Origin of the sequence: Kosakonia sp. WA-90 (assembly GCF_039871955.1) — a bacterium.
Lineage (GTDB): Bacteria > Pseudomonadota > Gammaproteobacteria > Enterobacterales > Enterobacteriaceae > Kosakonia > Kosakonia oryzendophytica.
In genome coordinates this window covers 460,153-507,299 of the sequence record NZ_JBDPLJ010000003.1, presented here as the reverse complement: position 1 = coordinate 507,299, position 47,147 = coordinate 460,153, and the positions used below count along the sequence as shown (strand labels likewise).

Here is a 47,147-nt window from a genome sequence, read left to right as displayed (position 1 = left end):
CACGACCGGTAACAACGGTACCACGACCGGAGATGGAGAATACGTCTTCGATCGGCAGCAGGAACGGCTTGTCAATCGCACGTTCTGGTTCCGGGATGTAAGAATCCAGGTAACCAGCCAGTTCGATGATTTTCGCTTCCCACTCTGCTTCGCCTTCCAGCGCTTTCAGTGCAGAACCACGAACGATCGGAGTGTCGTCGCCCGGGAAATCGTACTGAGACAGCAGTTCACGAACTTCCATCTCAACCAGTTCCAGCAGCTCTTCGTCATCAACCATGTCACATTTGTTCAGGAACACGATGATGTACGGAACGCCTACCTGACGACCCAGCAGGATGTGCTCACGAGTCTGCGGCATCGGGCCGTCAGTCGCAGCTACTACCAGGATCGCGCCGTCCATCTGAGCAGCACCGGTGATCATGTTTTTAACATAGTCGGCGTGGCCCGGGCAGTCTACGTGCGCGTAGTGGCGAGTCGGGGTGTCATATTCAACGTGAGAGGTGTTGATGGTGATACCACGAGCTTTTTCTTCCGGCGCGTTATCGATCTGATCGAATGCGCGAGCGTTACCACCGTAGGTTTTTGCCAGAACGGTAGTGATGGCAGCAGTCAGGGTAGTTTTACCATGGTCAACGTGGCCGATAGTGCCGACGTTGACGTGCGGTTTTGTACGTTCAAATTTTTCTTTAGACACGGCTTTATTCCTTACTATAGTGCTCTCCCCTTCTGGAGAGAGCACGGGACTTTGGTTTTAACCCTGAGGCTTATTTACCACGGGCTTCGATTACGGCCTGAGCAACGTTGTTCGGTGCATCATCATACTTCAGGAATTCCATAGTGTACGATGCACGACCTTTGGTCAGAGAACGCAGTTGAGTTGCGTATCCGAACATTTCAGACAGCGGCACTTCAGCGTGAATCTTAACGCCAGTGACTTCAGATTCCTGACCGCGCAGCATACCGCGACGACGGCTAAGGTCACCGATAACATCACCGGTGTTCTCTTCCGGAGTCTCTACTTCAACCTTCATGATCGGCTCAAGCAGAACTGGTTTCGCTTTCTTAAAGCCATCTTTAAAGGCAATAGACGCAGCCAGTTTAAACGCCAGTTCAGAGGAGTCAACGTCGTGGTAAGAACCGAAGTGCAGACGCACACCGAGGTCAACAACCGGGTAACCCGCCAGCGGGCCAGCTTTCAGCTGTTCCTGGATGCCTTTATCAACAGCCGGGATGTATTCACCAGGAATTACACCACCTTTAATGTCGTTGATGAACTCGTAACCTTTCGGGTTAGAGCCCGGCTCCAGCGGGTACATGTCGATAACAACATGACCATACTGACCGCGACCACCAGACTGTTTGGCGTGTTTACCTTCGATATCGGTAACTTTAGCGCGAATCGCTTCACGGTAAGCAACCTGAGGTTTACCGACGTTCGCTTCAACGTTGAATTCACGTTTCATACGGTCAACGATGATGTCGAGGTGCAGCTCACCCATACCGGCGATAATAGTCTGGTTAGATTCTTCGTCAGTCCATACACGGAATGACGGGTCTTCTTTCGCCAGACGGCCCAGAGCCAGACCCATTTTTTCCTGGTCAGCTTTGGTTTTCGGTTCTACCGCGATGGAGATTACCGGTTCCGGGAATTCCATACGTTCCAGAATGATCGGATGATCCGGATCACACAGGGTATCACCAGTAATAACGTCTTTCAGACCGATCGCAGCAGCGATGTCGCCCGCGCGAACTTCTTTGATCTCTTCACGTTTGTTGGCGTGCATCTGTACGATACGACCAAAACGCTCACGTGCAGCTTTCACAGAGTTCAGTACGGTATCACCGGAGTTAACTACGCCGGAATACACGCGGAAGAACGTCAGGTTACCAACGAACGGGTCGGTAGCGATTTTGAATGCCAGAGCAGAGAACGGCTCTTCATCGCTAGCGTGACGCTCAGCCGGGGTATCTTTACCGTCGTCCAGAACGCCGTTGATCGCAGGTACGTCAGTCGGGGATGGCAGGTAATCAATTACCGCATCCAGCATCGCCTGAACACCTTTGTTTTTGAACGCAGAACCACAGGTCACCAGGATGATTTCGTTGTTCAGAACGCGCTGACGCAGGGCAGATTTGATCTCTGCTTCAGTCAGTTCTTCACCACCCAGGTATTTTTCCATCAGCTCTTCGGAAGCTTCCGCAGCGGATTCGATCAGGTTCTGGTGCCATTCGTTAGCCAGATCCTGCATCTCAGCCGGGATATCTTCGTATTCGAAGGTTACGCCCTGGTCTGCTTCGTTCCAGTTGATGGCTTTCATTTTCACCAGGTCAACAACACCGGTGAAACCTTCTTCAGCACCAATAGCCAACTGCAGCGGAACCGGGTTCGCGCCCAGACGGGTTTTGATCTGACCAACAACTTTCAGGAAGTTAGCGCCCATACGGTCCATTTTGTTAACGAACGCGATGCGCGGAACTTTATATTTGTTAGCCTGACGCCATACGGTTTCAGACTGCGGCTGAACACCACCAACTGCGCAGTAAACCATTACCGCACCGTCAAGAACACGCATGGAACGTTCTACTTCGATGGTGAAGTCAACGTGCCCCGGGGTGTCGATGATGTTTACGCGATGCGGTTCATACTGCTTCGCCATACCAGACCAGAATGCAGTAGTTGCTGCGGAGGTAATGGTAATACCACGCTCCTGCTCCTGCTCCATCCAGTCCATGGTTGCGGCGCCGTCATGAACTTCACCGATTTTGTGGTTTACACCGGTGTAGAACAGAATACGTTCGGTAGTCGTGGTTTTACCGGCGTCGATGTGCGCACTGATACCAATGTTACGGTAGCGTGCGATGGGTGTTGTACGAGCCATTTGATTCCTCGTTTGTCTCTTTAGGCGCTCAGATTTAAGTTGCCAAACGGCGGGCGACTTACTGGAAGCGCCCGCCTGGTGACTAAAACTCCGAAGGGATTACCAACGGTAGTGTGCGAACGCCTTGTTGGCTTCGGCCATACGGTGAACGTCTTCACGTTTCTTAACTGCAGTACCTTTGTTGTCTGCAGCATCAGAAAGTTCGTTCGCCAGGCGCAGAGCCATGGATTTATCACCGCGTTTACGAGCAGCTTCAACGATCCAACGCATTGCCAGAGCATTGCGGCGAACCGGACGTACTTCAACCGGAACCTGATAAGTAGAACCACCAACGCGGCGAGACTTAACTTCGACAGTCGGGCGCACGTTTTCGAGAGCTACTTCGAAAGCTTCCAGTTCGTTTTTACCAGAACGCTGAGCCAGGGTCTCCAGCGCGCTGTATACGATTGATTCTGCAGTAGATTTTTTACCGTCTACCATCAGGATATTGACAAATTTAGCCAGCAGTTCTGATCCGAACTTCGGATCCGGCAGAATTTTACGCTGACCAATAACACGACGACGTGGCATGGAAATACTCCGTTGTTAATTCAGGATTGTCCAAAACTCTAAGAGTTTAGTTTGACATTAAGTTAAAACAGTTTGGCCTTACTTAACGGAGAACCATTAAGCCTTAGGACGTTTCACGCCGTATTTGGAGCGAGATTGCTTACGGTCTTTAACACCGGAGCAGTCGAGCGCGCCACGTACAGTGTGGTAACGAACACCCGGGAGGTCTTTTACACGACCGCCACGGATCAGGATCACGGAGTGCTCCTGCAGGTTGTGACCTTCACCACCGATGTAGGAAGTCACTTCGAAACCGTTAGTCAGACGAACACGGCATACTTTACGCAGCGCGGAGTTCGGTTTTTTCGGGGTGGTAGTATATACGCGAGTACATACGCCACGTTTTTGCGGGCATGCTTCCAGCGCCGGAACGTTGCTTTTTGCAACTTTACGTGCGCGTGGTTTGCGTACCAGCTGGTTAACTGTTGCCATTAAATAGCTCCTGGTTTTAGCTTTTGCTTCGTAAACACGTAATAAAACGACCTCATATAATATGAGGACGCAGAATTTTATGGCTGTGCTGAAAAGGTGTCAAGAAATATACAGCGATCACACATTACCAATGCATCTGAGTATCGTGTTTCACCGCCAGACTCACGAAATCAGTATAGCCAACCCTGACGACACTGCTCGAAATTTGACCAGAAAGACCACGCGCATCAACGTCTTCACTCAGCACGTGTAGCGATATGGGGGCATCGAGCAATATGTCAATGAAACGTCCGCCTTCCAGCGCTGCCGTTACGCCGTCAGACAACAGCAGTAAATCATCGCCCGGGCGCACTAACCGCAGCATAGCCGCCATATCGCACTGCCATGGGGATTGAGACAAAGTATGCAGCATAGGCGCCTCAAAAAGTCATAACAACGGAGTATTCATCAAGCCGCTCACGCAGCGCATCAGGTTCCAGACACCGGGCAGGCAAGACAAACTCTGCATCCTCGCGTAAACCACGCTCACGCAGTGAGGCAGCACATAGCCAGCACTGATCGATATCGTAGAGAGGAAGGACTTTAAATGTGGCGATGTAATCCCGCGCCAGGATGGCATCAGGTCGCTGATTCGCCAGAAGTTGAAAAACGCCGTCTCCCACGAAAAACACACCAATGTCATCGGTAAACGCGGAAGTCGCCAGCAACGCATCCAGACCTTCACGCCCGGAAGCGGAGCCGTGCGGTGCCGAGGTAAATACAAAGGCAATACGCGTCATCAGAACTGCACCACCCGATCGCAAGAGAGCGCGGCTTCCGCCAGCGCACCCAGCCCGGTCAGCGAAAAACCGGCCTGCAGGTTGGCAGCAGGAAGCCCCAACCGCTGCGCTTCCGCAGAATCAACCACACCGCGACGTAGCGCCGCAGCGACACAAATGTGCAATTCGACCTGCTGTTCATCGTGCAATTTTTGCCATGCACGCACCAGGTCAAACTCATCGCTGGCGGGCGCAGTCAACGCGTTCGCGTTGCTCACCCCTTCCTTGTAAAAAAAAACGCTGCCAAGCGTATGCCCTGCCGCCAACAGCGCAACGGCAAACTGATAGGCACTGCTGGCCTGTTGTGTGCCGTACGCCGGGCCGGTCACCATCAGGGCAAAACGCATTACCGTTCCTGCCCGGAAAAGTCGCCGCTTTTGAACTGGCGAATGTACAGATACACGGTGTGCTTGGAGATGTTCAGGCGGTCAGCCACCTGGTTAATGGCGTCTTTAATATCAAAGATGCCTTTCTCATAAAGATTCAGGACGATCTGCCGGTTCTTGGCGTTGTTGGAAACGTTACGATCGGCATTCACCTCTTCGATTGTGAACTCCAGCGTTTGTGTGACGAGGTCTTCCACCGAAGAGGCAAAGTTGACCGACGATCCCGCATCCGGAGTTTCTGGCGGAATAAAGGTGCTCATTATTTGCGAGAACGGCACATCAAGGTTCATATTAATACACAGCAGACCAATCACCCTCTGCTCGCGGTTACGGATGGCGATGGTTTCCGACTTCATCAGTACACCACTTTTCGCCCGTGTGAAGTAGCACTTGGACACGCTGCTGTCCGCGCCCGTCATATCATGCAGCATACGCAATGCAAGATCGGTAATGGGTGAGCCGATTTTACGCCCGGTGTGTTCGCCGTTGGCAATGCGAATAGCGGAACATTTCAGATCCTGCAGGGAGTGCAAAACAATTTCGCAATGGGAACCAATGAGCATCGCTAACCCGTCCACCACCGCTTCATAAGATTTGAGGATATCGAAGTCGGTTTGATCGAAAGGACGTTGATCCAGTAAATCAAGCTCACTGGTTTCGTTGGTTAATAGCGACCTGGACATGAAAAAAAACACTCCTTTTCAGGAGCCTGTCGTTATGTTTTCAGGGCAGGCTCAGTATTTATATGGGGATCTAAATTAATACATCGTAGGTTAAGCTTTCCAGAATTATATACACTTTATCCGTCAAGCTACCTGTTTGTTGGCTGCATCCTGAATGGGGGTCAAAAAAAACGCCGCCCGAAGGCGGCGCTTTGTTCGCGGTGTTACTTCTTACTTGCGTCTGCAGCTTTCGGGTCAGCGGCTTTATCGCCTGCGGCCGGTGCTGCTTCTGGTGCTGCGGCATCAGCTTTCGGTGCCGCTTTAATGTCCAGCAGTTCTACATCAAAGACCAGCGTAGAGTTAGCCGGGATCCCCGGAACGCCAGTTTTGCCATAGGCCAGAGCCGGCGGGATAACCAGTTTGATCTTGCCGCCTTTCTTGATGTTTTTCAGGCCTTCGGTCCAGCCCGGGATAACGCCATCCAGACGGAAGGAGAGCGGCTCACCACGGGTGTAGGAGTTATCGAACTCTTTACCGTCGATCAGCGTCCCTTTGTAGTTCACCACCACGGTATCGCTGTCTTTCGGCGCATCGCCAGTCCCGTCTTTCTCCACTTTGTACAGCAGACCGGTGTCAGACGTTTTCACACCTTTCTCTTTCGCAAAAGTGTCACGGAAGGCTTTGCCTTTGGCTTCGTTATCAGCCGCGTCTTTTTCCATGCGTTCCTGAGCGGCGCTCTTCACGCGAGTTTCAAACGCTTGCAGAGTCTGTTCGATTTCCTGGTCGCTCAGTTTGCTCTTGTCGGCAAACGCATCCTGAACGCCCGCGATCAGCTGAGCTTTATCCAGTTTGATACCGAGTTTTTCCTGCTCTTTCAGGGAGTTTTCCATGTAGCGGCCCAGTGACGCGCCGAGCGCATAGGCGGATTTCTGGTCGTCATTTTTAAATGCCGCTTTGCTGTCAGCTGCTGCTGCAGTCTCTTTCTTTGCGGCATCCGCAGCGAAAGAAATCGGTGCATGAAGGGCTACGGCCATGGTGGTCGCCAGCAGCGTGACTTTAAACAGTGATTTCATCCATTTCTCCAGGGGCCGGGGCATCTCGCCCCAGGGTTAAACATAAGAAAGTAAGGAACGTACTATAAAGCGTTGCGCGGGAAATCAACATAAGGACACCCACCGAATTCACCTGTTTTCTGACTATTTTTGTTTAAATAAGTTTCTGCTTTTCTGCGCTGATGCTGTATCGCACGGCAAAGTTAAGTAAAATCCGCCCGTTTAATGAAAACCAGGTCAGACGCAACCCAGAGGTGAAGAATGCAAGAGTTAACGATAGAAGCCCGGCTGGCGGAACTGGAAAGCCGGTTGGCCTTTCAGGAGATGACCATTGAAGAGCTGAACCAGACGGTCATCGCGCATGAACTGGAAATGGCGAAGCTGCGCGAGCACCTCCGTTTGATGGCTGAAAAGCTCAAAGCCAGCCAGCCTTCCCATATGGCCTCACCGTCAGAAGAGACGCCACCGCCCCATTACTGAGGCGTAAAAAAAGCGGGTTTCCCCCGCTTTTTTATTACGCAATCAACGCACCGACAGTGCGAACGACGGCGCGTATTAGTGGCAACCGCAACCGCCGTGACCGCCGCAACCACCTTTACCGTGGTCATGATCGTGATCGTGGCCATGACCACCGCAGCAACCATCGTGACCGTGGTCGTGGTCATGATCGTGACCGTGCGCACCGTGAACGTGGCCATGAGCCAGTTCTTCTTCAGTGGCTTCGCGGATAGCAACAACTTCCACATTGAACTTCAGGTTCTGGCCCGCCAGCATGTGGTTGCCGTCAACCACAACGTGGTCGTCTTCCACTTCGGTAATTTCTACCGGCACCGGGCCCTGGTCGGTTTCAGCCAGGAAACGCATACCTACCTGCAGCTCGTCAACGCCCATAAAGACGTCTTTCGGCACACGCTGCACCAGGTTTTCGTCGTACTGACCGTAAGCGTCGTTCGCGCCAACAGCCACATCGAATTTGTCGCCGACTGCGTGACCGTCCAGCGCGTTTTCCAGACCAGAGATCAGGGAACCGTGACCGTGCAGGTAGTCCAGCGGCGCACTCACCGGAGACTCATCAACCAATACACCGTCTTCTGTACGTACCTGATAGGCCAGGCTGACCACCAGGTCTTTTGCTACTTTCATGATATCTCCTGAGCGTTGGAAAATTACTGGCGCAGATTGTAGCGGAATTCTGCACCCGTGTACCCTTTAGCTTAAAAAAACCTGCCTGATATCGCTAGTCCGGATGAAAAATCCCGATCACTTGCTCATCTTTGCGTACATGCTCCTTAACGTCCTTGTCGGCTTCACGCATCTGGTGCCCGCACTTAACGCATTCAACAATATCGACATTATTTTCACGCCACATCGCCATCGAATCCTTCGCCTGGCACGCCGGGCAGACAGCGCCGGCAATAAAACGTTTACGAACAGCCATTCGAATTCCCCTTATTCAAACTCGTCCCAGCCATCCAACTGGCGACGCTCTTGCTGCATTTCACGCTGAAAAATCTCTTCCAGCTCGCGCCGCGCTTCGCGTACGCGGGAAATCTGTACCGTATCGGTATGTACCGGCATCAATTCACGCAGCATGCGCATATCCAGCCGCTTAAAATGGAGCTGTGCGCGTTGGGCCTGATGCGGATGCATCCCCAGCGAGATAAGCGACTTACGCCCCAACTCCAGCGCACTGGAAAAGGTCTCGCGGGAAAACTGCGTCACCCCGGCCTGTAACAACTCATGGGCTTCCACACGCCCTCTCGCTCGCGCCAGAATGGTCAGGTGCGGGAAATGCTGCTGGCATATTTCCACCAGCTTCATGGTATCCAACGGGTCGTTACAGGTAATCACGATGGATTTCGCCGCCTCCGCCCCCGCTGAGCGCAACAATTCCACTTGCGTCGCATCGCCGTAATAGACCTTATAACCGTATTTTCGCATCAAGTTAACGGCACTGATATCCCGCTCCAGCACGGTAATACGCATTTTATTGGCCATTAACAGGCGACCAATCACCTGACCAAAACGCCCGAAGCCCACCACGATGACCTGCGGTTTATCGTCTTCCACCCACGGTGCTTCGTCTTCATCTTCCGGGGTGTTAAAACGCCGGGAGAGGACGTTATCAATGCCGCGCATCAATAAGGGTGTGGTCATCATCGACAGGGTGACGGTCACCAGCAATAGCGCCATCTGGTCATGCTGAAACAGATGCTGGGAAGAAGCGGACGAGAAAAGCACAAACGCAAATTCTCCCCCCTGGCTGAGCACACCCGCAAACTGCATCCGCTCTGAGCTACGCAGGCCATACAGGCGCGCCAGCCCGTACAACACCAGTGTTTTCACCGCCACCAGCACCGCCACGCTCAACACAACCCACAACAGGTGGGTATAGAGCACGCCCAGATTCAGCGCCATGCCAACAGAAATAAAGAACAGCCCCAGCAACAGACCTTTAAACGGCTCAATGGCAATTTCCAGCTCGTGCCGGTATTCACTTTCAGCCAGTAAAACCCCGGCGATAAACGTACCGAGCGCCATCGACAACCCCAGCGCATCCATAAACAGCGCTGAGCCAAGCACCAGCAGCAGTGTCGCAGCGGTAAAAACTTCCCGTACGCCAGAACCGGCAATAAAACGGAACACTGGTCGCAACAGATAACGGCCGCCAATCAACATGCCCGCGAAAGCCAGCACCTTCAGGCCAACCTTCATCCAGTCGAGATGCTCATCCCCATTCCCCGCCAGCAGTGGCACCAGAGCCAACGCGGGGATCACGGCCAGATCCTGAAACAGCAGCACCGAAAAACCCAGTTGCCCGGACTCGCTGCGGTTCATCCCCTTATCGCGCATCAGTTGCAGCGCCATCGCGGTAGATGACATTGCCAGCCCAATACCGCCAATTACCGCGGCCTGCCAGGAAAAGTGCGTCAACATGAGCAGACCAGCAAGCAGCGCGGCGCTAAGCATTACCTGCGCCGCCCCCACGCCAAAGATTGACCGCCGCAGTTCCCACAGCTTTGCCGGGTTCAGCTCCAGCCCAATAATGAACATCAGGAACACCACGCCCAGCTCGGAAAAATGCAGGATTTCATCCACATCGCTGATGAACCCCAATCCCCATGGGCCAATAGCGATTCCCGCCAGCAAATACCCAAGCACCGCCCCAATACCCAGACGGGAGGCTAACGGTACGGCGACCACTGCCGCAAACAGAAACAACACCCCTGCCAGTAACAGATCGGAGCCTTCCATTAACGGCCTCCATCCGGCAAGGGCGAAGCCAGCCATTCAGCGTAAGCTTTAGCGTGATTCGCCAATTCCTGCGGGGCCTGCCTGCGCGCCCAGTAGATAATGATCGGGCTAAGCCAGTGCATGCGACACATGGCGGCGGTGAGTTCGAAGGGGCGCAAAATATCGCTCATCGGATAACGGTTAAGACCATCGTGACGATAGGCCGTCTCCGGTTCACCGGTGGTGATTACGCTACGCCAGTACTTTCCCGCCAGTTGATTTCCGCCGGTACCGCTGGCAAACCCACGGCTCAAAACGCGGTCCAGCCACTCTTTGAGCAGCGCCGGGCAACTGTAGGTATAAAGCGGGTGTTGGAATACGATAACGTCATGCTCACGCAGTAACGCCTGTTCATAAGGGATATCAATAAAAAAATCGGGATAACGGGCATACAAATCATGCACCGTCACGTTTTGCATCTGCATTGCCGGTTTAAGCAAAACCCGGTTCGCCACCGAGTCCTGAGATTCCGGATGGGCATACAGCAGCAACACTTTCGCTGTCTGTGACATCTATTCCCCTCCCGGGTGTCGTACCTGTTACGCTTCCGGCTGGCTGCCCGCGGGCGCTGCCAGAATGATTTTGTCTATCATCTTCATTTTGGGCTACCATTGCGGCCCCGGTACGGCATTTGGCCGTAACCTTACATTATCATAATGACAAATTAACATAGTCTGAACATACGGCGCCTTATGATTGTTTTCTCCTCGTTACAAATTCGTCGCGGTGTGCGCGTCCTGCTGGACAACGCCACGGCCACCATCAATCCAGGCCAGAAAGTCGGTCTGGTGGGTAAAAATGGCTGCGGTAAATCCACGCTGCTGTCGCTGTTGAAAAACGAGATTGGTGCCGACGGCGGCAACGTGACCTTTCCGGGAAACTGGCAACTGGCGTGGGTAAACCAGGAAACACCCGCACTCAACGAAGCGGCTATCGATTATGTGATAGACGGCGATCGGGAATACCGCCAGCTTGAAGCGCAGCTCAACGCCGCCAATGAGCGCAACGACGGTCATGCCATCGCCCTTGTGCACGGCAAACTGGATGCGATTGATGCATGGACCATCCGTGCCCGCGCCTCCAGTCTGTTACATGGTCTGGGTTTCTCCAACGAACAGCTTGAACGCCCGGTCAGCGACTTCTCTGGTGGCTGGCGCATGCGCTTGAACCTCGCACAGGCGCTGATTTGCCGTTCCGATCTTTTGCTACTCGACGAACCGACCAACCACCTGGATCTCGACGCGGTGATCTGGCTGGAAAAGTGGCTGAAAAGCTACCAGGGAACGCTGATCCTGATTTCCCACGACCGTGACTTCCTCGACCCGGTCGTGGACAAGATTCTGCATATCGAGCAGCAAAGCCTGTTCGAATATACCGGCAACTACAGCTCATTCGAACGCCAGCGCGCTACGCGTCTGGCTCAGCAGCAGGCCACTTACGAGAGCCAGCAGCAACGTGTTGCCCATCTGCAAAGCTTTATTGACCGTTTTAAAGCCAAAGCCAGCAAAGCGAAACAGGCGCAAAGTCGCATCAAAATGCTAGAACGCATGGAGTTGATTGCACCGGCGCACGTGGACAATCCGTTCCATTTCAGCTTCCGCGCGCCGGAAAGCCTGCCCAATCCCTTACTGAAGATGGAAAAAGTCAGCGCAGGGTATGGCGATCGCACCATCCTTAATGCCATCAAAATCAACCTGGTGCCGGGCTCCCGTATTGGTCTGCTGGGCCGTAACGGTGCCGGTAAATCCACTTTCATTAAACTGCTGGCCGGGGAACTGGCGGCGCAGAGTGGTGAAATCGGCCTCGCGAAGGGCATTAAGCTGGGTTATTTCGCTCAGCACCAACTGGAATTCTTACGCGCCGACGAATCCCCCTTACAGCATCTTGCCCGCCTCGCCCCACAGGAGCTGGAGCAAAAACTGCGCGATTATCTTGGCGGTTTCGGTTTCCAGGGCGACAAAGTCACGGAAATAACTGAACGTTTCTCCGGCGGCGAAAAAGCGCGTCTGGTGCTAGCGCTGATCGTCTGGCAGCGTCCGAACCTGTTGTTGCTCGACGAACCGACTAACCACCTTGACCTGGACATGCGCCAGGCGCTGACCGAAGCGCTGATTGAATTTGAAGGCGCGCTGGTTGTCGTGTCGCACGATCGCCACCTTATCCGTTCCACCACGGATGATCTCTATCTGGTGCACGACGGCAAAGTCGAGCCATTCGAAGGGGATCTGGAAGATTATCAGCAGTGGCTGAGTGATGTCCAAAAGCAGGAGAGTCAGCCTGTAGATGCCGTGGCTAAAGAGAGTGGCAACAGCGCGCAGGCGCGTAAAGATCAAAAACGCCGTGAAGCAGAGCTGCGCACGCAAACGCAGCCGCTACGTAAAGAGATCGCCCGTCTGGAAAAAGAGATGGAAAAGCTGAACGCACAACTGGCGCAGGCAGAGGAGAAGCTGGGTGACAGCGGGTTGTACGATCAGAGCCGCAAAGCGGAGCTGACCGACTGCCTGCAACAGCAGGCCGCAGCGAAATCCGGACTGGAAGAGTGTGAAATGGCATGGCTGGATGCACACGAGCAGTTGGAAGCGATGCTGCAAGGGGACTAACGCGCCCGTCAGGCGGCGAGAGGGTTTATGAATCTGGACATCACCAACGATATTACGTTTCGCAAGCTGGGTATTTTCATGGCCTTTATGGACAAAGGAAATATCGCCCGCGCCGCCGAAGCCCTGAATCTTAGTGGTGTCAGCGTGCACCGTGCGCTGCATACGCTGGAAGAGAGTGTCCGCTGCCCGCTGTTTGTCCATAAAGGGCGTAACCTGATCCCCCTTCCTGCCGCCTGGACCCTGCTGGAGTATTGCCAGGAAGTGACGCAACTGATGGAGCGCGGTCTGGACGAAGCGCGCAAAACCGCCGGCGTCGGCCAGGGCAGATTACGCGTTGGCACCCTCTACTCGCTGACGCTGGAAACTGTACCGCGACTGATTATGGGCATGAAGTTGCGCCGCCCCGAGCTGGAAATGGATTTAACCATGGGCTCGAACGACACCCTTCTGCACATGCTCGCAGAGGGGACGCTGGATGCGATTCTGATCTCCATTTCCGAAAGCGAGATCGACCGCAGCACGCTTGAAGTGCTCCCGCTGTTTCATGACGATATCTTCCTTGCCGCTCCGGCCAGCGCCACGCTGAAAACCGATACCCTCGCTGATCTGCGGGATTACCGGACACAGAAATTTGTCTCGCTGGCAGAAGGTTTCGCCACCTATGCCGGATTTCAGGAAGCGTTTCATATCGCCGGGTTTGAACCGGAAATTGTTACCCGTGTTAATGACATTTTCTCGATGCTCAGCCTGGTGCAGGCGGGCGTGGGCTTTTCGCTGATGCCGGGAAGAATGAAAAAGGTCTATGAAAGTTCGGTACAGCTACTGCGTCTGGCGGAGCCCTATCAAATGCAGCAGTTAATCGCCATTGTCTTCGCTCGCAACCGCGAGCACGATCCCAACCTGCTGGCGCTCGCCGCCGAAGGCCGGATGTACGCCCGCAGTTTACAGGATAACGCCTGATTTTTTGCCCACAAAGACGCCTCGCGTCACCATTCAACAGAAGGCAAAACCCTTACTCTCTGAGTCGCTTCGCCAGATGCAACACCACATCCACACCGCTTCGCTCCAGCGAAAGGCTTTCGCCATTCCACGCCGCCTGTCGGGTCAGACAGGTCAAAATACCGCCCGGCGGCATTTCGATAGCCAGTCTGGCGTCCCGTTCGTTCGCGGCGATCACCGCTTCCTGCCAGCGCACGGTGCGCGCCATATTCCACGCCAGATCGTCGGCAATCTTCTCCGGCTGCCATAGCACGCGCCCGGTACTGCCGCTTAAATAGGCGCATTGTGGCCGGGACAACGTGACGTCAGCAAAAGCCTGCGCCAGTTTTTTTGCTGGCGCATCCAGCAATGCACAATGAGAGGGTACGCTAACCGCCAGCCGTTGCGCTTTGCTGGCCCCTTTAGCCAGCGCACGCTGTGCCACCTGCGCCATCGCCTCATCGCTCCCGGCAATGACAATTTGTGTTTCGGCATTGAGATTCGCGATATACGCCCCGCTGCCTTCCACCAGTGTTTCCACCTGAGGAAGCGTCAGTCCCATAATGGCCGTCAACCCGTATCCATGCGGATAGGCCTGCTCCATCAAATCACCGCGCAGCGCCACCAGTTGCAACGCATCGCGAAAATCGAGTGCGCCAGCAATCACCGCCGCCGGGTAAGCACCAATCGACAACCCGCTGGTGATATCCGCCTGCACGCCGCGACGCTGTAACTCCCGCGCCCAGGCGACTCCGGCAATCAGCAGCGCCAGTTGTACTGCACGCGTATGTTTTAATGCTTCCGGCGTATCCAGGGTATCAACTTCTGCCCCGAGCACCGCGCGCGCTTCGTTGATTTCGTTTCCCGGAAGCGCCTGTAACATACCGGGACGCTGTGTCCCCTGCCCCGGGAACGTGAACAGAATTTTCATTACTCCTCCCTGCGCCAGGGGTCGCTCATCAGACACGGCCCGTGGTTCGTTTTCAGCATCACCCGACCATCGCGCAGCCACTCCGCCAGCGCAAAACCGCCATAGGGTGTCTCCACTTGCGTATCTGCCCGACACAGCCCACCGCTGATTTGCTGCTGCCAGCGTTGCAGCTCAGCCTGAGCAAGCGGCTGCGGCGCGCGGATCAACAGGTCGAGATCGCTGGTCGCGTGAATCACCGGAATCCCGGTCGCCAGCGCATAGGCGGTACTGCCAGTAACACCCCATGGCCAGGGCCAGTTTTGCTGCGCCAGTTGCAGCGCCAACTGTACTGGCGGCTGAGAGATAAACGGCGAACGCAGCAGTGCCTGCGGCGCGATAAGCTGTTCGGGTGAGACCACACGGTTAACCTGTTCCGGCCTCACCCATCCCGCCGCGCGCTGATCGCGGCGCAGACCGCGCACACCTACGGGAATTCGTCCACTCACATCAACATCACGCCGCACAACAACCGGTAACCCGATGTGCCAGATCTCAGCGACCCAGGGTTCGCTTACCTCTTCCAGCGCGTCACGCACAGAAAGCCAAAGCAGGTCGTGTGGGCGTAATGAGGTGGTCATGATTACATTCCTGACGTCAGAGAAATAAACAGCGGCAGCGACAGGATACACAGAACGGAGCTCAGCAGCAGTACGGCTTCGGCATCAGGCGACTGCACGCCAAAGCGGTTACCGAATACCACGCCGAAGAAACCAGCCGCCAAGGCAATCATCAGGATAGCGGTGATCGCCACCGAGCCATGCAGACCGAGCATCAGCACAATCCCCCAGGCAATGGCGGGTTGGATCAACAGTTTTGTGAGGGTTGCAGAGATAACCATGGTGTTAATTGCCAGTTTGCGCGCAGACAGGATAACCCCGGTCAGGAACAGCGCCGCAGCCGTCGCGGACAGGCCCAGCGGTTTAATGGAAGCCAGCACCAGCTCCGGCATTTTGATACCAATAGCGGAAAGCACCACACCCAACAACGGCCCCCAGACAATCGGTTTTTTCACCGAGCGCCACATCAGCACCGGCAACATCGCCAGCGTGGAACCGCTATTACCGCCCGCTGCGCGCGCCTTTTCACGTTCGAGAATGAGCAGGCAGAACGGGGTCATCAGTACCGAACCACAGGCAATGGAAACGGCAACAGAAAGCGAGGTGGACGGGCCTTCACCTAACACACTACCAAGGATCGGCAAGCCGAGCGCCGCATAGTTCGGCAGTGCGACGGTCAACGTCAGCACGGCAGCATCCTGCGGTGATTTTTTGAAAACAGACGTCGCCAGGAAATAGATGGCCGCGTAGGTAATCCACATGGAGAGCACCAGCACCACAATCAGGGGTGACTGGGCGATAATCCCGGTCCACGGTGTCTGTGCGGTGGCGCTAAACAGCGCTGCCGGCAGGGCGAAGTCCATTACAAAGATATTGAGCAGGGAAACGTTTTTGTTATCGACCATTTTGGCCTTTCCCGCCCAGAAACCCAGCAGCATGATGACAAAGATCGGTGCGAGGGCATGAACAATCACATAAGTCATAAAAAATCACCTGTAAGCCTTGAAGAGAAAAAAGAAATAGCGCGATGGTTATTATTTTCAGCAGCAAAATTCTGTATGGGCGCGGCAACCACGCCCATGGTTTTGCTCTCTGGCAGGTTTCTTTTTACTTACCAGCTCGCTTTCATGCGTTCGCGCACAAGAGCGGAGCTACGGCGGTTGTCAGCACCCAGACGGTTTTTCAGCGAGGTGTCCTGACGAGCGTCTTTAATGGCCTGTTGCAGCGTGGCGGTCACCTGCACCAGATCGCTTGCTGAAGGGGCATCCGGATTGCTGATATTCAGCAGATCCGCCAGCAGCCCCAGTGTTGCGTAGTTGCTGATGTCATACGCCATCGGCGGAATGGTGGCGGCCAGTTTTTCCAGCGCCTCGACGGTACGCAGCGTTATGCGCGCCGCTGACGCTTTGCCCATGGCGTGAATCAGCACGCCAGCGTCGTTGAATGCAATCAGGCGGTTAGCCTGGTAACCGTGCGCCAGAAAGGCACCGGACATCGCTTTACCGACGATCAAACCGATAACCGGGTGACCCGCCAGACGTGCATTGGCGTAAGCTGCGGCCGCACCGGCCAACGCCTGGTGAATGCCAAACGCTTCTTCGCGACGACCATAAGCCTGGCTCGGTACATCAATCACCGCGATGATCGGGCGCTTCACGCGGCTGTTAGCATCAGCGGCGACGGTTTCGCTGACAACTTTTGCCAGCGTCCAGCCTTCCAGCAGGCCGACTTCCCCTTTTACCGCACGCGGGTAATGGTTGTTGGCATCCGGCACCACGGCAATAAAACGCACCGCTTCGCCGTTAACGTCACCGTCAACCGCTTGTACCGACGGGCACAGCCCGCTCAGGCGTTGGGCATTGGGCGCCAGTTTTTCCAGCCATAATGCGCCGCGGCTCATTGTCGTACTCATGCTTTACCCTCCCCGGCAAACAACGCGCTGATCTGTTCTGCATCCGCTTGTTTACGGGTGTCGAACTGGCTCAGACGTTGCAAATAGTCATCGTATTTATCGGTGCGATGTTGCGAAGGCACGCCTTTGGCGATCGCCGCCTTCATTGCCGCTTTCACCGCATTAACACCATCGCCGACCAGCGCATCCACCAGCCCGCTGCGATAACGCACTTCGCCACCGGTCATGCTCCAGATAAACGGACGGTCGCGGGAGTCATACTCTTCGATCCCGGCTTCCTGCTCGATAACCTGCGGGCCGTTCAGACCAAGGCGGGCTTCACGGGTAACAATGAGATAGCTGCACAACGCCGCCGCGATGGACATCCCACCAAAACAGCCAACCGTCCCGGCAACAATGCCGACCACCGGGGTGTACCGGCGCAGATCGACAATCGCGGCATGGATATCGGCAATCGCCGCCAGACCGAGGTTGGCTTCCTGCAAACGCACGCCGCCGGTTTCCAGGCACAACACCGCCTGTGTCGGGATGCCGTTGCGGTTATCTTCCGCTGCCAGCTCCAGCGCCGCCGCCATTTTTGCGCCGGAGACTTCCCCCATACTGCCGCCCTGGAAAGCGCCTTCGATGGCCACCACCACCGCAGGCTGACCATTGATGCTACCTTTAGCGACGACCATGCCATCATCCGCCTGCGGCACGATGCCCTGCGGCCCTAACCACGGGGAGATAATGCCTTCGAACGGATCGAGTAATTCGCGGTAGCTGCCTTCATCCAGCAGCGCATGGGCACGCTGACGCGCTTTGAGTTCGATAAAACTGCGATCGTCACGCATAGCTCACCTCTTCGAATACCTGTTCGATGCGGATACGCGCCACACCGGGCGTCGCGCCGAAATCGTGAATCACCAATGTGCCGGCAGGCAGGGTGCTGACCAGACCGAGGCGGTTGAACAGGGCTTCCCAGCGTCCACGGCTGTTATCCACCGAGGTGGTGATATCAATTGTCAGTGTTTGCCCCTGGCCGGCGGTGAATAACACCTCCATATCCCCGGAGCCCACAACGCCTGCCAGCGCTTTACCGCGTAAGGCGCGGCCCGCAGGCACGGTTATCGTAATGTGTTCCATAACTTCCTCTTAATTCGCTAAATAAGGCGTGGTAATGCGATCGAGAAACAGCGTGGCGGCGAGTAAATCTGCTGCACCGCCCGGTGACGCGTTTAGCGCCAGCATTTGCCTGTCCAGTTCGGCCAGCCGCTGCTGCCCGTCAGGATGCGCAACCCCACCCGCACGCAGTACCGCACGCGCACCGTGGCGCATCGTCTCCAGCCCTTCGAGACCCGCGCGCGATAACACACAGGTGTCACTGAGCGAGGTCATGATGGCCATCAGCGCATCGAGCCTTGCGTGGGTTTCGCTGCTGCCGCGCTGGCGGCTGAGGTGGAGCTGCGGCAGCGCCAACCTCATGATGTGCGGAAACGCCTGCTGTGCTTCTTCACGCGCGCCGGGAACCCGGTAGCGGTGCGTGGCGCGAAGCCCTTTACTAAAGACCTTCGGCGCAGCATCATCCGGCAGTGTCGCCAGTTGGGCAGCAATGTTGGCAATCGCCTGCGCCGACCCTTCGCCGCCGCACATCGCCACCGCGCTGACCAACAAGCCCAGTGCCCAAATCGCACCGCGATGGGTATTCACGCCGTCGGTGGCGGCCATCATCTGCTGTTCACCTTCCCGACCGAGTCGCCCTATGGTTTGTCTGAGCGCAACGTTTGCTGGTTGCAACCAGCTCTGTTGCGCCAGCGCCTGAAACGTAGGGGTCAGGCTGTGCGCGGAACGCTCCATCAGTTCGAGCGTTAAATCGTGGTGCGCGCCATTCCCCCGACTGTCCACCAGACCGGGTTTCGGGCTTAAACGTGCTTCGTCAATCAGGCATTCTGTGGCGGTGTGCGCCAGACGAAAGGCACCGCCCTCAGCCGCAATCTGTGGCAGAAGTTTCATCACCAGCTCCGGAATTTCGCAGGTGGGTTGTAAAGACCGCCAGACCATTCCACCAGGTCAGCCACGCTGCTGGCAGCCAGCAACGAGCGGGTCGCATCAGTGCGGCGAATGCCCATATCTTCCGGGTAAACCACTTTGCCGCTTTGGCGCAATGCCGCGACGCGTTTTGCGTCCACACCCAGACCGATGTCAGTAATACCGGCAACGGCGGCGACCATCGCACGACGCTCTTCAATACTTTCCGCACGGTAGAGGTAAGCAATCCCCTCTTCGGTCAGCACGTGGGTAACGTCATCGCCGTAAATCATCACGGGTGCCAGCGGCATACCGGAGGCTTTCGCCACGTCCACCGCGTCGAGTTTTTCAACGAAGGTCGGTTTCGCGCCGGCCTGGAAGGTTTCCACCATCTGCACCACCAGTTTTTTACCGCGCTGCATCGGGTCCGCTTCGGTGATCATGTTCAGCCATGCCGGTGTGGCGTGACGGCGACCGTGCGGGTCATGCCCCATGTTCGGCGCACCGCCAAAACCGGAGAGACGACCACGGGTAACGGTGGAGGAGTTCGCCAGCCCGTCGACCTGCAAGGTGGAGCCGATAAACATGTCCACCGCATACTGGCCTGCTAACTGGCAGAACGCGCGGTTAGAACGCATGGAGCCGTCAGCACCGGTGAAGAACACGTCCGGACGCGCACGGATGTACTCTTCCATGCCGAGTTCACCGCCGAAGCAGTGCACGCTTTCGACCCAACCGCTTTCAATCGCCGGGATCAGCGTGGGATGCGGGTTCAGCGTCCAGTGTTTACAGATTTTGCCTTTCAGACCGAGCTGTTCGCCGTAAGTCGGCAGCAGCAGTTCGATGGCGGCGGTGTTAAAGCCGATACCGTGGTTCAGCGACTGCACCTGATGCTCTGCATAGATGCCTTTAATGGCCATCATCGCCATCAGAATGTGTTCTTGTTTGATCAGACGCGGGTCGCGGGTGAACAGCGGTTCGATAAAGAACGGTTTATCGGCGACAACCACGTAGTCAATCCACGAGCCAGGAATATCCACGCGCGGCAGATCGCATTCGTCGTCCACCAGTTCGTTCACTTGCGCGATGACAATACCGTCACGAAAGGCCGCTGCTTCAACCAGCGCCGGGGTATCTTCCGTACTTGGACCGGTGTAGAGATTACCTTTGCGGTCCGCTTTGTAACCGGCAATCAGCGCCACGTTTGGGCACAGGTCAACGTACAGACGGGAATAAAGTTCGATGTAAGTGTGGATCGCGCCGATTTCGAGCAAACCGTCTTCCAGCAGTTGCGAAATGCGCAAGCTTTGGGTGCCTGAGAAGGAAAAATCGAGTTTGCGTGCGATGCCTTTCTCGAAGATATCAAGATGTTCGCTACGGCCGACGCTGGGCATAATCATATGCAGGTCGTGCACTTTCTGCGGGTTCACTTCCGCCAGAGAGCGGGAGAGGAAATCCGCCTGCTTCTGGTTGTTCCCTTCCAGCACGACACGGTCGCCCGGTGCGATCAGTTTTTCCAGCATGGCGACAAGATCGCCAGTCGGCAGTACCTTCCCCTGCACGGGGATGGACGCCAGGCGGCGCTGTTTCTCGCTGCGCCGCGTGTTCCATACCTGTGCTGGCGTTTGCCCAGATAACATTATTAACCTCCTGATTCAGCTCATCATTTTGATTTGCTTAACACTGAACTCAGTGTGCGCCCTGGTGAGAAAGGCATCAATTAAGGAGGTCGTTAAATCATTAGCCTGAGAGTAATAATCAAAGAAACAATCTGTGATGTGGATCAGTTTCAGCGGCGGGAAAAAGAACTATAGCGGCACAGAATGTGCCGCTATAGAGATTAGCGCTGGCTGGCCAGACGCTGACGAATGTGCTCGAAGTGTTCAGTCTGGTAGAGCTTGCCATCAAGGAAGCGGGTTTTCAGTTCACCGCCTTGCTCCTGCTCCCAACTCTGTTCGTCATGCAGTTGCAATTCGCCCTGCGCGTCACGCTCTACCCGCAATAACCCTCGTGCGGAACGTTTCAGGCCGTTATCGGTTTTCGGCTCTTTAAAAATCATCCGCCCTTCGCCGTTTACCGCCCCCCAGGTGGCTTTCATGGCAAAACCGAAGGTATCGCGGGTGTTGTACTGATAAGTAAACGAGCCTACGCCGAACACCACATTCGAACTGGCAAACCCTTTAGCCTCCAGACGGCGCAGGATCTCATTGGCGCGTGCCAGTGTAATGGAGTCGCCGTAAATCAGGCCAACGTGCGGATCCAATACTTTGTAGCCTTTGTCGTTGATCGTGCCGCCAAAAATTTCCCACAGCACTTCTACCGAGCCTTTCTCTTCCGGGCTGCGTTCTGGACGCGTATCGTCATCCGCGCCAGTACCGCAGAGGATTTCCACCGGGTCGCCGCTGTCCGGACGGAACACTACGCGACCTTCGCGACCAAGAATGATCTGTTTCAGCTCGCGGGTATATTCCGTCAGAACGCGCCAGTAGTCCCAGGTATCAGAGACAATCGACACAAATCCCTGCGGATAAATATCGGCAATCAGGCGACGGAACGTTTCGATTTCATGGTCGTGTTCACCCATACACATCACGCTGTGTTCAGTGGCCGGAATGCTGGCTCCGATGAAGTACTCTTCGCCGCCGGTGTAGTGATCGCGGGCATACAGCAGCGACGGGATGCTGTCTGTCCCTTTAAAACTCAGCAGATGCCCTGCTCCGGCTTGCGCGGTGTCGTGCAGGCCCGCCATACCACGGAATGAGAAGTCATGACACTGGAAATCCAGGTGTGATAAATCCGTACAGGTTTTTTCTGCCCACTGTTCACAGATCTTACGGTAGTGGTGCGCAATGGTGGCATTGGTGGAGGCTTTCCACAATTCAGCGGAGAGCACCGTTTCCAGGTAGTTCACCAGCCAGAAAAACTCATCGCGGGTATTAGTGATGGTGAGAACCGGCACTTTCATCGGGACTTTACTGCCTTCATCCAGCGACTTGATGTGCAATGGCAGGTAACCCAAACGGTGCAGCGCACGAATGTGATCCACCGCCACGGCATCCCTGCCGAGATAGCTGTCCATCACCTGTTTGTATTCGTTCACCACGTCATCTTCCGGGCGAGCAAAAAAACCATCGTTAAACAGATCGACCATAAACCATTGCAGGAAACCTTGCAGGCCAAAGAACACCAGTTTGCCGTCTGCTACCGGCGACTGGAAAAAACGATCGCTGCGCGGAGTGAAGTTGGAATAAACCTGCGTTGTCCCCTGCGGATACTGAACGCGGTGCGACACTTTATAACCGTCGATAGCCAGGATTGGATTGATATTCATGGTGTTATCTCCCTTAAGCGCGAAAAATGGTATCAATGTCGATCAGTTCAACCCGCGGCTCATCAAGCTCCGGGGAAGCGTAGGACGTGGTGGTGTAAATGGCGTCGATACCGTTGTTGAGCAGGTTCTCCACGCCTTTAGAGAAGACGCCGTGCGTAACATACAGGCTGACGCTGCGAGCGCCTGCATCGCGCAGTACCTGAGCTGAGCCAATAAACGTGCCGCCTGCATCGCAGAGGTCATCAACAATTAGCAGATCTTTTCCTGCCACATCGCCTGAGACCAGCGCAAACCTTGTCAGATTACCAGTCGCCACATCGCGCGCCTTCGTCAGAATGGCGTAGGTCTGCGCACCGCTGGCTTTCGCCACGTTGTGGATTTTCTTCAGTGCGCCCGCATCCGGTGCCACCAGCATCAGTTCGCCCTGACGAATGGCGCGGCGCAGCGTTTCGCTCTGTAACAGGCAGGTTTCCTGCGCAATGGCGACACAGTGATGAATGGCTGCTGCGGCGGCATCGCTGTGCGGATCGAGGATAAACACTTTATCGAAATTCAGGGTGTTCAGTTGGTTAGCGAACACTTTCAGCGCAAAGCTGTCGCCTGTCACCATATGCCGATCCTGACGCGCCCATGGCAGCCAGGCCAGCTCCAGATGGCTGATGTTGATATCTGTAACGTGGCGTACCGCCTCGACCAGTTGCGCCAGCAGCATAAAATCGTTCATATCACGCATGGCGGCCACACGGATACGCATAACGCGGGCGAAGGATGGCAGCGTACCCGTGACTTTCAGCCATACGGCACCATCCGGAAAAACGCCGTGCGTCACATCAACCTGCTGATTATCCATAAACAACTCAATTCTGCTCGCCATCATTCACCTCACATTTACTTAATTATGTCTCTTGGACACTTTTAATATTGTCCATGAGACATAATTAATGCAAGCGTTTTTTGTATGTACCACACAGAAAGAAGCTAACAAGCTGAAAAATAATGGATTAAAAGTTAGCTTGCCGCACTTTGGCAGGCTGATAAACTTGGGACGTGTGAAATTAAGCGAGTAAGCGATGATCAGCGAAGCAGAGTATCTTGACTCTTATGATGCCAGCCGTTTTCCTTCACCTTTGGTGACGGTCGACAGTGTGTTGTTTACCCTGCATCAGCAGGTACTTTGCGTATTGTTGGTTGAGCGTGCCAGCCAGCCGCAACAAGGGCGTTGGGGGTTACCCGGTGGTTTTATTGATATGGCGAAGGACGATTCCACCCGTGCCACGGCGCTGCGTAAGCTGATCGAGAAAACCGGCGTCTCTCCCTCCTGGCTTGAACAACTGGATACCTTTTCCGGTCCACAACGCGACCCGCGCGGCTGGAGCCTGACCGTTGCCTGGTTCGCCCTGATCTCGTGGGTTTCTTGCGCACCGCACATTGCCAGCGTCAGCAATGCCAAATGGGTGCCGGTCAGTGAACTGGATCAGTATGAGCTGGCCTTCGATCATCGTGATATTATTCAGGCGGCGCAGCACCGGTTACGACAGAAAACCATGTACTCGCTCCTGCCGGTTTACTGTCTGCCGGAAACGTTCACACAGACGCAACTCCAGGAAGCGACCGAGATTATTCTTGGCCAGCCTATTCAGCGTAAAAGTCTGATCCGCCGTTTTGAAGCGTCCGGCATGTTTGAAGAAACCGGGGAAAGCGTGGCGACCGGGGCACGAAAAGCGCGGCTGTGGCGGCGTAAACCGGATGTTGATATCCACCTGTTTTCGCGCAATTTATTAACCGATTAAACCAACCGCTGCGCATAACGTGTCTTAAGCCATTATTGCGAAGGGAAAAAGATTGATGGCCGGGAAGTAAAACGCCCGCACGGCGGCGGGCGTTCGGTCAGGTGTTATAACCGTCAGTTTTGAGGATTTTTTCCAGCACTTTGATCTCGATGCTGAGATCGTCCGAGTCATTTTCCAGCAGCTTCTGGTGATGCTGACGAAACGCCTGTCTAAGGGATGCCAGCGCATCAAGCTGTTCCGTTATCGACTGCTGCCGCTTTTCAGGATCGTCCAGTTGTCTGGCAAGGGTTTGTCCTTTAGTAACGATGTTCTCCACGATAGGCAGATAGCGTTGTAAAAACTGCCGCCCTGGCTCGCTATCCCTTTTATCGGTTTCCATACAGTGACGAATCAGCCGCGCGGCGGCGGTGATATCCGTCAGCTCTTGTTGTACCAGCTCAGGCAGTTTCGCCATTTTTTCCAGCCGTGCAATCTGCTGATCCAGCGTTTGCTCGGTGAAAGCGACCTCCTCTTTCGCCAGTTCAGCCTCTTCGCGCATCGCCTCTATAGCCGCCTTTCTGCGGGCGTTAACCTTTTGTGCGTATTCATATACGAAGTAAGCGAGCAGCAAAACGACAAAAAGCACCAGATAGAAAGGATGCGCCATCAGGGAGTATTGATCGGTATACGCCGCGATTGTCGGGACAGTGGCGATAAACAGGTACCAGATAAGAAGGGGTGAGAAATCCCGTCGGCTGCGGTAAAGATGGACCAGCAGCGCCATACTTCCGGCCCAAAATGGCATCACCACAGCATCGCCGAATAAGAGCCATGTAAAACCGGCAATCAGGCCCGCATAGAACGCGATACGGTCATAAACCAGCGTACGGTAAAGAATGACAAACCCTACCCAGCAGAGGATAGACATGGTGGCGCCCAGCGTGTTATCCGGCGCGTAAGCTAACTGGCTCTCCTTCGCCCAACGGACAAAAATAGCGGCGTAGATACCGGCGAGATAAAACACAAAAACCTGCAGCGAGAAGCGCCGCAGGCGCGTAGAGCGCATCTTATTGAGTGCGGCGGCTAACTTTTCAATCATGCTATCTTCCCTGACTTAAGGCTGGCGGGCCGGGTCGCGGCTTATGCTTGCCAGGCGATCGCGCAGATCGTTTTCCATTGTGAGTAGCTCTTTTTCTACTTCAGATCGGCGTTGACGCGCGTCAGTAGCAATTTTCACCGACTCTTCAATGGTACTCAGCAACCGCGACTGCACATCGCGCAGGGTGTCGATATCCACCACTGACCGCTCCACCTCACGCGCCGTTTCCAGCGTGCCGGTTTGCAGCATTTCCGCATTGCGGCGCAGTAAATCATTGGTGGTATCCGCCACCTCTTTTTGCAGTTTCGCCGCCTGACGCTGGGTTTGCAGTGACATGGCCAGCGCTATCTGGCTTTTCCATACCGGAATGGTGGAAAGAATGCTGCTTTGGATCTTTTCTGCCAGTGACTGGCTGTTGCTCTGCATCAGGCGAATTTGCGGGGCGGACTGCATCGCAATCGTGCGCGATACCATCAAATCATTCAGGCGACGCTCAAAGCGCTGAATACCTTCCAGCAGATCGCGCACGCGCTGCGCGTTCATCGGGTCCGATGCTGCCTGTGCCTGCAAAGCGGGCAGTTCATTCTGTTTTATCTGCTCCAGCTTTTGCTTACCGGCAATAATGTGCAGCGTAATTTGCTGAAAAACCTCGCGGTTACGCTCAAAGAGCGTCTCGAGCACGGAAATATTGCGTAATAAATCAACCATCGCGTCATTCAGCTTTGCGGTGATGCTTTCCACCTGTTGAGACAGCGTCTGGTACTCCAGCAACGTGCGCTCAATGCGGTTAAACAGCGATCCCAGCAGCGGCAGTGAGGCGAGAAAGCCCGGTTTTTGCTCAAAGGCGTTGATGTCCACCCCTTTGATTTTTTGCAGCAACTCGGTCAGTTGCGTACCGATAATGCCCGCATCTTTTGCCCGCACTTCCTGCATCAGAGAGTCGGAGAACTGCGAGATGCTGTTCATGGTTTTTGCGCCAAAACCCAACGAAAAGGCCGGGTCGGTAATATTGATCGCTTCGACAATATGCTGGATTTGCGCGCGATCCGCCGGGGTTAAATGCTCACTGCCCGGCAGGTCATTCATCGACTGGTTTACTTGCTGCGGCGTTGCGAGGTCAAGCGAGGTATTTTCCGTCATCCAATACGTCCTCAATGGGTAAATGGCAGACAGCGGTAATGTAATCGCTGCTTTTCTGAAGTCTTTATGAAGCTGCCTGCAAAGGCTAATACGTTACAACAGCAGCAAAGTATTAAACAGCCTAATTGTTAGCAAGTATAATAACCGTCTATTAACTTAAATTTCTTATTAAGATGGCAGATATTACACCGGCAAATTTCCTTGAAAATCAGGGAGACGCGCACAACTTTCATCCGATGCCGGGTGCGCGTAATCCGCATCTACAAACGATGCTGCCACGTCTTTTACGTCGTCGCCTGCAGTTTGAGCCGTGGTGGCAGCGCCTTGAGCTGCCGGATGGCGATTTTGTTGATCTCGCCTGGAGTGAAGAACCGTATCAGGCGCGGCATAAACCGCGTTTGGTGGTCTTTCACGGTCTTGAGGGCAGCCTGCACAGCCCTTATGCCCACGGTCTGGTTTATGCGGCCAAACAGCGCGGCTGGCTGGGTGTGGTGATGCATTTCCGCGGCTGTAGCGGCATCCCTAATCGACTCAACCGCATCTATCACTCTGGTGAAACCGAAGATGGCACCTGGTTTTTGCACTGGCTGCGCGAAACGTTTGGCGCAGCGCCGACGGCGGCAGTCGGTTACTCGCTTGGCGGCAACATGCTCGGCTGTCTGCTGGCGAAAGCAGATGACAACCTGCCAGTCGATGCGGCGGTGATTGTGTCAGCACCACTGGTGCTGGAAGCGTGCAGCTACCACATGGATAAAGGTTTCTCCCGCGTCTATCAGCGCTACTTGCTGAACTTGCTGAAAGCCAATGCGGCGCGGAAGTTACGTGCTTACCCGGGGTCACTGCCGTTAACGCTGTCGGCGCTGCGCAAAGTGCGGCGCATCCGCGAGTTTGACGATTTGATCACCGCGAAAATTCACGGCTTTGCCGACGCGCTGGACTACTATCGCCGCTGTAGCGCAATGCCGGTACTGCCGGATATTCGCAAACCGACGCTGATCATTCACGCCAAAGATGATCCATTTATGGATCATAACGTGATCCCGGATATCGGGCATTTGCCGGCGAATATTGAGTACCAATTGACTGAACACGGGGGTCATGTCGGTTTTGTCGGCGGAACATTACGCCACCCGGAAATGTGGCTCGAAACGCGTATTCCGGACTGGCTATCCACTTATCTGGAGTCCAAATGATCATTCCCTGGCAAGATATCGCAACCGAAACGCTGGACAATCTTATTGAGAGCTTTGTCTTGCGCGAAGGCACCGATTATGGTGAACATGAACGTTCGCTTGAACAAAAGGTCGCCGACGTTAAACGGCAACTGCAACGCGGTGAAGCCGTGCTGGTGTGGTCTGAACTGCACGAGACGGTAAATATTATGCCGCGCGGGCAGTTCCGGGACTAACAGGGTGCCGGGCGGCTGGCTATACTGAAAACAATCGTTGATTCAGGGAGTTGCTATGTCCGCCAAACACCCGGTTATTGCCGTCACCGGTTCCAGCGGTGCGGGAACCACCACCACCAGCCTTGCCTTCCGTAAAATCTTCGCCCAGCTTGGTATGCAGGCCGCCGAGGTGGAAGGCGACAGTTTTCATCGCTTTACCCGCCCGGAAATGGATATGGCGATCCGCAAAGCCCGCGATCTTGGGCGGCATATCAGCTACTTTGGCCCGGAAGCAAATGATTTTGGGCTGCTGGAGCAAACCTTTAGCGAGTATGGTCAGACCGGAAAAGGCCAGGCGCGGAAATATCTCCATACCTACGATGAAGCCGTGCCGTGGAATCAGGTGCCGGGTACGTTTACCCCCTGGCAACCCTTGCCGGAACCCACAGATGTGCTGTTTTACGAAGGGCTGCATGGCGGCGTTGTGACGCCGCAGCATGACGTGTCGCGTTATGTGGACTTGTTGGTTGGCGTGGTGCCGATTGTTAACCTGGAGTGGATCCAAAAGCTGGTGCGCGATACCAGCGAGCGCGGGCATTCTCGCGAAGCGGTGATGGACTCCGTCGTGCGTTCAATGGAAGACTATATCAACTTCATCACCCCGCAATTTTCCCGCACCCATATTAACTTCCAGCGCGTCCCGACCGTCGATACCTCAAACCCGTTTGCGGCAAAAGGCATTCCCTCGCTGGATGAGAGTTTTGTGGTGATCCATTTCCGCAATCTGGAAGGGATAGATTACCCGTGGTTATTAGCGATGCTGCAAGGTTCGTTTATTTCCCATATGGACACGCTGGTGGTGCCGGGCGGCAAGATGGGGCTGGCGATGGAGCTGATTATGACACCACTGGTGCAACGGCTGATGGAAGGGAAAAAGATCAAATAGCAGTGGTCGAATTATGCCCGGTAAGCCTGACGCTACCGGGCATCGTCCGTCAGGCTTCGATGACTTCGTAGGAATGGGTGATGTTCACCGCTTTTTCCAGCATCAACGCCACAGAGCAATACTTCTCCGCCGACAGATCCACCGCCCGGGAAACCGCCGCATCTTTCAGATCGTGGCCGGTGACAATAAAGTGCAGATTGATATGCGTAAACAGACGCGGCGCTTCTTCGCGACGTTCCGACGTCAGTTTCACTTCGCAGTCCGTCACGTTATGACGCCCTTTTTGCAGGATAGAAACCACGTCGATCGCGCTGCATCCGCCTGCGGCCATCAGCACCATTTCCATCGGGCTTGGCGCTTTGTCACCTGAGTTGCCGTCCATCAGGATTTGGTGACCCGATGCGGACTCACCGAGGAACGTTAACCCTTCCACCCATTTCACACGAGCCTGCATTTTGATTTACTCCGGAGTTGCAATTTTCTTTACAGATTACGCGCACATAACAAAAGTCGCAACGGAAGGCGACCTGCGTCATGCTGAAGCGAGACACCAGGAGACATGCGGTAAAAGCTATGCTAAAACAATCTGGATGCTACAGAGATACATTGACATTACGCATGTACGCAAAGGACATCATTGATTAGAGGCCGCAGATAACGCTGACGGTCCACTTCCGAGGATTTTGGAAGCGAAGACACGAAGTCGAATGATAGCGTGTTTAGATTGCAACCCCAGACGCAGGGTGCACATCCTGTGTCTGGAGACAGCTTATAACAGAGGATAATCGCGCATGGTGCTTGGCAAACCGCAAACAGACCCGACTCTCGAATGGTTCTTGTCTCATTGCCACATTCATAAGTACCCGTCGAAGAGCACGCTGATTCACCAGGGTGAAAAAGCGGAAACGTTGTATTACATCGTCAAAGGCTCAGTGGCAGTGCTGATCAAGGATGAGGAAGGGAAAGAGATGATTCTCTCCTACCTGAATCAGGGAGACTTTATCGGTGAACTGGGACTGTTCGAAGAAGGTCAGGAGCGCAGTGCATGGGTACGCGCTAAGACCGCATGTGAAGTGGCCGAAATCTCCTACAAAAAATTCCGTCAGTTGATCCAGGTTAACCCGGACATTCTGATGCGTCTCTCCTCGCAAATGGCGCGCCGCCTGCAGGTCACGTCTGAGAAAGTGGGTAACCTCGCCTTCCTGGACGTAACAGGTCGTATCGCACAAACACTGTTGAACCTGGCGAAACAGCCGGATGCCATGACCCACCCGGACGGCATGCAAATTAAAATTACCCGTCAGGAAATTGGTCAGATCGTCGGTTGCTCCCGTGAAACGGTGGGCCGTATTCTGAAAATGCTGGAAGATCAGAACCTGATCTCCGCCCACGGTAAAACCATCGTGGTTTACGGAACCCGTTAATCCGCAAAACGGCGCGTTGATCATCCGGCGCGCCGTTTTTGTTTCCTCATGTGGCGCAGGCTGATTTATCACCCCGAAATCAACTATGCACTGCGACAAACGCTGGTGTTATGTTTGCCCGTGGCGATTGGGTTAATCGTCGGCCATCTCCAACAGGGCCTGCTGTTTTCTCTGGTTCCTGCCTGCTGCAATATTGCCGGTCTTGATACCCCGCATAAACGCTTCTTTAAACGTCTGATTATTGGCGGTTCGCTGTTTGCCGGATGCAGTCTTGCCGTACAGCTTCTGCTGGCCGAAGCCCTGCCTCTGCCGATGATTTTTACCGTTCTCACTTTACTGCTCGGTGTGACCGCCGAGATCAGCGCATTGCACGGGCGGCTGCTGCCTGCGTCGCTGATAGCCGCCATCTTCACGCTGAGTCTTGCGGGCAGTATGCCCGTGTGGGAGCCCCTGCTAATTTATGCACTGGGTACACTCTGGTATGGAGCGTTTAACTGGTTCTGGTTCTGGATGTGGCGCGAACAGCCGCTGCGCGAATCACTTAGCCTGCTCTACCGGCAACTGGCTGATTATTGCGAAGCCAAATACAGCTTGTTGACGCAACATGCCGATCCGGAAAAAGCCTTGCCGCCGCTACTCGCACGCCAACAAAAAGCGGTGGATATGATAAGTACGTGCTATCAGCAACTGCATATGCTGGCGGCCAATCAACACAATGATTACAAACGTCTGCTGCGCGTCTTCCAGATGGCGTTGGATTTACAGGAGCATATTTCTGTCAGCCTGCACCAGCCGGAAGAGGTGCAAAAACTGGTGGAACAGACCCATGCTGAACAGGTGATCCGCTGGAATGCACAAACCGTCTCCGCCCGCCTGCGCGTCCTGGCGGATGACATTCTCTATCATCGCTATCCGACACGTTTCACCATGGACAAGCAGGTTGGCGCGCTGGAAAAAATCGCCCGCCAGCATCCGGAAAACCCGGTCGGGCAGTTTTGCGCCTGGCACTTTAGCCGTATCGCCCGTGTGCTGCGAACCCAACGTCCGCTCTATCTGCGCGATTTAATGGCAGAAAAGCAGCGGCGCCTGCCGCTCATTCCGGCGCTCAAAAGTTATTTATCATTGAAATCTGCGGCGTTGCGTAATGCTGCGCGTATCAGCGTGATGCTCAGCATTGCCAGTCTGATGGGGAGCGCACTGCATTTGCCGAAGCCGTACTGGATCATGATGACTATTATGTTTGTGACGCAAAATGGCTATGGTGCAACACGGGTGCGTATTGTGCACCGGGCGGCCGGCACGCTCGCCGGGCTGATGATTGCCGGGATTGCCCTGCACTTTCACGTACCGCTCGGCGTCACGCTGGCGGCCATGTTGCTGATCACCCTGATAAGCTATCTGATCATCCGTAAGAACTACGGCTGGGCGATGGTCGGCTTTACCATTACCGCCGTGTATACCCTGCAACTGCTGACGCTCAACGGCGAGGAGTTTATTGTCGCCAGACTGATCGATACGCTGCTCGGTTGCCTGATTGCCTTCGGCGGCATGGTCTGGCTATGGCCGCAATGGCAAAGTGGTCTGTTGCGGCAAAACGCTCATGACGCGTTGGAAACCTACCAGGAGGCTATTCGCCTGATACTCAGCGATAACCCGAAGCCCACTCCGCTGGCCTGGCAACGGATGCGCGTCAACCAGGCGCACAATGCGCTGTTCAACTCACTGAATCAGGCCATGCTCGAGCCGGGATTCAATACCCGCTACCTTGAGGACATGAAGCTCTGGGTGACACACAGCCAGTTTATTGTTGAGCATATCAACGCCATGACGACCCTCGCACGCGAACACACCATGCTGACGCCGGATCTGGCACAACGCTATTTGCAATCCTGTGAAATTGCCCTGCAACGCTGCCAGCAGCGACTGGAGTATGACGGGCCGGGCGAGTCGGGGGATGTGAATATTCTGGAGGCGCCGGAGACATTGACCCACGGGCCGATGAGCACCCTGGAGCAACATCTACAGCGGGTGCTCGGGCATCTGAACACCATGCATACTATTTCGTCGGTAGCATGGCGTCAGCGCCCACATCATGGCATCTGGTTGACCCGCAGCCTGCGGGGTTAGCCGTTGATCACTTTCGCCACCGCAGCGGCAAAACGGTTCATCCCTTCGTTAATGTCCTGCTCGTCTATCACCAGCGAAGGCGCAAAGCGCATCACATCCGGGCCGGCATTCAGCACCATTACGCCCGCATCGGCCGCCGCGTAGAGGAAATCGCGAGCGCGGCCTTTGTACGCTGCTTTTAACTCTGCGCCAACCAACAGTCCCATACCGCGAATATCGCTGAACAGGTCGAATTTCTCGCCGATTTGCTGCAAATGTTTAACAAACAGCTGGCGTTTTTCATTCACTCCGCTCAGCACGTCTGGCGTATTGATAATATCAAACGCCGTACCAGCAACGGCGCACGCCAGCGGGTTGCCGCCGTATGTCGAACCGTGTGAACCAGCATGGAACACGCTGGCAATCTCATGGGTGGTCAGCATGGCGCTGATGGGGAAACCACCGCCCAGCGCTTTCGCACTGGTGAGAATGTCTGGCGTGACGCCATAGTGCATATAAGCAAACAGCTCACCACAACGTCCCATACCGCACTGGACTTCATCAAACACCAGCAACGCATCGTGCTGGTCGCACAGTTCACGTAAACCTTTAAGAAACTCCGGTGACGCCGCCGTAACGCCGCCTTCACCCTGAATCGGCTCAACCACCACCGCACAGGTGTGATCGTCCATCACCGCTTTTACCGCATGCAGATCGTTAAACGGTACATGGATAATGTCTGCCGGTTTCGGACCAAAGCCGTCGGAGTACTTCGGTTGCCCCCCCACGCTCACGGTGAACAGTGAACGGCCATGGAAGGCATGATGAAAAGCGATGATTTTGGTTTTATATGGGCTATGGCGCGTGGATGCATAAAAACGCGCCAGCTTAAATGCGGTTTCGTTGGCTTCAGTACCCGAGTTCATAAACACCACGCGCTCGGCAAACGTGGCGTTAATCAGTTTCCGCGCCAGGCGCAGCGCCGGTTCATTAGTGAACACATTGCTGGTATGCCACAGGGTTTCCCCCTGCGTTTTCAGCGTTTCCACCAGCGCCGGATGGCAATGACCTAACGCCGTGACGGCAATACCACCTGCAAAATCAACATACTCTTTACCCTGCTGATCCCACACACGGCTGCCTTTTCCCTTCACCGGGATAAACTCGGCTGGTGCGTAAATTGGCAGAATAACGTCATCGAATGTTGCGCGCGTAATTGCGTCTTGCTGAGTTGCCATGTCATGCCCACCTATTAATATGCAGCATTGATTATGAAAATATAATCACGAAATATGCATAAAAAATCACTGCATGGCAACCACAAATCACCGACTGAGGAAGTTTTTCAGTAGCTGATGCCCTTGCTCGCTCAGGATGCTTTCCGGGTGAAACTGCACTCCTTCCAGATCCCACTGTCGATGACGGATCCCCATAATTTCACCGCTTTCACTCCACGCCGTGACCACAAAGTCGCCGGATAACGTACGCGGATCGATAACCAGTGAATGGTATCGCGTGACGGTTAATGGATTATTAAGGCCGGTAAACACCCCAGTGCCATCATGGCTGATTGGCGAGGTTTTACCGTGCATCACTTTTGCCGCGCGCACGATCGTGGCGCCAAACGCCTGCGCAATCGCCTGATGGCCAAGGCAGACACCAAGAAGGGGACATTTTCCGGCGTAATGGCGGATCACGTCTAACGAAATACCGGACTCATCCGGTGTACAAGGGCCAGGTGAGATAACGATTTTTTGCGGTGCCAGCGCAGCGATATCCGCCAGCCCTATCTCATCATTACGTCTGACCTCTACGCTTGCCCCTAACTCGCAGAAATATTGATACAGGTTCCAGGTAAAAGAGTCGTAATTGTCGATAAGCAGGATCATGGCGGCCTCTGTGGTAGCAAACCGCGCTAGTTTACTCGCTTTCGCTGGCTTCGCTTACTACTTTGCTGAAGATCGCGCAGAGCGGCGCTAAATCCCCCATTGCTCCGGCCTGGTTCGCCGCCCCCCAGCGCGCAGGGTCGGCTTCCCGCCAGTCAAGCGAGAAATCAGCGTGCAGCGCCAGTTGTTCAAAGAAAATACGCTGCGCAATACCATTACCGAGGCGGAATGGATGCAGCATATTGATTTCACAGTAGAAGTGGGCCAGACGCTCGACAAATTCCGCTTTTTCCAGGCCACACAGCCACTCTTCGTTTTCCAGTTGCTGCATCAGCGCATTGCCCTCTTTCTCGATGTACCCGAAATGGCAAAAGCGTGTATCACCCTGATAGATATCGACCTCACGAAACTGCCCGGCCCAATCAAAGACGTCCTGATAGAGATGATGATGGATAGCGCACAAATGCGGCAGCCCCCGCGCAAGCGGGCCAAGCTCCAGCGTTGCCGCACGTAAGGCCGTCAATTCATACGCAGCCTGTTCCAGCCGTTGCGCTTGCCGGATGCCCAGCACATTACGCATCACGTTCAAACCGGGGTAGAGATAGGGATCGCGCCCGTCGCCAAATTTATCGCTCATAGTGCCTCCTGAGTTCATCAAGACGCGCGTTCGCTTCGGCGGTAGTGAGCGTCACCAGCGGGGTATCGACCCCCTCCAGACGCCTGCTGGCCTGGAAATTGGCGTTGCGCTGCTGCTCCCAGAGACGGGATTTTTGCCTGTCGGTGAGTTTTTTGGTCATAGCGCCTCCCTGTTTCACACAGTTGCCACAAGTATAAGCAGCAATTTTGCGTTACGCAGAGAAGACGAAGCAGCACGGGCCGGCTGACCCGTGCGGAAAAGACTTACGGCAGTACTTTAGCGGAGAGGATAACTATCGGTTTTGACGGGACATTCTGATAAGGACCGAAGTCATGAGTCTGTACCTGAGAAATCTTATCGGCGACATCCATGCCTTTCACAACTTTACCGAAAACGGCATAGCCAAAATCGCGCTGGCCATGATCGAGGAAGGCATTATCTGCAACGTTGATAAAGAACTGGCTGGTGGCGCTGTCTTTATCTGCTGTGCGCGCCATCGCAATAGTACCGCGGGTATTGCGTAAACCGTTGTCAGCTTCGTTTTTGATCGGCGGATTAGGCTGCTTTTGCTGCATCTGCTCGTTAAAACCCCCGCCCTGAATCATAAACCCCGGGATCACACGGTGAAACGTCGTGTTGTTGTAAAAACCGTTGTTCACATAATCAAGGAAGTTTTTTACCGACACAGGGGCTTTCTGGTTGTTCAGCTCCAGTTCGATATTACCTGCAGAAGTGGTGAGCAGAACATGAGGGTCGCCTTTTGCGGCGAACGCAGCAGAGGAGAGACCAGAAAGCGCAAAAACAGCCGCAACGGCCGCCAGAGTCGATTTAACCATTAGGTTTCCTTAACGAAGAGCAGTAAAGAAAGCGAGTGGCTTGATTCTAAAGAGCAGTCAGCCAGCAGGCCAGCCTTTTACTCAATTTTACGTATTTGGAAACATATGTAACACCAGGCAGCGCTTTGTAAAAGCATACTGCCTGATGAATCGCTATTTTTGTGCGTTATGACGGCTGAAAACCACCTCTTCACCGCCACAGTCCGTCTGTACCCAGGTTTGCGCCGGTTGCGTAGTGGCAATCACCCGCCCCTGGCGAATCGACCAGCGTACCGGCGCCTGGCAACGCACCGCGTCAAAGCCGCTTTCCACCGGTAAGATAATCATATTTGCCGGATTGCCCGGAACAATGCCGTACTCTGTCAGACCAAAGGTACGGGCGCTGTTATGGGTGATTAAGCGCAGCCCCTCATCAATTTGCTGATAGCCCATAAGCTGGCAAACATGCAGCCCCATATGCAGTACCTGCAACATATTGCCTGTGCCCAGCGGATACCACGGATCGAACACATCATCGTGACCGAAGCAGACATTAATCCCCGCGGCCAGCAGCTCTTTTACTCGCGTAATGCCCCGGCGTTTGGGGTAATCATCAAAGCGCCCCTGCAAATGAATATTGACCAGCGGATTAGCAACAAAGTGAATGCCGGAAAGTTTTAACAAGCGGAACAAACGAGAGGTATAAGCCCCGTTGTAAGAGTGCATGGCCGTGGTATGGCTGGCCGTCACTCGCGGGCCAATACCCATTTTTAACGCCAGCGCCGCGACCGTTTCCACAAAGCGCGACTGCTCATCATCAATTTCATCGCAGTGAATATCCAGCGGGCGGTCATACTTCTGCGCCAGCGCAAAGGCAATGTGCAGCGATTCGACGCCATACTCCCGGGTAAATTCAAAATGCGGGATCGCCCCCACCACATCCGCGCCTAACCGAAGCGCCTCTTCCAGTAACGCTGCGCCATTGGGGTAGGAGAGAATCCCTTCTTGCGGAAAAGCGACAATTTGCAAAGTTATCCATGGCGCCACTTCGGCTTTCACTTCCAGCATCGCTTTTAATGCCGTCAAAGAAGGGTCGGAAACATCAACATGGGTGCGGACATACTGCACGCCGTTGGCCATTTGCCATTTCAGGGTTTGCCACGCACGGCGCTTCACATCGTCGTGGCTGAGCAGAGCCTTGCGCTCGGCCCAGCGCTCAATGCCTTCAAACAACGTACCGGATTGATTCCAGTTCGGCTCCCCGGCGGTTTGTGTCGTGTCGAGATGAATATGCGGCTCAATAAACGGCGGCAACGCCAACCCGCCGCGCGCATTCAGCACCTCATAACTGTCGCTGTGCGACGACCCCATTGGCGTAATATCACCAAAGCGTCCGTTCTCAATCGCAATTTGCCACACACCATCGCGACCCGGTAAATGCACATTCTGGACTAACCAAAGCGGTGCTGTAGACATCACGCTACTCCCTCTGTTTTCGTCTGCTATTTCGGATCAGACGAGCAGGCAAAAAGACCTCTCTTTTTGTACACAATTTCTGCAAACCAGAAAAGCCTGTTATATCCACAACTTATAAAAACCAATAAAAATCAAACATCTACTCATTAAGTGGTATGCGAAGATGTATTTGATGCACATCAATAAGCCCCGAAGCTGAATCGTTAAGGTAGGCAGTAATAGAAAAGAAATCGAGGCAAAAATGAGCAAAGTCAAACTCGCTATTATCGGTAACGGCATGGTCGGCCACCGCTTCATTGAGGACCTCCTCGATAAAGCCGACGCGTCCGAATTCGACATTACCGTTTTCTGTGAAGAGCCGCGTAAAGCCTACGACCGCGTCCATCTCTCGTCCTACTTCTCTCACCACACGGCTGAAGAGCTGTCACTGGTACGTGAAGGTTTTTATGAGAAACATGGCGTTAAAGTGTTGGTCGGTGAACGCGCTATCACCATTAACCGTCAGGAAAAGGTGATTCATTCCAGCGCCGGGCGCACCGTCTGGTACGACAAACTGATCATGGCTACAGGTTCGTATCCGTGGATCCCACCGATTAAAGGTTCCGAAACGCAGGACTGTTTCGTCTACCGTACTATTGAAGATTTGAACGCCATTGAGTCGTGCGCACGTCGTAGCCGCCGCGGTGCAGTGATAGGCGGCGGCCTGCTCGGTCTGGAAGCCGCAGGCGCACTGAAAAACCTGGGCGTCGAAACGCACGTTATTGAATTTGCACCCATGCTCATGGCAGAGCAGCTCGACCAGATGGGCGGCGAGCAGCTTAAACGCAAAATCGAAAGTATGGGCGTGCGTGTGCACACCAGCAAAAACACCAAAGAGATTGTCCAGCAAGGCACGGAAGCGCGTAAAACGATGCACTTTGCCGATGGCAGCGCGCTGGAAGTTGACTTTATCGTCTTCTCTACCGGTATTCGCCCGCGCGATAAGCTGGCCACGCAATGCGGTCTGGAGATCGCGCAACGCGGCGGTATTGTCATTAACGACACCTGCCAAACCTCCGATCCGGATATCTACGCCATCGGCGAATGCGCAAGCTGGAGCAATCGAGTTTACGGTCTGGTCGCGCCGGGTTACAAAATGGCGCAGGTCGCCGTGGATCATATTCTTGGCAAGCAAAATGCGTTTGAAGGCGCGGATCTCAGCGCCAAGCTGAAACTGCTCGGCGTTGACGTTGGCGGCATTGGCGATGCGCATGGCCGTACACCGGGCGCACGTAGCTACGTTTATCTTGATGAAAGCAAAGAAGTCTACAAACGCCTGATTGTCAGCCCGGATAATAAAACCCTGCTCGGTGCGGTATTGGTGGGCGACACCAGCGACTTCGGCAACCTGCTGCAACTGGTGCTGAACGCCATTGAGCTACCGGAAAACCCGGACGCGCTGATCCTGCCGGCGCATGCCAGCAGCGGCAAACCCTCTATCGGTGTCGATAAGCTGCCGGATAGCGCGCAAATTTGCTCCTGCTTCGATGTGACCAAAGGCGACCTGATTGCCGCCATTAACAAAGGGTGCCATACGGTTGCGGCGCTGAAAGCCGAAACCAAAGCCGGTACCGGCTGCGGCGGTTGTATCCCTCTGGTGACGCAGGTCCTGAATGCAGAACTGGCGAAACAAGGCATCGAAATCACCAACAATCTGTGCGAACACTTCGCCTATTCGCGCCAGGAGCTGTATCACCTGATTCGCGTAGAAGGGATCAAATCCTTCGACGAACTGTTGGCGAAATACGGTAAAGGTTACGGTTGCGAAGTGTGTAAACCGACCGTTGGCTCACTGCTGGCATCCTGCTGGAATGAGTACATCCTGAAACCGCAACATACGCCGTTGCAGGATACCAACGATAACTTTCTTGCCAACATCCAGAAAGACGGCACCTATTCGGTGATCCCACGTTCCGCCGGTGGTGAAATCACGCCGGAGGGTCTGATGGAAGTCGGTCGTATCGCTCGCGAATTTAATCTTTACACCAAAATCACCGGGTCACAGCGTATTGGTCTGTTTGGCGCGCAAAAAGATGACCTGCCGGAAATCTGGCGTCAGTTGATCGATGCTGGTTTCGAAACCGGTCACGCCTATGCCAAAGCGTTACGCATGGCGAAAACCTGCGTCGGCTCGACCTGGTGTCGCTATGGCGTCGGCGATAGCGTTGGGCTCGGCGTTGAGCTGGAAAACCGCTACAAAGGCATTCGTACGCCACACAAAATGAAATTCGGCGTTTCTGGCTGCACCCGTGAATGTGCGGAAGCGCAGGGCAAAGATGTGGGGATTATCGCCACTGAGAAAGGCTGGAACCTGTATGTCTGTGGTAACGGCGGCATGAAACCGCGTCACGCTGATTTGCTGGCGGCGGACCTCGACCATGACACGCTGTTGCACTATCTCGACCGCTTTATGATGTTCTACATCCGCACCGCGGACAAACTGACACGTACCGCGTCCTGGCTGGAGAGCATGGAAGGCGGCATCGACTACCTGAAAAGCGTGATTATTGATGACAAGCTCGGCTTTGATGCTCAACTCGAAGCAGAAATGACTCGCCTGCGCGACGCGGTGATCTGTGAATGGACCGAAACCGTGAATACGCCAGCCGCGCAGACACGCTTCAAACACTTTATTAACAGCGATCGTCGCGACCCGAACGTGCAGGTCGTGCCAGAGCGCCAGCAGCATCGTCCGGCGACCCCGTATGAACGCATCCCGGTAACGTTAGTGGAGGAAAACGCATGAGTCAGTGGAACACCATCTGCAAAATCGACGACATTTTGCCAGCCACCGGCGTTTGCGCCCTGGTGAACGATCAGCAAGTGGCGATTTTTCGCCCGCGCCACGACGACCAGATTTACGCCATCAGCAATATCGATCCGTTCTTCCAGTCCAGCGTGCTGTCTCGTGGGCTGATTGCGGAGCATCAGGGCGAGCTGTGGGTTGCCAGCCCGTTGAAAAAACAGCGTTTCCGCCTGCGTGACGGGCTGTGCATGGAAGATGAAAGCCGCTCTGTCGCGCATTTTGAAGCGCGCGTTAAAGACGGTGCTGTACAGATTAAAGCGTGATACCCCGGCGGGGGTGCAATGCTCCCGCCGTTACTTTTTGATTTTTAAACTTTTCTTTTTAACTTTGGATAATCAACACGATGTTTACCGACACAATTAATAAGTGCGCGGCTAACGCTGCGCGCATTGCACGCCTCGCTTCACTAAATCCACTGGGTTTTTGGGTGAGTTCCGCGATGGCAGGCGCTTACGTTGGGCTTGCCATTATTTTGATTTTCACACTCGGCAATCTGCTCGATCCCTCGGTCCGCCCGCTGGTAATGGGGGCAACGTTTGGTCTTGCATTAACGCTGGTGATCATCGCTGGCTCTGAACTGTTTACCGGCCACACCATGTTTCTGACGTTGGGCGTTAAAGCAGGCAGCATTAGCCACACTCAGATGTGGACCATTTTGCCGCAAACCTGGCTGGGTAACCTGCTGGGTTCCGTTTTTGTTGCACTGCTGTACAGCTGGGGCGGCGGCGGCCTGCTACCGGTGGATACCTCTATTTTGCACACCGTTGCGCTGGCAAAAACCAACGCGCCCGCCTCGGTGCTGTTCTTTAAAGGCGCGCTGTGCAACTGGCTGGTCTGCCTGGCGATCTGGATGGCGATCCGCACCGAAGGGGCGGCAAAATTTATCGCTATCTGGTGGTGTCTGCTGGCATTTATTGCTTCCGGCTACGAGCACTCCGTTGCCAATATGACCCTGTTTGCGCTCTCCTGGTTTGGTCATCATAGCGATGCATATACCCTCTCTGGCATTGGCCATAACCTGCTGTGGGTAACGCTGGGCAATACTTTCTCCGGAGCCGTATTTATGGGGCTGGGTTACTGGTATGCTACGCCAAAATCAGAGCGCCCATCTGCGGTCAATACCGTGAAAAGCCAGCCAATAGCAGATAACTAATTTATCGGGGTAATGTCGTGGATCACTTACCAATTTTTTGCCAGCTACGCGATCGCCACTGCCTGCTTGTCGGCGGCGGTGATGTTGCCGAACGTAAAGCCCGGCTGTTAATGGACGCGGGTGCACGACTTACCGTCAATGCTCTCTCTTTTGTTCCCCAGTTCACCGTCTGGGCAGAGGAAGGCATGCTGACGTTGGTGGAAGGAGAATTCACCGAAACGCTACTGGATGCGTGCTGGTTGGCCATTGCCGCCACCGACAATGAGGCAGTGAATCAACGCGTCAGCGATGCCGCAGAAGCCCGCCGCATTTTCTGTAACGTGGTGGATGCCCCCACGCAGGCGAGCTTTATTATGCCGTCAATTATCGACCGCTCGCCGCTGATGGTGGCCGTTTCCTCCGGTGGTACGTCGCCGGTGCTGGCACGTTTGCTGCGTGAGAAACTGGAGTCGTTGCTGCCACAACATCTCGGGCAGGTGGCGCGGTTCGCCGGAAAGCTACGCAGCCGGGTGAAGCAACATTTTGCCACCGTTAGCGAACGCCGCCGTTTCTGGGAAAAATTGTTCGTTAACGACAGACTCGCGCAATCGCTGGCTAACCAGGACATGCCAGCCGTCAATAACATCACTGAGCAACTGCTGGCGGAGCCGCTGGATAGCCGTGGCGAAGTGGTGCTGGTGGGTGCTGGCCCTGGTGATGCCGGGTTGCTGACCCTGAAAGGTTTGCAGCAAATCCAGCAGGCGGATGTGGTGGTATATGATCGACTGGTCTCCGACGACATTATGAAACTGGTGCGCCGCGATGCCGATCGTGTGTTTGTCGGTAAGCGTGCAGGTTACCACTGCGTACCGCAGGCGGAGATCAACCAGATCCTGCTGCGTGAGGCGCAAAATGGTAAACGCGTCGTGCGACTGAAAGGCGGCGATCCGTTTATCTTCGGGCGCGGCGGTGAAGAGCTGGAAACCCTGTGCCATGCGGGCATTCCTTTCTCGGTTGTACCAGGCATTACGGCAGCCTCGGGGTGTTCCGCCTATTCCGGCATTCCGTTAACCCACCGCGATTATGCGCAAAGCGTCAGGCTGGTTACCGGGCATTTGAAAACCGGGGGAGAGCTGGACTGGGCCAATCTGGCAGCAGAAAAGCAGACACTGGTGTTCTATATGGGCCTCAATCAGGCTGCCACTATTCAGGCACAGCTGATTGCACATGGCATGCAGGAAGATATGCCGGTGGCACTGGTGGAAAACGGCACCTCGGTACAACAGCGTGTGGTCAACGGACGTTTGTCGCAACTCGGTGAGCTGGCACTGCAGGTAGAAAGCCCGGCGCTGATCATTGTTGGCCGCGTGGTGGCGCTACGCGATAAGCTGAAGTGGTTTTAAAGACAGAAAAAAGGGCAGGTTAAACCTGCCCTTTTATTTCGTCCGCGATTACGGTTTTGCCACAAAACCAATCGCTTCGTAGACTTTTTTCAGCGTTTCAGACGCACGGGCGCTGGCTTTCTCCGCTCCGTCTTTCATCACCTGCTGCAAGAAAGCTTCGTCATTGCGATAACGGTGGTAACGCTCCTGCAACTCGGTCAGCATGCCGGATACCGCATCCGCGACTTCACCCTTAAGGTGACCGTACATTTTGCCTTCGAAGTGTTGTTCCAGCTCAGGAATACTCTGGCCCGTCACCGCAGAGAGAATATCCAGCAAGTTAGAGACACCCGCTTTGTTGGCAATGTCGTAACGCACTACCGGCGGCTCATCGGAGTCGGTAACCGCACGTTTGATTTTCTTCACGACTGATTTTGGATCTTCCAGCAGGCCAATAACGTTGTTGCGGTTATCGTCCGACTTGGACATCTTTTTGGTCGGCTCCAGCAGCGACATCACACGCGCGCCAGATTTCGGAATAAACGGCTCCGGTACCTTAAAGATATCGCCATAAATGGCGTTAAAACGCTGTGCAATATCGCGGCTCAGTTCCAGATGCTGTTTCTGATCTTCACCCACTGGCACCTGGTTCGTCTGATACAACAGAATGTCCGCCGCCATCAGTACCGGATAGTCAAACAGACCGGCGTTAATGTTTTCTGCATAGCGTGCAGATTTATCTTTGAACTGAGTCATACGGCTCAGTTCGCCGAAATAGGTGTAGCAGTTCAGCGCCCAGCCCAACTGGGCATGTTCAGGAACGTGGGACTGAACGAAAATGGTGCTCTTCTGCGGATCGATACCACAGGCCAGGTAGAGTGCGAGAGTATCCAGCGTGGCCTTGCGCAGCGCCTGCGGATCCTGGCGCACGGTGATGGCATGCTGGTCAACGATGCAGTAGATACAGTGATAGTCATCCTGCATGTTCACCCACTGACGCAGCGCACCCATATAGTTGCCAATGGTTAATTCACCGGAGGGCTGTGCGCCGCTAAAAACGATGGGCTTAGTCATTTTTCGTTTCCTGATTTTCACTGTGCGGGAGCCCGAGTGCGGGCAGTAAATCTTTTAAGCTTTCAAACACGAAGTCTGGTTTGCTTAAGGTGATGTCTTCGCCGTAGTTGTAACCGTAAGTCAGCCCCACAGAGGTGCTGCCTGCCGCCTGAGCGGCGAGAATGTCATTACGCGAGTCGCCGACGAAAAGCAACTCATGAGTCTGAATATTGAGCTTTTTACATACCAGAAGCAACGGTTCCGGATGCGGCTTTTTGTTCACGACGTCGTCGCCACCCACCACAAAGGTGAAGTACTGTGCAATACCGAGTGCTTCAAGTAACGGTGCGACAAACGGCGTCGGCTTGTTGGTAACCAGCGCCAGAGGCAAACCTTTAGCCTGTAACGCCGCCAGCGTATCTGCGACATCCGGGAACAGAAAACTGCCCTCTTCCACCGTCTCTTCGTAGTAACGGTTAAACAGTTTTCGCAGCATACGAACCTGTTCTTCCTGCGGCACATCGCCGGTATCAACATCCGGTTTACCTTGTGCAGCGCGCTGGATAGCACGCTCCTGGCGTGACCAGTTAAACGCGCGCTCCATCAGTACATCGGCGCCGTTACCAATCCAGGTCACCACGCGTGCCTCTCCGGCCTGCGGCAACTCCAGCGCGTATAATGCGCTGTCTACGGCAGCGGTCAGACCCGGTGCGCTGTCTACCAGCGTGCCATCCAAATCAAAAGCAATACCCCGAATTGACTGCATTTTACTCATGACTTACCTTTGCCAGTTCGCTACGCATTTCATCAATAACTTTTTTGTAATCCGGTTGGTCGAAAATCGCCGACCCCGCGACGAACATGTCCGCCCCCGCGGCGGCAATTTCGCCAATATTGTTCACCTTCACACCGCCGTCGACTTCCAGACGAATATCAAATCCGGACGCGTCAATGCGACGGCGGACTTCACGCAATTTGTCCAGCGTGTGCGGAATAAAAGACTGACCGCCAAAGCCCGGGTTAACGGACATAAGCAAAATCACATCCAGCTTATCCATCACATAATCAAGGTAGCTCAGCGGCGTGGCCGGGTTAAACACCAGCCCGGCTTTACAGCCATGCTCTTTAATAAGCTGCAACGTGCGGTCAACGTGCTCAGACGCTTCAGGATGAAAGGTAATAATGCTGGCGCCAGCGGCGGCAAAGTCAGGAACCAGACGATCGACCGGTTTCACCATCAGATGCACGTCAATTGGCGCGGTTATGCCATAGTTGCGCAGCGCTTTCAGCACCATCGGACCAATCGTCAGGTTCGGGACGTAGTGATTATCCATCACGTCGAAATGAACGACATCCGCCCCGGCAGCCAGTGCATTGGCGGTGTCTTCACCCAGGCGGGCAAAATCAGCCGACAGAATCGAAGGGGCAATTAAATACTGTTTCATCCGCATCTCCTTGAAAATTGATAAGTCGGCAGGCTGGCGGCGCGGTGAAAGCAGGTTACCGGGTTGCCGGGCGGTAAAGCGCCAGCAATTCATCCACCTTTTTACGTGTGCCGCCGTTACTGCTAATACTGCGTCGCACTTTCACCACATGCAATTTTGCCTGACGGTACCACTCGCGCGTGAGCGCTGTATCGTGGTTGGAAATTAATACCGGGATCCGGTTCTGCACCAGGCTTTCGGCAATCGCCGCCAGATGCGCCTGCTGCTCCAGATTGAAACTGTTTGTGTGATACGCCGTAAAATTAGCGGTAGCGGAGAGCGGCGCATAGGGAGGATCGCAATACACTACGGAGTTCTCGTCGGCGCGCGCCATGCTGTCGGCGTAAGATTCGCAGTAAAAGAAGGCATTCTGCGCTTTTTCTGCAAAGTGATACAACTCTGCTTCCGGGAAATAGGGTTTTTTATAACGTCCGAACGGCACGTTAAATTCGCCACGCAGGTTATAACGGCAAAGACCATTGTAGCCATGACGGTTGAGATACAAAAACAGCACTGCTCGTCGGAACGCATCCTGGCAGGCATTAAACTCATCGCGCAGCGGATAGTAAACCACAGACTGATTGGTTTCTGGCGTGAACAGTTCCCGCGCATGATGCACATACTCATCAGCACGGTCTTTAACAATGTTGTAGAGGCTAATCAAATCGCTGTTGATATCAGCGAGGATATAGCGAGAGAACGACGTGTTGAGGAACACCGACCCCGCGCCGACGAACGGCTCGATAAGGCATTCGCCTTGTGGCAGATGCCTTTCGATATCGTCCAGCAGGGGGTACTTCCCCCCCGCCCATTTCAAAAAAGCGCGATTTTTTTTCATGCTGACTGATTGCTTATACTCTCTCCGGCTGTGGAGAAAGCTCCGACAGCATCTGCGCTTTAAACATTACTTCAGATCGGCCTGAACCTGATGCAGTGGTTTCGCCCATGGGTTCTTCGCCTGGACATCTGCTGGCAGTGCAGCAACCGCGCGTTTTGCATCATCTTTTGAGGCATACACACCGCTCACCAGCACATACCACGGCTGACCATTACGCGTGGTCTGATAAACAACGAAGTTTTTCAGATTTTCTTTCTTCGCCCACGCATTCAGGTTGGTGGAGTTCGAAGAACTGCTCAACTGCAACGTATAGTGGCTACCTGGCGCTGCTTTCAGTGCAGCGACATTACCGGTCGATGCTGCACCGCTTGCGGCTGGCGCAGCGCTCGCCGCTGGCGCTGTAACAACCGGCGCAGCAGCCGTCGCTGCCGGTTTCGGCTGAACTGGCGTTGCTGACGGCGCTTTCACCGGCGCAGTTGTCACGGTTTCAGTGCGTTTCGGCGGCTGAGCAACCGGTTTTGATTCTGCCGTTACCGCCGGAGCTTTCGCCTGCGGTTTCGGCTCAATTACCATTTGCTTGCGCTCAGGACGCGAGGCAGCCGTATGGTTTTCTGCCGTTGACTGTTGGCGGGCAGCGGCATTGCCATTACGCACCGGCGCAACCGTTGCCGGTTCGGTTGGCAGCGTGGAGTTTACTGCGCTGTCAATCTGCGACTGATTTTGCGGCTGCGACAGCGCGCTGTTCAGATCGCCCTGCACTTCGACACGCTGCTGACCTTCAGGGGCAGTTGACGTCTGGCCTTGCGACGGGGTTGATGAGATTGGCGGCAAAGAGACATCCTGCGATGGGTTACCCGCAGTCTGCGGTGCAGAAGCAGCACCTGGCGCTGGCTGAGCACCGTTAGTCTGCTCGGCAGCGCCTGGCGCACTCGCATTGCCATTATTTGCCGAGAGATCGATATTCTTCTCTGTCGGGGCTTGTTCGGTCGTGGAGGGCGCTGGAGACTTCAGCGCAGAGCCGATGCCGATAATCAGCAGCAACAGCACCAGAATACCCACACCCATCATCATGTACTGACGGGAGGCAGGCCTTGCAGCAGCGGCCGTTTTACGCTTACGTGGACGACGTTCTTCACGCTCCTCGTCCAGAGCGCCTTCATCCTCGTCATAACCCTCTTCTTCACGTGCCCGGCGGGTACGGGAAGGACGACGATCGTCGGTATCAAGATCAACATCATCAA

General features: G+C 54.6%; 50 protein-coding genes (1 of these 50 running past the window's edge). 13 read left to right on the top strand and 37 right to left on the bottom strand.

Features of this window, described 5'->3' with window-relative positions:
• The 9 genes from ABGA49_RS08875 to fkpA form a co-directional block, all read right to left on the bottom strand.
• Window positions 1–694 (bottom strand): elongation factor Tu (locus ABGA49_RS08875; protein WP_347665445.1); only part of this gene is annotated, 694 nt, incomplete at its 3' end.
• Window positions 695–764: 70 nt separating this feature from the next.
• Complete coding sequence (fusA, locus tag ABGA49_RS08870) at window positions 765–2,879, bottom strand: elongation factor G (protein ID WP_061492921.1); 2,115 nt, start codon at window positions 2,877–2,879, stop codon at window positions 765–767.
• 99 nt (window positions 2,880–2,978) lie between these two features.
• Complete coding sequence (gene rpsG / locus ABGA49_RS08865; protein WP_035894363.1) at window positions 2,979–3,449, bottom strand: 30S ribosomal protein S7; 471 nt, start codon at window positions 3,447–3,449, stop codon at window positions 2,979–2,981.
• 96 nt (window positions 3,450–3,545) lie between these two features.
• Window positions 3,546–3,920, bottom strand: a complete 375-nt coding sequence (rpsL, locus tag ABGA49_RS08860) for a 30S ribosomal protein S12 (RefSeq protein WP_003023654.1) — start codon at window positions 3,918–3,920, stop codon at window positions 3,546–3,548.
• Between the two features lie 124 nt (window positions 3,921–4,044).
• Entirely contained in the window at window positions 4,045–4,332 is a 288-nt protein-coding gene (gene tusB / locus ABGA49_RS08855; protein ID WP_347665444.1) for a sulfurtransferase complex subunit TusB, read from the bottom strand.
• Window positions 4,333–4,339: 7 nt separating this feature from the next.
• The gene (gene tusC, locus ABGA49_RS08850) at window positions 4,340–4,699 is read right to left on the bottom strand and encodes a sulfurtransferase complex subunit TusC (protein WP_088236846.1); all 360 of its coding nucleotides are present in this window, start codon (window positions 4,697–4,699) and stop codon (window positions 4,340–4,342) included.
• Entirely contained in the window at window positions 4,699–5,085 is a 387-nt protein-coding gene (gene tusD, locus ABGA49_RS08845) for a sulfurtransferase complex subunit TusD (RefSeq protein ID WP_061492918.1), read from the bottom strand. Before tusD ends, tusC begins: the two co-directional genes overlap by 1 nt.
• On the bottom strand, window positions 5,085–5,807 hold the full coding sequence (locus tag ABGA49_RS08840; protein WP_061492917.1) for a transcriptional regulator: 723 nt from the start codon (window positions 5,805–5,807) through the stop codon (window positions 5,085–5,087). The genes tusD and ABGA49_RS08840 overlap by 1 nt, the downstream gene beginning before the upstream one ends.
• A gap of 203 nt (window positions 5,808–6,010) precedes the next feature.
• A complete protein-coding gene (fkpA, locus tag ABGA49_RS08835) occupies window positions 6,011–6,859 on the bottom strand; it encodes an FKBP-type peptidyl-prolyl cis-trans isomerase (protein ID WP_061492916.1) in 849 nt (282 codons plus the stop codon).
• 240 nt (window positions 6,860–7,099) lie between these two features.
• Between fkpA and ABGA49_RS08830 the strand changes: the two genes are divergently transcribed.
• Window positions 7,100–7,318 carry a protein SlyX gene (locus tag ABGA49_RS08830; protein WP_061492915.1) on the top strand — a complete coding sequence of 73 codons (219 nt, stop codon included), beginning with the start codon at window positions 7,100–7,102 and terminating at the stop codon, window positions 7,316–7,318.
• A gap of 75 nt (window positions 7,319–7,393) precedes the next feature.
• Here ABGA49_RS08830 and slyD read toward each other — a convergent pair whose 3' ends face one another.
• The 4 genes from slyD to kefG all read right to left on the bottom strand — a co-directional run bounded on the left by slyD (window position 7,394) and on the right by kefG (window position 10,644).
• Window positions 7,394–7,981 carry a peptidylprolyl isomerase gene (slyD, locus tag ABGA49_RS08825; protein ID WP_061492914.1) on the bottom strand — a complete coding sequence of 196 codons (588 nt, stop codon included), beginning with the start codon at window positions 7,979–7,981 and terminating at the stop codon, window positions 7,394–7,396.
• Window positions 7,982–8,075: 94 nt separating this feature from the next.
• Complete coding sequence (locus tag ABGA49_RS08820; protein WP_061492913.1) at window positions 8,076–8,276, bottom strand: YheV family putative zinc ribbon protein; 201 nt, start codon at window positions 8,274–8,276, stop codon at window positions 8,076–8,078.
• Between the two features lie 11 nt (window positions 8,277–8,287).
• Complete coding sequence (gene kefB / locus ABGA49_RS08815; protein WP_061492912.1) at window positions 8,288–10,093, bottom strand: glutathione-regulated potassium-efflux system protein KefB; 1,806 nt, start codon at window positions 10,091–10,093, stop codon at window positions 8,288–8,290.
• The gene (kefG, locus tag ABGA49_RS08810; RefSeq protein ID WP_061492911.1) at window positions 10,093–10,644 is read right to left on the bottom strand and encodes a glutathione-regulated potassium-efflux system ancillary protein KefG; all 552 of its coding nucleotides are present in this window, start codon (window positions 10,642–10,644) and stop codon (window positions 10,093–10,095) included. The genes kefB and kefG overlap by 1 nt, the downstream gene beginning before the upstream one ends.
• A 180-nt stretch (window positions 10,645–10,824) precedes the next feature.
• On the opposite strand from kefG, the gene ABGA49_RS08805 reads away from it, so the two are divergent.
• Both ABGA49_RS08805 and ABGA49_RS08800 read left to right on the top strand, forming a co-directional pair.
• The gene (locus ABGA49_RS08805; RefSeq protein WP_061492910.1) at window positions 10,825–12,732 is read left to right on the top strand and encodes an ABC transporter ATP-binding protein; all 1,908 of its coding nucleotides are present in this window, start codon (window positions 10,825–10,827) and stop codon (window positions 12,730–12,732) included.
• A gap of 27 nt (window positions 12,733–12,759) precedes the next feature.
• Window positions 12,760–13,692, top strand: a complete 933-nt coding sequence (locus tag ABGA49_RS08800) for a LysR family transcriptional regulator (RefSeq protein WP_061492909.1) — start codon at window positions 12,760–12,762, stop codon at window positions 13,690–13,692.
• A 52-nt stretch (window positions 13,693–13,744) separates the two neighbouring features.
• Here ABGA49_RS08800 and mdcH read toward each other — a convergent pair whose 3' ends face one another.
• From mdcH to prs, 10 genes are all read right to left on the bottom strand, one after another.
• Complete coding sequence (gene mdcH / locus ABGA49_RS08795; RefSeq protein ID WP_134319020.1) at window positions 13,745–14,641, bottom strand: malonate decarboxylase subunit epsilon; 897 nt, start codon at window positions 14,639–14,641, stop codon at window positions 13,745–13,747.
• Entirely contained in the window at window positions 14,641–15,258 is a 618-nt protein-coding gene (locus ABGA49_RS08790) for a malonate decarboxylase holo-ACP synthase (RefSeq protein WP_347665443.1), read from the bottom strand. Before ABGA49_RS08790 ends, mdcH begins: the two co-directional genes overlap by 1 nt.
• 2 nt (window positions 15,259–15,260) lie before the next feature.
• Window positions 15,261–16,220: an AEC family transporter gene (locus ABGA49_RS08785; protein ID WP_061492906.1), complete on the bottom strand. Its 960-nt coding sequence runs from the start codon at window positions 16,218–16,220 to the stop codon at window positions 15,261–15,263.
• 128 nt (window positions 16,221–16,348) lie between these two features.
• Window positions 16,349–17,149, bottom strand: coding sequence for a biotin-independent malonate decarboxylase subunit gamma (gene mdcE, locus ABGA49_RS08780; protein ID WP_347665442.1), 801 nt, complete (start codon window positions 17,147–17,149; stop codon window positions 16,349–16,351).
• On the bottom strand, window positions 17,146–17,982 hold the full coding sequence (locus ABGA49_RS08775) for a biotin-independent malonate decarboxylase subunit beta (protein ID WP_347665441.1): 837 nt from the start codon (window positions 17,980–17,982) through the stop codon (window positions 17,146–17,148). Before ABGA49_RS08775 ends, mdcE begins: the two co-directional genes overlap by 4 nt.
• Complete coding sequence (mdcC, locus tag ABGA49_RS08770) at window positions 17,975–18,274, bottom strand: malonate decarboxylase acyl carrier protein (RefSeq protein ID WP_088236854.1); 300 nt, start codon at window positions 18,272–18,274, stop codon at window positions 17,975–17,977. Before mdcC ends, ABGA49_RS08775 begins: the two co-directional genes overlap by 8 nt.
• A 9-nt stretch (window positions 18,275–18,283) precedes the next feature.
• Complete coding sequence (locus ABGA49_RS08765; RefSeq protein ID WP_088236855.1) at window positions 18,284–19,141, bottom strand: triphosphoribosyl-dephospho-CoA synthase; 858 nt, start codon at window positions 19,139–19,141, stop codon at window positions 18,284–18,286.
• Window positions 19,141–20,796, bottom strand: coding sequence for a malonate decarboxylase subunit alpha (mdcA, locus tag ABGA49_RS08760; protein ID WP_134319023.1), 1,656 nt, complete (start codon window positions 20,794–20,796; stop codon window positions 19,141–19,143). Before mdcA ends, ABGA49_RS08765 begins: the two co-directional genes overlap by 1 nt.
• 200 nt (window positions 20,797–20,996) lie before the next feature.
• On the bottom strand, window positions 20,997–22,487 hold the full coding sequence (locus ABGA49_RS08755) for a nicotinate phosphoribosyltransferase (RefSeq protein WP_088236857.1): 1,491 nt from the start codon (window positions 22,485–22,487) through the stop codon (window positions 20,997–20,999).
• A 13-nt stretch (window positions 22,488–22,500) separates the two neighbouring features.
• On the bottom strand, window positions 22,501–23,361 hold the full coding sequence (gene prs / locus ABGA49_RS08750; RefSeq protein WP_347665451.1) for a ribose-phosphate diphosphokinase: 861 nt from the start codon (window positions 23,359–23,361) through the stop codon (window positions 22,501–22,503).
• A gap of 196 nt (window positions 23,362–23,557) precedes the next feature.
• Here prs and ABGA49_RS08745 point away from each other — a divergent pair, with 196 nt between their 5' ends.
• Window positions 23,558–24,277: an NUDIX domain-containing protein gene (locus ABGA49_RS08745; RefSeq protein ID WP_061492899.1), complete on the top strand. Its 720-nt coding sequence runs from the start codon at window positions 23,558–23,560 to the stop codon at window positions 24,275–24,277.
• 97 nt (window positions 24,278–24,374) lie between these two features.
• Here the strand turns inward: ABGA49_RS08745 and ABGA49_RS08740 are convergent, their stop codons facing one another.
• Both ABGA49_RS08740 and ABGA49_RS08735 read right to left on the bottom strand, forming a co-directional pair.
• Window positions 24,375–25,355, bottom strand: a complete 981-nt coding sequence (locus ABGA49_RS08740) for a 5-bromo-4-chloroindolyl phosphate hydrolysis family protein (protein WP_061492898.1) — start codon at window positions 25,353–25,355, stop codon at window positions 24,375–24,377.
• A gap of 15 nt (window positions 25,356–25,370) precedes the next feature.
• Window positions 25,371–26,495 (bottom strand): toxic anion resistance protein, encoded by a 1,125-nt coding sequence (locus ABGA49_RS08735; protein ID WP_347665440.1) that lies wholly within the window; start codon window positions 26,493–26,495, stop codon window positions 25,371–25,373.
• Window positions 26,496–26,668: 173 nt separating this feature from the next.
• Between ABGA49_RS08735 and ABGA49_RS08730 the strand changes: the two genes are divergently transcribed.
• The 3 genes from ABGA49_RS08730 to ABGA49_RS08720 are packed head-to-tail and all read left to right on the top strand — an operon-like array spanning window position 26,669 to window position 28,828.
• On the top strand, window positions 26,669–27,688 hold the full coding sequence (locus ABGA49_RS08730) for a hydrolase (protein ID WP_061492896.1): 1,020 nt from the start codon (window positions 26,669–26,671) through the stop codon (window positions 27,686–27,688).
• On the top strand, window positions 27,685–27,903 hold the full coding sequence (locus ABGA49_RS08725) for a YheU family protein (RefSeq protein WP_061492895.1): 219 nt from the start codon (window positions 27,685–27,687) through the stop codon (window positions 27,901–27,903). The genes ABGA49_RS08730 and ABGA49_RS08725 overlap by 4 nt, the downstream gene beginning before the upstream one ends.
• A 55-nt stretch (window positions 27,904–27,958) precedes the next feature.
• On the top strand, window positions 27,959–28,828 hold the full coding sequence (locus ABGA49_RS08720; protein ID WP_061492894.1) for a phosphoribulokinase: 870 nt from the start codon (window positions 27,959–27,961) through the stop codon (window positions 28,826–28,828).
• A gap of 49 nt (window positions 28,829–28,877) precedes the next feature.
• Here the strand turns inward: ABGA49_RS08720 and ABGA49_RS08715 are convergent, their stop codons facing one another.
• Window positions 28,878–29,282, bottom strand: coding sequence for an OsmC family protein (locus ABGA49_RS08715; RefSeq protein ID WP_061492893.1), 405 nt, complete (start codon window positions 29,280–29,282; stop codon window positions 28,878–28,880).
• Between the two features lie 337 nt (window positions 29,283–29,619).
• On the opposite strand from ABGA49_RS08715, the gene crp reads away from it, so the two are divergent.
• Both crp and ABGA49_RS08705 read left to right on the top strand, forming a co-directional pair.
• The gene (gene crp / locus ABGA49_RS08710) at window positions 29,620–30,252 is read left to right on the top strand and encodes a cAMP-activated global transcriptional regulator CRP (RefSeq protein ID WP_000242758.1); all 633 of its coding nucleotides are present in this window, start codon (window positions 29,620–29,622) and stop codon (window positions 30,250–30,252) included.
• Between the two features lie 48 nt (window positions 30,253–30,300).
• Window positions 30,301–32,379: a YccS/YhfK family putative transporter gene (locus tag ABGA49_RS08705; RefSeq protein ID WP_347665439.1), complete on the top strand. Its 2,079-nt coding sequence runs from the start codon at window positions 30,301–30,303 to the stop codon at window positions 32,377–32,379.
• Here ABGA49_RS08705 and ABGA49_RS08700 read toward each other — a convergent pair.
• The 6 genes from ABGA49_RS08700 to ABGA49_RS08675 form a co-directional block, all read right to left on the bottom strand.
• A complete protein-coding gene (locus tag ABGA49_RS08700; RefSeq protein ID WP_347665438.1) occupies window positions 32,376–33,596 on the bottom strand; it encodes an aspartate aminotransferase family protein in 1,221 nt (406 codons plus the stop codon). The genes ABGA49_RS08705 and ABGA49_RS08700 overlap by 4 nt on opposite strands.
• An 87-nt stretch (window positions 33,597–33,683) precedes the next feature.
• Window positions 33,684–34,247 carry an aminodeoxychorismate synthase component 2 gene (pabA, locus tag ABGA49_RS08695; RefSeq protein WP_061492890.1) on the bottom strand — a complete coding sequence of 188 codons (564 nt, stop codon included), beginning with the start codon at window positions 34,245–34,247 and terminating at the stop codon, window positions 33,684–33,686.
• A 31-nt stretch (window positions 34,248–34,278) separates the two neighbouring features.
• Window positions 34,279–34,881 (bottom strand): putative adenosine monophosphate-protein transferase Fic, encoded by a 603-nt coding sequence (locus ABGA49_RS08690; protein WP_088236861.1) that lies wholly within the window; start codon window positions 34,879–34,881, stop codon window positions 34,279–34,281.
• Window positions 34,871–35,041 (bottom strand): YhfG family protein, encoded by a 171-nt coding sequence (locus ABGA49_RS08685; RefSeq protein WP_071889841.1) that lies wholly within the window; start codon window positions 35,039–35,041, stop codon window positions 34,871–34,873. Before ABGA49_RS08685 ends, ABGA49_RS08690 begins: the two co-directional genes overlap by 11 nt.
• 103 nt (window positions 35,042–35,144) lie before the next feature.
• Window positions 35,145–35,717 carry a peptidylprolyl isomerase A gene (ppiA, locus tag ABGA49_RS08680; protein ID WP_061492888.1) on the bottom strand — a complete coding sequence of 191 codons (573 nt, stop codon included), beginning with the start codon at window positions 35,715–35,717 and terminating at the stop codon, window positions 35,145–35,147.
• 153 nt (window positions 35,718–35,870) lie between these two features.
• Window positions 35,871–37,172 carry a cytosine deaminase gene (locus tag ABGA49_RS08675; RefSeq protein ID WP_347665437.1) on the bottom strand — a complete coding sequence of 434 codons (1,302 nt, stop codon included), beginning with the start codon at window positions 37,170–37,172 and terminating at the stop codon, window positions 35,871–35,873.
• 241 nt (window positions 37,173–37,413) lie between these two features.
• Here ABGA49_RS08675 and nirB point away from each other — a divergent pair, with 241 nt between their 5' ends.
• From nirB to cysG, 4 genes are all read left to right on the top strand, one after another.
• Window positions 37,414–39,957 carry a nitrite reductase large subunit NirB gene (gene nirB / locus ABGA49_RS08670; protein ID WP_347665436.1) on the top strand — a complete coding sequence of 848 codons (2,544 nt, stop codon included), beginning with the start codon at window positions 37,414–37,416 and terminating at the stop codon, window positions 39,955–39,957.
• A complete protein-coding gene (gene nirD / locus ABGA49_RS08665) occupies window positions 39,954–40,280 on the top strand; it encodes a nitrite reductase small subunit NirD (RefSeq protein ID WP_061492885.1) in 327 nt (108 codons plus the stop codon). The genes nirB and nirD overlap by 4 nt, the downstream gene beginning before the upstream one ends.
• A gap of 80 nt (window positions 40,281–40,360) precedes the next feature.
• Window positions 40,361–41,170, top strand: coding sequence for a nitrite transporter NirC (gene nirC, locus ABGA49_RS08660; RefSeq protein ID WP_088236864.1), 810 nt, complete (start codon window positions 40,361–40,363; stop codon window positions 41,168–41,170).
• A gap of 17 nt (window positions 41,171–41,187) precedes the next feature.
• Window positions 41,188–42,552, top strand: coding sequence for a siroheme synthase CysG (gene cysG / locus ABGA49_RS08655; RefSeq protein ID WP_347665435.1), 1,365 nt, complete (start codon window positions 41,188–41,190; stop codon window positions 42,550–42,552).
• A 48-nt stretch (window positions 42,553–42,600) separates the two neighbouring features.
• Here the strand turns inward: cysG and trpS are convergent, their stop codons facing one another.
• The 5 genes from trpS to damX all read right to left on the bottom strand — a co-directional run.
• Window positions 42,601–43,605, bottom strand: coding sequence for a tryptophan--tRNA ligase (gene trpS / locus ABGA49_RS08650; protein WP_061492882.1), 1,005 nt, complete (start codon window positions 43,603–43,605; stop codon window positions 42,601–42,603).
• On the bottom strand, window positions 43,598–44,359 hold the full coding sequence (gene gph, locus ABGA49_RS08645) for a phosphoglycolate phosphatase (protein ID WP_061492881.1): 762 nt from the start codon (window positions 44,357–44,359) through the stop codon (window positions 43,598–43,600). Before gph ends, trpS begins: the two co-directional genes overlap by 8 nt.
• Window positions 44,352–45,029: a ribulose-phosphate 3-epimerase gene (gene rpe, locus ABGA49_RS08640; RefSeq protein WP_347665434.1), complete on the bottom strand. Its 678-nt coding sequence runs from the start codon at window positions 45,027–45,029 to the stop codon at window positions 44,352–44,354. The genes gph and rpe overlap by 8 nt, the downstream gene beginning before the upstream one ends.
• 55 nt (window positions 45,030–45,084) lie before the next feature.
• On the bottom strand, window positions 45,085–45,906 hold the full coding sequence (gene dam / locus ABGA49_RS08635; protein ID WP_061492879.1) for an adenine-specific DNA-methyltransferase: 822 nt from the start codon (window positions 45,904–45,906) through the stop codon (window positions 45,085–45,087).
• Between the two features lie 66 nt (window positions 45,907–45,972).
• Window positions 45,973–47,147: the 3' portion of a cell division protein DamX gene (gene damX, locus ABGA49_RS08630; RefSeq protein WP_061492878.1), read on the bottom strand. Its footprint extends 106 nt past the window's final position; 1,175 of the gene's 1,281 nt are visible here — the last part of the coding sequence; the start codon falls outside the window, past its right edge — the gene reads right to left on this strand; its stop codon occupies window positions 45,973–45,975.

Bases quoted from the DNA above. Each gene is read 5' to 3' on its own strand.
- ABGA49_RS08675 (WP_347665437.1), bottom strand. From the start codon at position 37,172: ATGTCTACAGCACCGCTTTGGTTAGTCCAGAATGTGCATTTACCGGGT.
- ABGA49_RS08785 (WP_061492906.1), bottom strand. From the start codon at position 16,220: ATGACTTATGTGATTGTTCATGCCCTCGCACCGATCTTTGTCATCATG.
- fusA (WP_061492921.1), bottom strand. From the start codon at position 2,879: ATGGCTCGTACAACACCCATCGCACGCTACCGTAACATTGGTATCAGT.
- ABGA49_RS08745 (WP_061492899.1), top strand. From the start codon at position 23,558: ATGATCAGCGAAGCAGAGTATCTTGACTCTTATGATGCCAGCCGTTTT.
- ABGA49_RS08720 (WP_061492894.1), top strand. From the start codon at position 27,959: ATGTCCGCCAAACACCCGGTTATTGCCGTCACCGGTTCCAGCGGTGCG.
- ABGA49_RS08755 (WP_088236857.1), bottom strand. From the start codon at position 22,487: ATGAATATCAATCCAATCCTGGCTATCGACGGTTATAAAGTGTCGCAC.
- ABGA49_RS08840 (WP_061492917.1), bottom strand. From the start codon at position 5,807: ATGTCCAGGTCGCTATTAACCAACGAAACCAGTGAGCTTGATTTACTG.
- prs (WP_347665451.1), bottom strand. From the start codon at position 23,361: ATGGCGAGCAGAATTGAGTTGTTTATGGATAATCAGCAGGTTGATGTG.
- slyD (WP_061492914.1), bottom strand. From the start codon at position 7,981: ATGAAAGTAGCAAAAGACCTGGTGGTCAGCCTGGCCTATCAGGTACGT.
- mdcH (WP_134319020.1), bottom strand. From the start codon at position 14,641: ATGAAAATTCTGTTCACGTTCCCGGGGCAGGGGACACAGCGTCCCGGT.
- ABGA49_RS08765 (WP_088236855.1), bottom strand. From the start codon at position 19,141: ATGAAACTTCTGCCACAGATTGCGGCTGAGGGCGGTGCCTTTCGTCTG.
- crp (WP_000242758.1), top strand. From the start codon at position 29,620: ATGGTGCTTGGCAAACCGCAAACAGACCCGACTCTCGAATGGTTCTTG.
- nirD (WP_061492885.1), top strand. From the start codon at position 39,954: ATGAGTCAGTGGAACACCATCTGCAAAATCGACGACATTTTGCCAGCC.
- ABGA49_RS08805 (WP_061492910.1), top strand. From the start codon at position 10,825: ATGATTGTTTTCTCCTCGTTACAAATTCGTCGCGGTGTGCGCGTCCTG.
- rpsG (WP_035894363.1), bottom strand. From the start codon at position 3,449: ATGCCACGTCGTCGTGTTATTGGTCAGCGTAAAATTCTGCCGGATCCG.
- ABGA49_RS08685 (WP_071889841.1), bottom strand. From the start codon at position 35,041: ATGACCAAAAAACTCACCGACAGGCAAAAATCCCGTCTCTGGGAGCAG.
- nirC (WP_088236864.1), top strand. From the start codon at position 40,361: ATGTTTACCGACACAATTAATAAGTGCGCGGCTAACGCTGCGCGCATT.
- ppiA (WP_061492888.1), bottom strand. From the start codon at position 35,717: ATGGTTAAATCGACTCTGGCGGCCGTTGCGGCTGTTTTTGCGCTTTCT.
- ABGA49_RS08700 (WP_347665438.1), bottom strand. From the start codon at position 33,596: ATGGCAACTCAGCAAGACGCAATTACGCGCGCAACATTCGATGACGTT.
- ABGA49_RS08725 (WP_061492895.1), top strand. From the start codon at position 27,685: ATGATCATTCCCTGGCAAGATATCGCAACCGAAACGCTGGACAATCTT.
- ABGA49_RS08820 (WP_061492913.1), bottom strand. From the start codon at position 8,276: ATGGCTGTTCGTAAACGTTTTATTGCCGGCGCTGTCTGCCCGGCGTGC.
- ABGA49_RS08775 (WP_347665441.1), bottom strand. From the start codon at position 17,982: ATGCGTGACGATCGCAGTTTTATCGAACTCAAAGCGCGTCAGCGTGCC.
- ABGA49_RS08730 (WP_061492896.1), top strand. From the start codon at position 26,669: ATGGCAGATATTACACCGGCAAATTTCCTTGAAAATCAGGGAGACGCG.
- mdcE (WP_347665442.1), bottom strand. From the start codon at position 17,149: ATGAGTACGACAATGAGCCGCGGCGCATTATGGCTGGAAAAACTGGCG.
- ABGA49_RS08735 (WP_347665440.1), bottom strand. From the start codon at position 26,495: ATGACGGAAAATACCTCGCTTGACCTCGCAACGCCGCAGCAAGTAAAC.
- ABGA49_RS08740 (WP_061492898.1), bottom strand. From the start codon at position 25,355: ATGATTGAAAAGTTAGCCGCCGCACTCAATAAGATGCGCTCTACGCGC.
- ABGA49_RS08690 (WP_088236861.1), bottom strand. From the start codon at position 34,881: ATGAGCGATAAATTTGGCGACGGGCGCGATCCCTATCTCTACCCCGGT.
- tusB (WP_347665444.1), bottom strand. From the start codon at position 4,332: ATGCTGCATACTTTGTCTCAATCCCCATGGCAGTGCGATATGGCGGCT.
- dam (WP_061492879.1), bottom strand. From the start codon at position 45,906: ATGAAAAAAAATCGCGCTTTTTTGAAATGGGCGGGGGGGAAGTACCCC.
- tusC (WP_088236846.1), bottom strand. From the start codon at position 4,699: ATGACGCGTATTGCCTTTGTATTTACCTCGGCACCGCACGGCTCCGCT.
- ABGA49_RS08790 (WP_347665443.1), bottom strand. From the start codon at position 15,258: ATGACCACCTCATTACGCCCACACGACCTGCTTTGGCTTTCTGTGCGT.
- pabA (WP_061492890.1), bottom strand. From the start codon at position 34,247: ATGATCCTGCTTATCGACAATTACGACTCTTTTACCTGGAACCTGTAT.
- gph (WP_061492881.1), bottom strand. From the start codon at position 44,359: ATGAGTAAAATGCAGTCAATTCGGGGTATTGCTTTTGATTTGGATGGC.
- ABGA49_RS08830 (WP_061492915.1), top strand. From the start codon at position 7,100: ATGCAAGAGTTAACGATAGAAGCCCGGCTGGCGGAACTGGAAAGCCGG.
- tusD (WP_061492918.1), bottom strand. From the start codon at position 5,085: ATGCGTTTTGCCCTGATGGTGACCGGCCCGGCGTACGGCACACAACAG.
- trpS (WP_061492882.1), bottom strand. From the start codon at position 43,605: ATGACTAAGCCCATCGTTTTTAGCGGCGCACAGCCCTCCGGTGAATTA.
- nirB (WP_347665436.1), top strand. From the start codon at position 37,414: ATGAGCAAAGTCAAACTCGCTATTATCGGTAACGGCATGGTCGGCCAC.
- fkpA (WP_061492916.1), bottom strand. From the start codon at position 6,859: ATGAAATCACTGTTTAAAGTCACGCTGCTGGCGACCACCATGGCCGTA.
- mdcA (WP_134319023.1), bottom strand. From the start codon at position 20,796: ATGTTATCTGGGCAAACGCCAGCACAGGTATGGAACACGCGGCGCAGC.
- kefG (WP_061492911.1), bottom strand. From the start codon at position 10,644: ATGTCACAGACAGCGAAAGTGTTGCTGCTGTATGCCCATCCGGAATCT.
- ABGA49_RS08705 (WP_347665439.1), top strand. From the start codon at position 30,301: ATGTGGCGCAGGCTGATTTATCACCCCGAAATCAACTATGCACTGCGA.
- mdcC (WP_088236854.1), bottom strand. From the start codon at position 18,274: ATGGAACACATTACGATAACCGTGCCTGCGGGCCGCGCCTTACGCGGT.
- rpsL (WP_003023654.1), bottom strand. From the start codon at position 3,920: ATGGCAACAGTTAACCAGCTGGTACGCAAACCACGCGCACGTAAAGTT.
- ABGA49_RS08800 (WP_061492909.1), top strand. From the start codon at position 12,760: ATGAATCTGGACATCACCAACGATATTACGTTTCGCAAGCTGGGTATT.
- rpe (WP_347665434.1), bottom strand. From the start codon at position 45,029: ATGAAACAGTATTTAATTGCCCCTTCGATTCTGTCGGCTGATTTTGCC.
- ABGA49_RS08715 (WP_061492893.1), bottom strand. From the start codon at position 29,282: ATGCAGGCTCGTGTGAAATGGGTGGAAGGGTTAACGTTCCTCGGTGAG.
- kefB (WP_061492912.1), bottom strand. From the start codon at position 10,093: ATGGAAGGCTCCGATCTGTTACTGGCAGGGGTGTTGTTTCTGTTTGCG.